The organism is Propionibacterium australiense (assembly GCF_003666605.1).
In the GTDB taxonomy this organism is placed as follows: domain Bacteria; phylum Actinomycetota; class Actinomycetes; order Propionibacteriales; family Propionibacteriaceae; genus Propionibacterium; species Propionibacterium australiense.
The window spans coordinates 1-57,671 of sequence record NZ_RCIV01000008.1 but is presented as its reverse complement, the minus strand read 5'-3'; the positions used below and the strand labels follow the sequence as shown (position 1 = coordinate 57,671).

The window sequence follows — 57,671 nt, the reverse complement described above, 5'->3', positions numbered from 1 at the left end:
ACGCCCCAGTACGCTGCTCACCCTGGCCCGCCGGCTGCCCGCCGTGGCCGCCCGCCTCAGGCCGGGTTCTGCGCGGGTCGCAGGGGCGGACGACGACACGCCCGGTTCCCTCACCAGGTCCGAGGTCAAGGGCTTCCTCGAAGGGCCGGTGCTCTACGCCCGGTCGGCCTGGTCGGCGAGGCAGACACGGTGAAGGCTCGGCGAGCACTCACGAATGGCCGCTGGGGCGGCCCATCCGCTCACGGGCGCTGGCAGCGGCCTGTGGCCCAGGGGTCATGGCGCCACCCAGCGGCCGACATGGCGTCCGGGGTGACGAGGCTCGAGGCACAGTCCCTGCCGGCCTGGCCTTTCGTCACCGCCTTCGGCAGCTACATCGTCTGCTGGTTCATCGGCGTCGGCGACATGGTCTGGCCGATCATGGCCACCGTCATGCTCGTCCTCATGGTACGGCGCAGAGGCCTTCAGCTGCCTCGTGGCTGGTCCATCTGGGGTTTCTTCCTGCTCTGGGCGACCATCTCGATCGTCCAGTGCGACACCACCGGGCGCGCCATCGGCGCTCTCTACCGGCTGGCGATGCTGCTCGCCGCGACGATCTTCGCCTTCTACGTCTACAACGCGCGAAACACCATCACCCTCCACACCGTCGGCGCGACGATGAGCCTGTTCCTGCTGTCGGCAGTGATCGGGGGATTCCTCGCGATGATCGCGCCCAAACTCGAGATCAACACGCCGCTGTCCTATGTCCTCCCAGGCGCGCTCAAATCGAACAGCTTCATCCACGAGCTCGTCTACCGCTCCACCACCCAGTGGAACGAGAACCCGTGGATACCGACGGATCCGCGCCCGAGCGCCCCGTTCGTCTACGCGAACACCTGGGGGAACGTCTTCTCCCTCATCTTCCCCATCGCCCTGCTCTACGCGGCCCAGCTGTGGCGTGAGTACTCGCCGTATCGCTGGCCGGTGGCGGCCCTGGTGGCGATCTCGGTCGTCCCGGCCGCTGCAACACAGAACCGCGGCATGCTCGTCGGTCTGGGGATCATCGCACTGTGGGTGGGTGTCCAGCAGGCCCGCGCCGGACACACCCGCCGGGTCCTCGCGGGCACTTTCGCCGTCCTCATCGGCGCACTGGCATGGGTCGTCTCGCCGATGGGCCAGTCGCTGTTCAACCGCGTCCAGGTCAGCTCCTCCACCGAGGACCGCCTCATCAACTATCTCGAGACGGTCACCACGCTCCGGGATTCGCCGCTGCTTGGTTTCGGTGCCCCGCGTCCGTCCGAACTGCCCTGGCTCCCCTCATTGGGTACCCAGGGGCAGTTCTGGACGGTCCTGTTTGCGCATGGCATCGTCGGCGCGATCCTGTTCATGGGAACCTTCGCCGCGGCTGCCGTCTATGCATGGCATTCCACCGATGTCTTCGGGGCGGTCCTCGGCGGAATCGCGATGGCGACGCTCGTGGAGTCGTTCTACTACGGGATGATCACGGGCATGATGGTCTCACTCGTCGCCGTCGCCCTTCTGGTGCGGCAGCGTGAGACGGGTGAGACCTTCGGCCCGCGGCGGGGGAAGATCAGCACGTCGGATCCTCGGGGAAGGTCTCGCTGGCGATCTTCCACGAGCCATCAGGATTCGTGAGCGTGAAGATGGTTCGTGAGCGCTTCGGCTCCGAGGCGCGCAGATCGGTGCCCTGGTCGTTGACCACCTGCACCGATGAGGAGTCGACGCAGGCCTCGACCTCCATGCTCGTTCCGTCGTCGGAGGTCCCGATGATCCGCGCGTTCTCGATCGTCGGAGCACCATTCTGGTGCACACCCGTCTTCATGAATTCCTCGGCCTGTGCCAGGTACGCATCGAGAGCGCTGTCGGTGAGTACATCGGACAGATCGGCGGGATTGCCCGGATCGGACAAGGCCGAGGCGGTGCGGGACAGCGCATCCAGCGTCGTGTCTGCGGCCTCATCCTCGCTGAGCGGGGTGACGGGAGCGGTGCGCTCTGGTGAGGGTGAGGGGCTCTCGTCGGCGCTGCCGGAGATCGTGGCAGAGGGATGGGGCGAATCGTCTGTGCTGTGAGCCGTCTCCTCTGACCTGGCCCCCAGAACACGAGTGGCCACGACGACGAGGATGAGCAGGAGCACCGCGGAGGCCGCTGCGATGAGCAGCCGTTTGCGGGGACGATCTGTGGAAGCAGACATGGGACACCAATCAGTTGGGCGGTAATGGAGTGGTAACAGGGCTCAGATGCTACCCCAGTGCGAGGATAGTTGAATGAGTGAACACAAAGAGGATCGTAGGGCGCTGGCGCGGGGCGGCCTCATCGGTTTCGCCGGGGCCGCCACGAGCGCCGTGCTCGGCTTCCTGCTCTCGGTCCTGCTGGCCCGCCTGCTCGGCTCGGCCGGCTCGGGCATCGTCACGCAGGCCATCGGCGTCTTCTCCCTCCTCATGGCCATGGCCAAGCTGGGTTTCGACTCGGCCGCGATCTACCTCATGCCACGCCTGCGCATCAGCGGCCCCGAGGAGATCCGCTCCTGCCTGACCTACATGGGCACCGTGACGCTCGGCATCTCGCTCGTCGTCGTCCTCGTACTCGAGATCGTCGCTCCTCGTATCTGGGGTGGCGACGATCCGTCGGTGCTCAACGCCATCCGAGCAGTCATGTGGTTCATTCCCGTCGGCTCCCTGACCGTCGTCGCAGCAGCGGCGCTGAGGGCCCTCGGCAATATGCGCGAGTACGTCCTGGTGCAGAACATCACCCTGCCGGTCCTGCGCCCTGTCCTCGTCGCCGTGGCCGTCGGGTTGGGCGGCTCGCTCACCATCGTGTCGGTCTCCTGGGCGCTGCCGTTCGTCATCGTCCTGCTGCTCAGCTGGTTCCTGCTGCTGCGCCATCTGCCCGCCGAGGCCGAAACCGGACCGCAGCCCCGCTGGCCCGCTGCCCGGCGGCGCCGCGCCATCATGGGTTTCGCCCTGCCACGCACCCTCTCCGCGGCCCTTGAGCAGGGGCTGACCTGGCTCGACGTCCTCATCGTCGGCGCTCTCGCCGGCAATGCGGCGGCCGGCATCTATGGCGGGGCGAGTCGCTACATCCAGGCCGGCCTCATCGTCGACACCGCTCTGCGCCTCGTCGTCTCGCCGCAGTTCAGCAGGCTCATGCACACGAACAGGATGGCCGAGCTGCGCGCCCTCTACTCGACAGCGACGATCTGGCTGGTGCTCTTCGCCACCATGATCCACCTGCTCATGGCGATCTTCGCGCCCTGCCTCATGCTCGTCCTCGGCCCGGAGTTCCTGTCCGGCTCGGGGGTGCTCGTCATTCTGTGCTGCGGCGCGATCGTCACCTTCTGCGCCGGCAACATCCACTCGCTGCTCATCATGAGCGGGAGGAGCGGCTGGGCGGCCTTCAACAAGACCGTCGTCCTGGCGGCGAACATCATCGGCAATCTCGTCCTCATCCCGATCATGGGCATCAACGGGGCCGCCCTCAGCTGGGCCGCGTGCATGGTCATCGACGCAGCACTGGCCACGGCTCAGGTCGTCCACTTCCTCGACGTGCGGCCGAGCCTCCTCGACGTGCTGCGTCCGCTTGCCGGTGTCGGGGTCAGCGTCGGCGTTCCTGCAACTCTTGTTGCCATCGCTCTCGGCAGAGATTCTCTGCTCGGCCTGGGGCTCGGGGTCGGCCTCTCGCTCATCTGCTTCGGCCTCATGTGCCGGCTCCTGAGGGAGCCATTGCACTTGTCAGGACTCGGTTCAATGCTAAAGTCCAAGACTGGGATGTGATCGGGGTAACCCCTAAGGGTTCATTCATAAGTAATCCTAAGGTTGATCCCACCGCCATGACAGGTTTTCATGAACCACTGAGGGTGGCATGATAGGCGCGTAACGCAGTCACAGGACTGCCCAACAGCACCCTCCTGAGGAAGAAATGCGCCTGAACCGTAAACCCTGGACGGCTCTTGCCGTCCCTCTCATGGTCGCCGCGTCGGTCATGACGAGCTTCACTCCCGCTGCTGCGGATCCAGACACGAATGCCGATGCCAATGCGCCTGTGACTGCGAGTGTCAAGGCTCTGGCCCATGACGGCAAGAGCGAGGCCACTGCGGCCGCGTCCTGCTGGGAGATCAAGAAGAACGATCCCAGCTCGAAGGACGGAACCTACTGGCTCCAGACTCCCGCCATGAACGAGCCGAAGCAGTTCTACTGCGACCAGACCACCGATGGTGGCGGTTGGGTCATGATCGGTCGCGGCCGCGATGGTTGGGAGACCCATACTCAGGGCTGGGGTGACCAGTCCCTGCTGCTCAACCGTGACCGCTCAGGGAAGAACCTGAACGTCGCCCAGTTGCCCGTCGACACCGTCAATGGCCTGCTGAACAACAAGCCGGTCTCGGAGACTGGCTATCGCGTCGTGCGCGCCGCGAACGCGCAGGGCACCAGCTGGCAGACCGTTGACATCAAGCCCAAGCAGACCAAGGGCTGGGTCTGGCCCTTCAAGACCTATACGCACTACAATGCGCGCTTCGACAACGGCAGCTGGGACGCCGAGAACACGATGAACCAGCTACTGCCAAGCTCCTGCAGGAATAACGGCAATTCGTGGTGGCGTGGATGGAATAGTTGTGACTACAACCACTCTCTCGCACTCGATGCCAACTCTCGCGTTGGCTACCGGGCCGGCTGGGGCTATGCGAACGAGACCAGGAAGAGCTCTGGCACCTTCATTACCCAGGTGAAGAGTGGTGGCAGCTACCAGCCCTTCGCCGAGGTCTATGTCCGTCCGGAGACCACCTCGAACGACAAGGGCTTTACCACCATTGCCGATACCGGTAGCCCGGCCAAGCCCTCGCGCACCGACAAGGCACCCTCCGAATACGCACAGAAGACGAGCTGGGGCGTGAGCGGCAATCTCACCGGCTCGGTCGCCGAGGGCAGCATCCAGGTGCAGTCCTTCGCCCAGATCGGCGACACCATGTTCGTCGGCGGCAACTTCAAGGGCGTAAAGAAGGGTGCCAATGGACAGGAGCAGGCCACCTCTGCGCTGGCCGCCTTCAATGCGACCACTGGTGAGTGGAAGAGCAATCTGACGTTCACCTTCGACAACCAGGTCCATGACCTGCTGGCCCTGCCCAATGGCAAGCTCCTTGCCGCAGGCGACTTCACGAAGGTCAATGGCGCCTCGCATGCGGGCACCGTTGTCATCGACCCCGCCACCGGTGCGGTGGACGAGTCCTGGGACCTGCAGATCGTCAACCGCATCTCGAACGGCGCGACGAGCGTGAAGACCCTCGCCACCGACGGCACCCACGTCTACCTGGGTGGTACGTTCACCCACCTGTCCGGGAAGGGAGTCCAGAACTCCTACGGCCGTTCCGCGGCGCGTGTGGACATGACGGGCAGGCCCGATCGCTCCTGGAACCCCGAGTTCAACGGCTCGGTCTGGGGCTCGGACGTCGACAAGACCACCGGCAAGTACTTCGCAGGCGGCTACTTCTCCAAGTCGAAGCAGACCAAGGTCGAGTGGGCCGCCTCGATCCTCACCACCTCCGATGCCCAGCTAGACAACTCCTTCAAGTTCGAGAGCTCGGTCACGACCGACTTCTACAAGCGTCAGTACCCGAAGAAGTCCTACCAGCAGGCGGTCAATGTCGCCGACGGCAGGGTCTACTTCGGTGGTTCGGAGCACAACCTCAACGGCTACGACACCGCCACGATGAAGCGCCAGTCCGGCTCCATCACGCTGACCAATGGCGGTGACATCCAGGCCATCGAGTCGCGCAATGGCGTCACCTACGCCTCCTGCCACTGCTCCGACTTCACCTACGAGAACGCCTACAGCTGGGACAATCTGCCCGGTGAGCCCTGGACCCAGGCCGACCCGATCCGCTGGTTCGGCGCCTGGGACAGCGCCACCGGCAAGCAGCTGAACTGGACCCCCTACAATCTGAGCTCCACCCGCTCCACCGGAGCCTGGGGCCTCAAGGTCTCCGACAGCGGCATCCTGTGGGCCGGTGGCGACTTCAACAGGTCGTACACCTCGCCCAAGAACACGCAGTGGAACGGCGGCTTCGTCCTCTACGGCCCGCGGGACAACGAACCCACGGAGGCTCCCGGCCAGCTACGCGTCACCAATTCCGCCACGGACAGCGTGACTCTTGCCTGGAACGGTGTCGCCGGCGCCACGAAGTACCAGGTGCTGCTCGATGACCGTACGATCGCCACGACGACGAGCACCACGGTCACCGTGCCGCGGGCCGGTAACCAGCGTTACTTCGTGCGCACCGTCGACGACAACGGCAATGTGAGCGCCTCCTCGCGTGTCGCTGTCGCTCCCGAGGCCGGCAAGATGGACGAGGCCAACCCAGTCCTGCTTGAGGACAACGCGACGTGGTCGTACCAGTCCAGCGACACCGTTCCCGCCGAGAACTGGAACGCCGCCGACTACGACGCCGCCTCGTGGTCCACGGGCGCCGCCCCCATCGGCTACGGCGATTCCGCACTGAACACGACGGTCACTCCGGCGCAGGCGGCCATGCAGCGGCCGATCACCACCTACTTCCGCAACAAGTTCACTGTCAGCAACCGTGAGTCCATGGGGGGCGTGTCCGTCTCCTACGTGGCCGACGACGGTGCTGTGGTCTACATCAATGGGAAGGAGGTCAGCCGCACCCGTATGAGTGAGGGTGCTGTCAAGGCCGACACCCGGGCCAACAAGGTCATCAAGACAACGGACGCCCGAGCCGACCGCACGGTTGTCACGGTCCCAGCCGATCAGCTCGTCGATGGGGAGAACACCATTGCCATCGAGACGCACCTGAACTACCGCTCCAGCGCCTCCATGACGATGCAGGCCATGGTGACCCGCGTCGACCAGGCCGACATGCCGGCCCAGGCCGTCTCGGAGCCGGTGGATGACGCCTTCGGCTCTGAGGACGACGGCGCCATCGAGGACGAGCCGTTCGAGGGCGAGACCGCCGAGGACGAGGGCACCGCGCCCGAGACCAACCCCGAGGGCGACATCGCCGATGAGGGTGCGGAGCGGCCTGAGACCACTGAGCCTCTTGCGCCGGTCGACGCCAAGGACGCCACCGGTGAGGTGATCGAGGCCGGTTCGCAGTGGTCCTATCGCTACGAGACCACCAAGGCCGAGGACGGCTGGAACGACGCCGCCGACCTCAGCGAGTGGAAGACCGGCGCCGGCCCGATCGGCTGGGACAACAGGAACAGCGAGATCAAGACCCCGCTCGAACGGGGCCTGGCCAGGACCGCCTACTTCAGCCGCGACATCGACCTGGGCGCCGTCACCGACAGCACCAAGCTGATCCTCAAGGTCAGGGCCGATGACGGCGTGGTGGTTCACGTCAATGGCGTCGAGGTCGGCCGGATGCGCATGAAGTCCGAGGACACAAATGGCGATGGCAAGCCCGACAATGTGATCGAGTTCACCGACAGTGCCACCCAGGCGGTTACCACCGTCGAGGCGAGCAAGGACGAGAACATGCTCACCATCGAGGTCGACTCCTCGGTGCTGCGTCAGGGCGTCAACCGCATCGGTGTCGAGACCCACACCAACTACATGCAGACCCCCTCGCTCACCTTCGACGCGACAGCCACCCTGGAGCGCTGACAGATGACGAACCGGCATGGAACTGGTCTGGACCGGGCCTTCCTCACGCGCTTCGCGCGTGAGGCGGCCCGGCCGGGGGCCGTCGTCACCTGGCTGAACCACTGGTCGCTCCTGCACGCCGATCTGCACGCCCTGAGTCGAATGGGACTCATCGGTTTCGACGGCTCACTTCTGCAGATGGTGCTGGGCCGTCACGGTCACAGCGTCGGGCGCAGCTCCGCCGATCTGGTGCTGCCGATCGTCCTGAAGGAGATGCTCGCCCCGGACGACCGGGTCGCCCTCATCGGCGCTGCCCCCGGCGTCGCGGCGAGTGCCGCGGCGCACCGCTTCGGTGATCGTCCCGTGATCGCCTTCGACGGCTACGACGAGCTCAAGGCCCTCAAGGACGATCCGTCGCGCCTCATCGACTTCGACCCCCGACTCGTCGTCGTCGGCCTCGGCGCCGGGCTGCAGGAGCGGGTCGCGCTACAGGTCCACGAGTGGCTGCCCAACGCCTCGGTCGCCACCGCCGGAGGCTGGATCGATCAGCTCAACCGGGCTGAGCAGTACTTCCCCGACTGGGTGCATCGCCTGCGCCTGGGCTGGGCATGGCGCATCGCCCACGAGCCCCGCCGCCTGCTCGGCCGCTACACCGTGGAGGCCGTCCAGTTCATGGCCGCCTCGGGAGTGCTCGTCAACCAGCTCGAGGGGATCGGATCCTTCACTGAACTGGGTGTCGAGCGCTCACGATCAGTGCACACTGCAGCGCCGCCCTTCGGCGATCTGGTTGCCGCGTAGAAGCTCCGGGCCTTTCCGGCGTGGGGAGGGGAAGCCATCGGCATAGGATGGGGCCGTGACTGACGCCCATTACGCAGATCTTGGTCTCCCTCTCATCCACGCCGGAAAGGTTCGTGAGCTCTACTCGCTGCCCGACCAGCCCGGGCGGATCCTCATGGTCGCCACCGACAACATCTCGGCATTCGACTACGTCCTCGATTCCACGATCCCCGACAAGGGCGTCATCCTCACCCAGCTCTCGCTGTGGTGGTTCAACCACCTGTCGGGCATCGTCGCGCATCACGTGACGAGCACCGACGTGCCCGAGGCCGTCAGGGGCCGTGCGGTCATCGTGCACGAGCTCGACATGATCCCCGTCGAGTGCGTCGCGCGCGGCTATCTCACCGGTTCCGGCTGGCAGGAGTACCAGGAAACCGGCACGGTCTGCGGGGTGCGCCTGCCCGAGGGGCTGCACGACGGCTCCCCCCTGCCCGAACCGATCTTCACGCCGGCCATGAAGGCCCCTGTCGGTGAGCACGACGAGAACGTCACCTTCGACGAGATGGTCGACCGCCTCGAGGTGCCCGCGGACGGTGAGCAGATCCGCAGTCTGACGCTGTCCCTCTACCGTGCCGCCGCACCGGTGGCCCGCAGGCAGGGCATCATCCTGGCCGACACCAAGTTCGAGTTCGGCAAGCTCTCGGACGGACGCATCGTGCTGGCCGATGAGGTGCTGACGCCCGACTCGTCCCGCTTCTGGGACGCCAGGGCCTACGACGAGGACGGCACGCTGGTCAGCTTCGACAAGCAGTACCTGCGGAACTGGCTGCTCAACGAGTCGGGCTGGGACCGTGCCTCCGGCGCCAGGCCCCCTGCGCTGCCCGACGAGATCGTCGAGGCGACCCGTGCACGGTACGTCGAGGCCTACGAGCGCCTGACCGGCGAGCACCTGGTCATCTGACGGCATTCCTCGCACGATAGGGTTCTTGACATGTCACGAGTTGTTGTCGACGTCATGCCCAAGCCGGAGATCCTGGATCCCCAGGGCAAGGCCATCACCGGGTCGCTCCAGCGTCTCGGCTTCGAGGGCCTGTCGGTCCGGCAGGGCAAACGTTTCGAGATCGAGGTCGCCGGCGACCTCACCGATGAGCGTCTGGACCAGATCCGTGACGCCGCCGAGAAACTGCTGGCCAACACGGTGATCGAGGCCTTCACCGTCCGTGTCGAGGAGGACTGACATGGTGCGGATCGGGGTCGTCACCTTCCCCGGCACCCTTGATGATCAGGACGCGTTGCGTGCGATCAGGATCTGCGGCGCCGAGCCGGTCGGCCTGTGGCACGCCTCCGACGATCTCCAGGGCGTCGACGCCGTCGTCCTGCCCGGCGGCTTCAGCTACGGCGACTACCTGCGGTGCGGTGCCATCGCCCGCTTCGCGCCGGTCATGGACCAGGTCATCGCCCAGGCCAGGCAGGGCATGCCCGTTCTCGGCATCTGCAACGGTTTCCAGGTGCTGTGCGAGTCGCACCTGCTCCCCGGGGCGATGATCCGCAACGAACACCGCAAGTTCATCTGCCGTGAGCAGCGTCTGCGCGTGGAGACCAATGACACCACGTGGACCTGCGCCTTCACCCCGGGTGAGGAGATCAGCATCGTGCTGAAGAGCGGCGAGGGCAACTACATGTGCGACGACGACACCCTCAAATCGCTCCAGGACAACAACCAGATCGTCTTCCGCTATCTCGGCAACCCGAACGGGTCCCGCGACGACATCGCCGGCGTGACGAACGAGAACGGCAACGTCGTGGGCCTCATGCCCCATCCCGAGCACAACGTCGACGAACTCGTCAGCACCTCACTCGACGGCCGCCGGTTCTTCGAGTCCGTCCTGCAGTTCCTCTCGGCGCGCGTCTGAGCCGGCAGGGGGCCGCGCCTGGGGCAGGTCGTGCCGTGGTGCCGGCCTGCCTGGGGACGCTGGGGACCGCCCCGGTGCTCAGCGGTTGACGATGGCCCGGGCCGTCGCGGCGTCCAGGACAACATCGGTCATGAGCCCGGCGTCCAGGACCGTGCTGATGGCCGGGGCCTTGGCCGGGTCGGCCGCGACGAGCAGGCGCTGCCTGATACGGCGCAGCTCGTCGAAGGGCAGCCCCGTCGAACGGTCGTTGACGCTGATCTGGTCGGTGCTGGCGTCGGTGCGGAAGAAGATGCCGCCCAGATTGCCCACGACGTGCTCGCGCTCCATCTGAGCCATGTCGGCGCTGGTCAGGTAGCCGGAGTCGTACAGGTGGCCGGGCAGGTCGCCGTCGGGCGTGCCGACGCTCGTCAGCAGCAGGTCGGCGCCGGCCCGCAGCGACAACACCTGCTGGATCGACTTCTCCTGCCACATCGCGGCCCGGGTGCTCGCCGAGTCGAAGAACGCCGGCACGGGGAAGTAGTGCACCCGGGCGTCGAAGGCGCTGCCGATGCGGTCGAGGATGAGGCTGGCGTAGTTCGTGCCGAGAGTGGCCACATTGCCCGAGCCGTGCAACTGGACGACCTGCATGCCGGGGACGGGGTGCGGACGCAGCTGCAATGAGATGTTCTCGACTGTGCTGCCCCAGGCGACGGCCAGGACCACCCCCGGCCGGACGAAGGCATCCAGCCACGCCGCCGCCTGGCCGGCGACGGCCAGCATGCGCGCCCCGGCCTTCTCCGGCTGGTCGACGGGGGCGACGGTGGCCCGCACCCCGTAGCGCTGCTCGACCTGGCGGCGCAGCTGGTCGGTGGGGTTCTCCTCCCGGTGCACGGTGAACTGGATGACACCCGTCTGGCGGGCCCTGGCCAGCATGCGCGAGACCGTGGAGCGTGAGACGCCGAGTTCGGCGGCGACGTCCTCGACCTTCTTGCCCTGCACCCAGTACAGCTCTGCCGCATCGGCCAGTCTGGCCCGCTCGACCGGGCGCATGGCCCTGAACGGCTTGTTCGGTTCTTCGCTTGTCATGGCGACGGCTTCCTGGGTTCGGAGGGCAACTGGTGCGAGGTCTCGTCCCGAGACAACCCAAGAGTAACGCCCCACTGTCAACAATGGTACATTTTCTCATGTCATCCCCGATATGGACCTGGTATGGCGTTAATAGTGGGAAATTGTGTAAGCTGCAGCTGCATTGAGGGTCCTCCCCGAACTGCTTCACACCGTTCGTCACTCACACAACGAGGTACGTGCATGTCATCGCCGACATCCATCGCGACCGGGCGTCCCACTCACTACCGCTGGGTCGTCCTTGCGGTCATCTTCATCACCTACGTGATCTGCATGGCGGACCGCTCCAACATCGGGGCCATCCTGCCGATGATCAAGGGCGAGTTCGAGATCTCCAACTTCGCCTCCGGTGCCATCTCGAGCTTCTTCTTCCTCGGCTACGCGATCTCGCAGATCCCGGCCGGCCTGCTCATGACGAAGAAGGGCACCCGGCACATCGTCTCGCTGGCCGTCCTGCTCTTCTCGATCATCACCTTCTGCATGGGCTTCGCGACCACCGCCGTGGCACTGCTCGTGCTGCGCCTGCTGCTCGGCCTCATGGAGGGCCCGACCCCCGTCGGCATGACCTCGACCGTGAACGCCTGGTTCCCGCCCAAGGAGAAGGGCACCGCCACCGGCGTCTACATCGCCTCGACCCAGTTCGCGCCGATCATCGTGCCGATCATCGCCGTCGCCCTCGCCAACGCCCACGGCTGGCGTTCGGTGTTCCACTGGTTCGCCGTCCCCGGCATCGTCATGGCCGTCGTCTTCTTCTTCGTCCAGCGCACCCGTCCGAGCGAGTCCAAGCACGTCAACGCCGCCGAGCTCGCCCACATCAACGACACCAGCGTCGCCGGGAGGAAGAAGACCGACTTCGGCGACATGGGCTGGATCGACCGTCTCATCCGGCTGCGCGACGTCAAGCCCCTCGACACCAACGGCAAGGTCCTGCGGTCGTGGAACATCTGGGGCAATACGATCGCCTACTTCTTCATGAACAACGTGCTCTACGGCATGCTCACCTGGATCCCCTCGTACCTGGTCGCAGCCCGCGGCTACAACTTCATCAAGATGGGTTTCGTCGCCTCCGCGCCGTCGATCGGCGGACTGGTCGGCGCCCTCATCGGCGGCATCGTCTCCGACCGGGTCTTCCGTGGCCGCCGCAAGCCCACCATGCTCATCACCGCCCTCATGACCGCCGTCATGATGGTCATCGTGCTCGTCGTCCCGCAGAACACCGTCCTCGTCGTCGGCTCGCTGGTCCTGACCGGTTTCTTCCTCAACATCGGCTGGCCCATGTTCACCGCCTATGCGATGAACCAGACGACCGACAAGACCTACCCCTTCGCCATCTCGGTCATCAACTCCGGTGGCAACCTGGGCGGTTTCTTCGCCCCGATCATCGTCGGTGCCCTGCTCGACGCCTTCTCCGGCAACTACACGGTGGCCTTCAGCTACTTCGTCGTGGTCCTGCTCATCGGCCTCGCGCTGATCCTGACCCTCACCGAGGCCCGCCCCCAGCCCAAGGCCGAGACCGCCGCTGCGGCGCGGGCCTGACCTCTGCAACGATGGACCCTGCACAAGGAGGTGCCGCGAGATGGCCAATGTTGGAATCGTCGCAGACGATCTGACCGGCGGGACGACGGTCGGCGCGCTCATCGCCCGCGAGGGCGTGCCCGCCACCGTGTTCTTCGACCCGTCGTACGTCGAGACGACGCCCCTGCCCGACAACGCCGCGGCGATCGTCAGCACCGATTCGCGCGCTGCGGCGGCCGAGGTGGCCTACGAGCGGGTGCGCGCGGCGACCCGGACCCTCAGGGGCAGGGGCGCCACGATGTTCGCCAAGCGCATCGACACCACGGTCCGCGGCGGCGTGGGCCCCGAGGTCGAGGGCATGCTCTCCGCGCTCGGACCCGACTACATGGCGGTCATCGTGCCGGCCATGCCCCAGTCGCGTCGCGTCGTGCTCGAGGGCTATTCGCTCATCGACTCGGTGCTCCTGACCCGCACAGGCGTCGCCCAGGACGTGCGCACGCCGGTGCTGGAGGCCCATCTGCCCACCCTCTTCCGGGGGCAGTTCAAGGCGAAACTCGGCCACGTGAACATCAAGCCGGTCATGGCCGGCAAGCAGGCCATCAAGCACGAGCTCGTCGAGCTGCGCCGCGAGGGCACCAGGATCTTCCTCATGGACGCGCTGAGCATCGACGACGTCGACCAGATCGCCCAGGCGGTCGTCGAGCTCGGCTGGAAGATCGTCTGCGTCGACCCGGGCCCGTTCACCGACCGCGTCGCGGTGCACTCGGGGGCCATCCAGCCCACCGAGGTGCCGCAGCGCGTCACCCGCGTCGACCCGGTGCCGGGCGAGAGCGGCACGGTGCTCGTCGTGGCCGGCAGCGCCACCAAGGTGACGCACGACCAGATCACCAGGCTCACCGAGGAGCCCGGGGTCGTCACGCTCTCGATCGACGTCCTGGCGATGCTCGACAAGGACACCGGCGTCTACGAGGCCGAGTGCCGCAAGGCCGAGGCCGAGGCCAGGCGGCTGCTCGACGAGTCCGCCACGGCGCCGCGCGTGATGGTCTGCGCGCTCGACAGCGTCTACGAGGGCACCACCACCCCGAAGGCCGTCATGGAGGAGCTGTCCGGCCTCACCGGCCCCGAACCCGCCAAGCAGCTCACCGTCCGCTTCGGCGGCCTGGCCCGGCGCGTCCTGGACGTGATCGGCAAGGAGGACTGCGCCGGCCTCTACCTCACCGGTGGCGACGTCATGGTCGCCGGCTGCGAGGCCTTCGAGGCCAAGGGCATCACCCTGGTCGACTACGTCATCCCGCAGATCGACCAGGGAATCATCACCGGCGGCCCCTACGAGGGGCTGCCCGTCGTCTGCAAGGGCGGTCTGACCGGCACCGAGGTCACCGCCATCCAATCCGTCAACCGAATCCTCGACGAAAGGATGCGCACTCATGGCGCACACGCGTAAACCCGTCATGGCGATCACCATGGGCGATCCCGCCGGCATCGGCCCGGAGATCACCCTCAAGACCGTCCAGGACAAGCGGATCTACGACATCTGCGATCCCCTCATCATCGGCAGCGCGGACTCCCTGCGGCAGGCCGCCGAGATCCAGGGGGTCCAGGACCTGAACCTCAACCTCATCACCGAGCCCGAGCAGGCCCGCAACGAGTACGGCACCATCGACCTGCTCGAGACCGGCGTCGAGCCGGACGCCCGGATCGAGTTCGGTCAGATCCAGGTCGCTGCCGCCAGGCGGGCCTACTCCTACATCGAGAAGTCCATCGAGCTCGGCATGGCCGGCCGGATCGACGGCGTCTCCACCGCCCCGATCAACAAGGCCGCGCTCAAGCAGGCCGAGGTGCCCTACATCGGCCACACCGAGATCTACCAGGCCCTCACGAACTCCCCGTACGCCCTGACGATGTTCAACGTGCACAAGCTGCGCGTCTTCTTCGTCAGCCGCCACGTCTCGCTGCGCGAAGCCTGTGACCTGGCCAACCACGACCGCATCCTCGAGTTCCTCAAGAACATCGACACCGAGCTGAAGAAGTTCGGTTTCGAGCACCCGTCGATCGGTGTCGCGGCCCTCAACCCGCACGTCGGCGAGGGCGGCCTGTTCGGCACCGAGGAGATCGAGCACATCGCCCCGGCCGTCAAGGACGCCCAGGCCCTCGGCATCAACGCCCACGGCCCGGACTCGGCCGACGCGATCTTCGCGTTCAACCTGGACGGCCACTACGACGCCATCTTGTCGATGTACCACGACCAGGGCCACATCGCCTGCAAGACGCTGGACTTCCAGAACGCCGTCACGCTGACCCTCGGCCTGCCGTTCATGCGCAGCTCGGTCGACCACGGCACCGCCTTCGACATCGCCGGCAAGGGCATCGCCCAGGGCGAGTCGATGATCGAGTCCACCCGCGTGGCCGCCGTCTACTCGCAGATGCAGATCGACGCGAAGGCCAGAGCGGAGCAGCCCTGAGGCGGGCCGGTCCGCCCCGCCCTGCTCGCTCATCGTCCTATAGGGTTGACGGCGAGACCGGCACGGAGGCCGGTGCCCACCGTCAACCGCGGGGCGGTCCCAGAGGCACTCAGTTCACCCGCGCATCGTCCGTGACGAGGAGAGGACACACCACATCATGAAGCTCATCTTCGGCTGCGATCCCAACGCCACCGAGTTCAAGAAGGATCTGATGGCCAAGGCCGTCGAACTCGGTCACGAAGTCGAGGACTACGGCTCCGACGACCCGATCTACGCCAATGTGGCGACCCAGGTCGCCGAGGACGTCGTGGCCGGCAAGGCCGACCGCGGTGTCGTCGTCTGCGGCACCGGCATCGGCGTCTCGATCGCCGCCAACAAGGTCAAGGGCGCCTACTGCGCCTGCGTCGCCGACGTCTACCAGGCCCAGCGGGCCACCCTGTCGAACAACGCCAATCTCATCGCCATGGGCTCGCAGGTGCTCGGCATCGAGACCGCCAAGGTCCTGCTGGAGAACTACCTGGCCAACGAGTTCGACCCCAACTCGCGCAGCGGCGTCAAGGTCGCCCGCATCTGCGAGTACGAGGACGAGCACTGAGCGGTGCCGGGAGCCGGGGGTCTGACATGAGTGAACCGATCGTCGCGGTGAGCCTCAAGATGTATTTCGAACGGGCCCGCACGCTCGACTACGCCCGTTCGCTCGTCGAACTGGTCGCCGCCGAACAGGGGCTGTCGGAGGACGTGCGGATGGCAGTCCTGCCCGACTTCCTCACCACCGCCGAGGCCGGGGCGATCCTGGCGGGCTCGGGCATCGTGCTCGGCGCCCAGGACCTCTGCCAGGACGACCGCGGGGCACGCACCGGGGAGGTCTCCGGCGCCGACCTGGCGGCCCTCGGCGTCCGGGTCGTCGAGGTGGGCCACGCCGAGCGCCGCACGATCTACCGCGAGGACGACGCCATGGTCGCCGCGAAGACGGCCGCGGCCGCCCGCAACGGCATCATCCCGCTGCTGTGCATTGGTGAGGCCGAGCGTTCCACCGAGGAACAGGCGGCGGCCGGGTGCATCGCCCAGGTGCGCTCGGCGCTGGCCGATGCGCAGCCGGCCGAGCTCTGGCTGGGCTACGAGCCGCACTGGGCGATCGGCGCCCCGGCGCCGGCCCCGTCCGAGTACGTCTCGGGTGTGTGCCGCCTGATCCGCGAGGGCCTCGGCGACGTGCCTGGCCTGAGCCTGCTGTACGGCGGCTCGGCCGGCCCCGGTCTGCTCGGCACCCTCGACCCGGCGATCGACGGCCTCTTCCTGGGCCGCTTCGCACACGACCCGGCCGCGTTCGTCTCGGTCGCCAGGGAGGCACGCGAACGCGCAGCGTCCTGAACCGACGGTCGTCTCATCGCACGAGGGGCATCGGCGGGAGTCACCGGCCCGAGGGCTGGCGGCTCCCGCCGATGACATCTCCTGCGGGCCCGAGCGGTCTCGTCGCATCGGGGCGGTGCCCCTGCGGGGTATCGTTGCCGGGTTCTCGCCAGGGCGTCACATCTGGGTGGTGAGGCGCCTCGTCGCGGTCCTCATGTGGGCGCGCATGGCCTGCTCGGCGGCCTCGGCGTCGTGCCTCTCGACTGCTCGCAGGATCTTCTCGTGCTCGCCCAGGGAGTCGACGGCGTCGTCCACGCTGCTCAGCGCCCGGTCCATCCAGATGCTCAGCAGCGTGCGGCAGGTGCGCAGCATGTCGGCCGCCAGGGTGTTGCGGCAGCTGTCGGCCAGGATGACGTGGAAGCGGTAGTCGAGGGGGATCGCCAGCTCCACGTCCGGCAGCGCCTCGCGCATCGACGCAATGTTGTCCTGCAGCTGGCCGATGGCCTGCTCGTCGGCCCGTTCGGCGGCCAGCCGCGCCGACTCGACCTCGAGTGCGGACCGCACCTCGAGCAGCTGCTGCGTGTCGTGCTCGCCGAGCAGCATGCCCCAGGTCAGTGTCTTGGGCAGCAGGTCCGAGGTCGTGCCACGCACATAGGTGCCGGCCCCGGGCCGGACCTCGACCAGGCCCAGCAGCTCGAGGGCGGCGAGCGCCTCGCGGACGGCGGAGCGGCCCACACCGAGTTTCTCGGCCAGTGCGCGCTCGGGCGGTACCCGGTCTCCGGTCGACAGCGGGCCGCTGCCGAAGTGCGCCAGCAGGTGCTGCGCGACCTCGGCGGCCGTGGTCCCGCGGGGGAGCGCGGACATCTCCTGGAGGAACTCGTCGGCCGGACCGGATGCGTAAGCGGGCATGCCGTCAATGTACTAGGAGTGACCCGGCGGCTCGCGACCCAGAAAAACCCACATGTTAACCGGTTGACAGGTTTGCCGGTGTTCTTCTAATCTCGTCTCACACCGGCGCCGCGCAGCGTTGCGCGAGCCGTCCGAACGATGACGAGGAGGTCACGTGTCGAGTGCAACAACAGTGAACCCGGTGGCTGAGAAGTCCGCGGTTCACAAGATCTCCGTGCGACTGGTGCCGTTCGTCGCACTGATGTTCTTCATCAACTTCCTTGACCGCACAGCGATCGGTTACGCGGGACCCAATGGGATGCAGCAGGACCTGGGCATGACGGCCGCCCAGTTCGGTCTGGCATCGGGGGTGTTCTTCATCGGCTACATCATCCTCGAGGTCCCCTCGAACCTGGCGCTGCACAGATTCGGCGCCAGGGTCTGGCTGTCGCGCATCATGGTGACGTGGGGGATCGTCGCGGTCCTGTTCACCTGGGTCCAGTCCAGCGGCCAGCTGTACGCCCTGCGCGTCCTGCTCGGCGTCGCCGAGGCCGGCTTCTTCCCCGGCGCCATCCTGTTCCTGAGCATGCTGGTGCCCTCGCAGCACCGCAGCCGCACCCTCATGCTCTTCTACCTCGCCCAGCCGCTCACCAGCGTGGTCGGGGCACCGCTCGCCAGCTGGCTCATCCAGCAGCACGGCGCCCTGGGGCTCGAGGGCTGGCGCTTCATGTACCTGTGCGTCGGCGCCCCGGCCGTCATCGTCGGCGTCATCGCCTTCTTCTACCTCAAGGACAAGCCCGAGGACTGCCCATGGCTCACCGCCGAGGAGGTCGCGAGCCTTCGCGTCCAGCTTGATGCCGAGGCCGCGGCCAACAGCGGCGAGAAGAGCGAGAGGAACGTCATGGCCGCGCTCACCAGCGGACGCGTGTGGGTGCTCTCGCTCATCTACTTCGGCTTCATCTACGGCCTGTACGCGCTGAGCTTCTTCCTGCCCACGATCATCAAGGGCTTCGGCGCGCAGTTCGGCATCGAGTTGTCGATCCTGCAGCAGGGCCTGGTCACCGCCGTTCCCTACGCCTTCGCCGCCATCGCCATGAACGTCTGGTCGAGGGACGTCACCCGGCGAGGCCTGCGCAGCTGGCACATCGGGGTGCCGGCCGCCATCGGCGGCGTCTCGATCCCGGTCGCCCTGTTCGTCGGCTCCCCGGTCATCGCCATCGGGGTCATCTCGATCACGGCCATGTCGATCTTCGCGGTGCTGCCGAACTTCTGGACGCTGCCCACGCAGTTCCTCACCGGAGCCCCCGCTGCCGCCGGAGTCGCCCTCATCAACACGATCGGCAACATCGCCGGCTTCTCGGCCGGGTACATCACCGGCGCGATCCACGACTGGACCGGCGGCTACGTCGTCCCGATGTTCGTCGTCGGCGGGTTCATGATCCTGTCGGCGGCGCTCATGGTCCTGCTCGCTCGCCGCGGTCAGGTGAGGGTCGCCGACGCGGCCTGATCGCCGGAGCCACCGGAAATGAGAGAGGAAGTGAGAACCATGGGCCTGGGAATCGGCACCTACGCCCTGTTCTGGGAGTGGTCGGAGGCGGTGGGGCGGCCCATCGACCTGGCGGGCATGCTCGACAGGGCCGCCGGGCTCGGCTGCGATGTCTTCCAGATCTGCGACTACCCGCTCATCGAGACGATGGACGCCGCCCAGCTGACCGACGTCGCGGCGCAGGCCTCGGAACTGGGGCTGGCGCTCGAACTGGGCACCCGCGGCACTCGTGGCGAGCAGCTCAACGCGTACCTCGACATCGCCGAGACGATGGGCGTGCGCATGCTGCGCTCCATGGTGCGCGTCGGTGCCGGCGAACCCACCCTCGACGAGTCCCTCGCCTCGGTCAGGGGGCTGCTGGGGCGGCTCCACGAGGACGGCGTCTCGATCGCCTTCGAGACCTACGAACAGCTGCCCAGCGCACGCCTGGTGCAGTTCGTCACCGACGTCGACGACCCGCACGTCGGCATCTGTCTGGACCCGGCGAACTGCGTGGCCGGGCTGGAGCTGCCCGGAGACGTGATCGACCGCTGCGCGCCGTACACCCTGAACCTGCACGTGAAGGACTTCGCCTTCACCCGCCAGGCGGGCTGGGTCGGGTTCATCTACGCTGGCGCGCCGATGGGGGAGGGGCTGCTCGACTTCGACGCCGAGATGAAGGCCGTTCGTCCCCTCGAGCGGGGCATCAACATGGTCGTCGAGCACTGGCTCACCTGGCAGGGCGACCCGCAGTCCACCGTCGCGCTGGAGCGGCAGTGGACCCGCCAGAGTCTCGACTACATCCGCACCTACATCGACAATCAAGGAGAACTGAACCATGAGTGAGAACCTGAAGATCGCAGTCGTCGGCGCCGGCGGCAAGATGGGCATGCGCGTGTCCAACAACCTGCAGCGCACCGACTGGACCGTGTTCTACTGCGAGAACGGCGAGGCCGGCAAACAGCGCGTGCAGGAGGCGGGTCGCGAGGTGGTGCCGACCGACGAGGTCATCGGGGACGTCGACGTCGCGATCCTGGCAGTGCCGGACGTGGCGCTGGGACCCGTCACCGCCGCCGTCGTCCCCAAGATGAAGTCCGGCGCCATGGTGCTGACCCTCGACCCGGCCGCCGCCTACGCAGGCCTGCTGACCATGCGCGATGACCTCGACTACGTCGTGGCCCACCCCACGCACCCGTCGGTCTTCCTCGAGCGTCACACGCCGGAGGAGTACGCCGACACCTTCGGCGGCGTCGCCGCCCCGCAGAACTCGGTCGCCGCGCTGCAGCAGGGCGACGAGTCGATCAAGCCGCTGGCCGAGAAGATCATCTCGACCATGTACGGCCCGGTCATCAAGGTCTACTGGGCCTCGGTGCACGACCTGGCCGTGCTCGAACCCACCCTCAACGAGACCATCGGCTGCATGATTGGCCAGTTCCTCAAGGACGCCATCGACGCCACGGTGCGTCACACGGACATGGACGAGGCGACCGTGACCGCCATGATCCACGGCCACATCTGGATCGCCCTGACCAATGCCCTGCGCGGGTCGAACCCGTTCTCGGATGCCTGCCTGCTGGCCATGGACTACGGCCGTGAGGCCATCATCAAGGACGACTGGGAGCGTATCTTCAACGATGACGACCTCGACATCGTCATCGCCAAGATGCTCAAGCTCGACAAGGTCACGCACTGACCGTCTGGCAGGCTGGACGAGGAAAGTGGGGTGGTGGGTCTCGCCAAGGAGCCCACTGTTCCTATATCCTGTAGGAACCAAGCTGATGGTTTCGGGTCGACGTGGCCCTCAACGATGAGCACAACCATGAGATGGGAGAGACAATGACGTACCTGGTTGGTGAGCCGCTGGACTTCGCGGCTGACAGTCTCGCGGGCTTCGTGGCCGCGCACTCGGATCTCGTCCAGGCGGTCCACGGTGGCGTGGTCCGCGCCGACGCCTCGCCGCAGGGTGAGGTCGCCGTCGTCGTCGGAGGGGGTTCGGGGCACTACCCGGCGTTCGCCGGCTGGGTCGGCCCGGGCATGGCCCACGCCGCGGTCTGCGGGAACATCTTCTCCTCGCCGTCGGACTCGCAGGTCGTGTCGGTTTCGAGGGCCGCCGACAACGGCGGGGGCGTGCTGCTGCTGTTCGGCAACTACGCGGGCGACTGCCTGCAGTTCGGCAAGGGGGCCGACGTGCTCAACGCCGATGGCATCGACACGCGTATCGAGACGATCACCGATGACGTGGCCTCGCGCCCGGTCGAGCAGTTGCAGGAGCGCCGCGGCATCGCCGGCGACTTCATCGTCGTGAAGGTCGCCGGAGCGGCTGCTGCTGCCGGCTACGATCTCGACGCCGTCGTCGAGGCGACCCGTCGTGCCAATGCGGCCACCAAGACCCTGGGGATCGCCTTCGACGCCCCGACCCTGCCCGGCGCGGATGCGCCTCTGTTCACGGTGCCCGAGGGGCACTACGAGCTGGGGCTGGGCGTCCACGGCGAGCCCGGCCTGTCGTCGCACCCGCTGAACGGGGTCGATGACATCGCCAAGACCCTCGTCGAAGGGGTGCTGGCCGAGAAGCCCGCCGATGCGCGGCGGGTCAGCGTCCTGGTCAACGGCCTGGGATGCACCAAGTACGAGGAGATGTTCGTCCTGTACGGGCGGGTGGCCCGGCTGCTCGAGGCCGCCGGCCTTGAGATCGTCGCGCCGATCGTCGACGAGCAGGTCACCAGCCTCGACATGGCCGGCGTCTCCCTGTCGGTCTGCTTCCTCGACGACGAACTCGAGAAGCTGCTGCTCGCCCCGGCGCTGACACCCGCCTTCACCCGTGGTGCCGTCGAGCACAGCGGCCCCCGGCGCGAGGTCGCCGCCCAGGCGGGCGCCGAGCTGACGTCCGGCTCGCCGGACTCTGCGGCACAGGGCGCCAGGCTCGCCGAGGTCATGGACCTCATCGCCAGGACTGCCGTGGCCGACGCGGACTTCCTCGGCAAACTCGACTCGATCGCCGGAGACGGCGACCACGGGCAGGGCATGGTGCTCGGCTCGCGTGCTGCCGCGAAGGCCGCTGCCGCCGCCGCGGAGGCCGGTGTCGGTGCCGCCACGGTCATGAGGCAGGCCGGGCTGGCCTGGGCCGAAGGGGCGGGCGGTACCTCGGGAGCGCTGTGGGGCCGTGCTCTCGAGGCCGTCGGTGCGGGCCTGTCCGATGAGGCGGCGGCCGATGCGGCCACGGTGCTCGCCGCTGTGAGGGCCGGCGCCGAATCAGTGGCCGCCAGCGGCGGTGCGGTCCCCGGCGACAAGACGATGGTCGACGCCACCACGCCGTTCGCTGTCGCGCTGAGCGAAGCCGGCGATGATCTGCCGGGCGCCTTCGCAGCCGCGGCCAAGGCGGCCACCGAGGGGGCAGAGGCGACCAAGGACCTCGTGGCCCGCAAGGGGCGCGCCACCACGCACGGCGACGCCTCGCTCGGTCACCCCGACCCCGGCGCGGTCTCCTTCGCCCGGCACATGACGAGGATCGCAGAGTACCTGGCTGAGCAGGGCTGACCCTACAGCCCGGTCGCACGAAAGCCTTCGCCGACGGCTCTTGGTAGCCGTCGGCGAAGGCTTTCTGCATGATGTGGGTCCGACACTGACCGAGCTCTGACATGGGCAAACACCATCGGGGTGTCTCATCGGGTCGGCTGGCTGAAAATGACACGGAGTGTTTAAGGGAACCCCTAGCGAAACGAGTCCTATATGATCTATGATGCAGACATATCTGATCGACAAGGACGTTCCGATCGGAGGATCGCATGCCTGCCATCGATGCACTGCCCATCGTGGACGCGACCTCGTCCAGGTTGCTCGGCAAAGGCTGCGCGTTCGCCGGCGAACCGGTGTTTGACGCGGTGCAGGTACGGCTGCCCAACGGCGCAACGGCCGGGCTCGGGTGGTGCTGCGACGTGCAGTTCGCCATCGGAAGAGCAGTACGGGGCGCGGCAGGAGCGTTCTTGTTCTCGTGACGGCAACCGTCGTCGGACGGGTTGGGTCATTCATTCAAGTTCAGCTGCGTGACAAGGAGGTTCATCGTGGCGGAGAAAACGACTTCTCGGGCGGTGCCGGACGAGGCGACCGTGAACAATGCGCTCGGCAAGGTGACAAGGCACCTCATGCCATTCCTGCTGCTCATGTACGTGATTGCGTTCATCGACCGGACAAATCTCGGCTGGGCACAGCAGGAGTGGGAGGCGAACTACGGTATCTCCACGGCTGCCTATACCTTCGGCGCCACATTGTTCTTCGTGGGCTACGCGGTCTTCGAGGTGCCATCGAATCTGATCATGCACAAGGTCGGTGCCCGCTGGTGGATGACAAGGATCATGATCACATGGGGCATAGTGGCGGCCAGCTTCATGTTCGTCCAGGGGCCCAAGACCTTCTATGCTCTTCGCTTCCTGCTGGGTGTCGCCGAGGCTGGTTTCTTCCCCGGCGTGATGCTGTACCTGACCTACTGGTACCCAGCCGCTCGCAGGGCGTGGGCGACTGGTCTGTTCTACATGGGCCTGCCCATCGCCAATATGTTCGGAAACCCCTTGTCCGGGAGCCTGCTGGAACTTCATGGTGTGCTCGGCATGGACGGCATCCACTGGATGTTCCTCGTCGAGGGCGGTCTGGCCGTGGTGGTCGGCCTCATCTGTCCGCTGGTCCTGGTCGACCGCCCCAGCAAGGCCTCATGGCTGACCGAGAAGGAGCAGCACGATCTGACCCTGCAGATCGAACTCGAAGAGGCGGCCAAGCAGAAGGCGAAGCCGATCAGCTGGGGAAGGGCCTTGGCCGATCCGCGCATCCTCTACTTCTGTCTCATCTATTTCTGCATCCAGGCCTCCGTCTACGGGCTCACTTTCTTCCTGCCGAAGCAGGTCACGTCGATGACTGGTACATCCGCAGGTTTCAAGGCCTCGCTCGTCACCGCAATTCCGTGGATCGTCGCTCTCATCGGAGTCCTCATCATCCCGAAGCTGGCAGACCGACGGCAGAATCATGGTCTGCTGTCCGGGCTCATGCTGGCCTTCTCCGGAATGGGGATCATGGGGTCGGCACTGTTCCTTCATCAGCCTGCTCCGGCCCTGGCCCTGCTGTCCATCGCCGCAGTCGGTTTCACCTGTGCGCAGCCCATCTTCTGGCAGCTTCCGACCAGGTACCTCAGTGGTGCGGCACTTGCCGGTGCCACCGGGCTGGTCAATGCCGTCGGAAATCTGGGTGGCTGGGCGGCTCCGCTGCTTCGCACGTGGGCGACTCAAAGTGCTTTCGGTACGGCTGACAACCCGAATGAGGCGGCAGGGCTCGTGGTGCTCGGCATGGCGGGAATCATCGGCGTCCTGCTGGTCGTGGGTCTCAACTTCTTCAAGAAATCAGCCGAAGAGCGTGCGGCTCTTTCGCTCCAGAGCGGCGAATCCTGAGAAAAGGCAACGGAAACATCTGGCAAGGAAAGGTTGCAGAGATGAAAGAATACGAGAAGGCAGTCTTCCCGGAGCGGCACACTGCCGTCGTGAGCGGCGCCGGTGCACCACGGGGGATCGCCCGAAAGGCTGCACACAGGCTTGCGGCAGAGGGTTGGGACGTCGTTGTCGTCGACCTGTCAGACAAGGTGCTGGAATTCGGAGAAGAACTCACGAGTGAATACCCGGAAAGAAAGTTCCTGGCGATTCAGCTCGACATCTCCGATGAGGAACAGGTGAAGGATGCCTTCACCAGGATCAAGGCCGAGATGCCGCCAGTCGTCGGCCTGGCCAATATTGCTGGGATCGCCTGCCCGGTGCCCTTGCTTGAATTGGATGCAGCGCTCTTCGACAAGGTCCTGGCGGTCAACTGTCGCGGCACCATGCTGATGATGAAGTACGCAGCTGAGCAGATGAAGGAACACGGCATCGGGCGCATTGTCAACTTTTCCTCCATCACTGCCCTGGATGGCGGAGGAACGTTCTCGAAGTTCGCGTATGCTGCCGCCAAGGCCGGTGTCCTCGGTATCACGAAGGGTGGCGCTCGTGAACTGGGCCCATATGGCATCACGACGAATGCCGTGCTGCCTGGTCCGATTGACACGGACATCATGGGTGGCAAGCTCACTGATGAGCGCAAGGAGCAGATGTCCTCCAACATCCCCGTGGGGCGGGTCGGGCAGCCCGAGGAGATCGCTGCCGTCGTTTCGTTCCTGCTCTCGGCCGATGCCTCGTTCGTCAATGGCGTTTCATTGAACGTCGACGGTGGTAAGCAGATGCACTGATCGGCGATGCGGGTGTGGCGTGCACTGTGGGCGGTACACGCCACACCCGGCCGAGCACAGGAAAGATTGTGAGGGGATCATGACACTTCCAACGATCACGGACATTCGCGCCTACTTCATGGGCGGCGCTAGTTCCTCGGCCAAGGGCCAAGGGGGCGGTGACTACCACGATCAGGGTTCAGGTCACTGGATCGATGATCATATCGCCACCCCGATGAGCAAGTATCCGAAGTACGAGCAGTCACGCCAGTCCTTCGGCATCAATGTGCTCGGCACGTTGGTGATCGAAATCGAGGCCAGTGACGGCACGACTGGGTTCGCCATTTCCACTGCGGGCCTGATCGGATGTTTCATTGCCGAGAAACATCTTTCCAGGTTCGTCATCGGTCGTCGCGTCGATGACATCAAATTGATTCATGACCAAATGATCAATGCCACTCATTTCTATTCCGGTGGTGGCGGAGTCGTCGTCAACACGATCTCATGTGTCGACTTGGCGCTATGGGATTTGTTCGGCAAGGTCCTGGGGCAGCCCGTGTACAGCATCCTGGGTGGTGCGGTGAGAGACGAGATACAGTTCTATGCCACGGGTGCGCGCCCCGATCTTGCGCAAAAAATGGGATTCATTGGCGGCAAGATCCCTACGCATCATGGTCCGCATGACGGAGATGCTGGAATTCGCGCCGAGGTGGAAAACGTTGAGAAGTTCCGGGATCTGGTGGGGCCAGATTTCTGGCTCATGTTCGACTGCTGGATGAGTCAAGACGTCAATTTTGCGGTCAAGCTCGCTCATGCGGTGGCTCCGTTTGGCGTGAAATGGTTGGAGGAATCCTTCCCGGCGGCGCAGTACGACAGCTACGCTGCTCTGAAGCAACAAATGCCACCGGGTATGATGGTCACCTCTGGTGAGCACCACGGGAATCTCGCTGCGTTCAGGAGTCTGAGCGAGACCGGTGTCGACATCCTCCAGCCGGATGTGGGATGGTGTGGTGGCATCACATCGCTCATGGAAATTGCGGCAATTGCCAAGTCCCGAGGGCAGCTGGTGGTCCCGCATGGCTCGTCCGTGTACTCACATCATGCGGTCATCACATTCGTGAACACACCCTTCAGTGAGTTCCTGATGACGAGCCCAGGTGCTGATGAGATACGACCACAGTTCGATCCGATCCTTGTTGGTGAGCCCGTTCCCGTGGCTGGGCGGATCAGCAAGGAAGTGCTCACAAAACCAGGTTTTGGTGTGGAACTCAACCGGGCGTGCCCCCTTGAAAGACCATTCACGCATTGACGATGGAGGTGCAAAAGCTCATGAGGATGACTGGAGTCCACCCGAATCGGCTGAAGAAGCAGCTGCTGGCGGGTCAGGAGCCTCAGTTGGGATTGTGGTTGAGCAGTGGCTCACCTGCCATGACGGAGATCGCTGCTGGCTCAGGCTTTGACTGGGGGCTTCTCGATGGCGAGCACGGGCCCAACGGAATTGAAAGTCTGCTGGCCCAGCTTCGTGTCATCGAGCAGTATGAGATGACGCCGGTCGTTCGCCCAGCTGAGACGAGCAGGGTGCTCATCAAACAGATTCTGGACATCGGAGCCCAGTGTTTGCTGCTGCCGATGATCGACACGCCAGAAGACGCTGCCATGGCCATCGCAAGTACCAGATATCCCCCTCGCGGGACAAGGGGAGTGGGGGCGTCGATTGCCAGGGCCGGCCAGTGGGGTAGGACCAAGGATTACATGGCGGAAGCCGAGGACCAGCTCTGCGTCATCCTCCAAGTGGAGACCCGCGAAGGGCTCATACATCTCGACGAGATACTGCAGGTCGAGAGCGTCGATGGCATCTTCATCGGGCCTGCTGATCTGGGCGCCTCACTGGGCGATCCACCCGGTGAGAAGCTGAAATCCATTGTGTGCGAATGCTTGCGGAAAATTCGCGGGGCCGGTCTCATCGCTGGTTCGATTGCTTTGGGCCAGGCTGCTGCCCGGGCGTATCTTGAGGCTGGCGCCAATTTCCTTGCAGTCGCTTCCGACACCGACTTGTTCGTGCGTTCCCTTGATGACTGTCTGGCTGGATTCGATGACGTCATCTCCCGTCGAGGTCAACCCCAGAACAACGAGAGCGGGTGGGAATAACGGTGAAAGGGATCTCAGAGGGGATTGGTGGTGTCCTGAGGTATCATGCGACGCGAGACCATCTTCAAGTGATGGGTCATGGCTTTTACGGCTGCCGCTCGGTTGCCGGATCGTACGGCGTCACATATCTTCCGGTGCTCACGGATTGCGGTGGGAGCGTCGATCCAGCCGGTTCCGCCCGTCTGCTTCATCAGGTGGACGCTGAATCCCAAGGAGTTCACTGCTCGGTTGATGTACCGGTTGCCGCAGTGGTTCAGGATCGTCTGGTGGAAGTCCCAGTCGTGACGATAGTAGTCGCGGATTGTCTCGCGGTCACCCATTGCTCCTTCCCCGTCGAGTCTCTTGGCGGCCTCGATGTTGTCGGCGAAAGCTGCTTCGAGATCTGAGATCAGCTGGGTGAGGTTCCTGCTCATGGCACGGTCGAGTGCGTTCGTCTCCATGATGAGCCTGGCCTCGATCAGCTCGGACATCTGAGCGGCAGACATCGGCGGAGCGACGCGGTAGCCGCGATTGGCCATACGCCGCACCAGCCCCGTGTCCTCCAGCCTGGCCAGGGCTTCTCGTACCGGTGTCTGTGACACTGCGAGACAGCGGGCGAGACCGTCGATCGTGAGCGGTGAATTCGGCTCGAAGGAACCCGATGTGAGCATGTCCAGCAATGCGTCGTGGACATCATCACGCAGGCCCCGTGGTCGGATCGGCCGCAACGTGAGCGTCTGAGGGTTGGCGCTGCTCATGGGCGGATCGTATCCGCGTGTCCCGGGCGAGGGCTGTCCGTACCCTTTGCCCAGACTGTCCCTGAGCCGACCGGCGCCGACCAGAGAACCGGCACGGGGGCATCGTGTCAGGCCGCCGTGGTGAGCTCCGGCCCGTCCGCGGTCATGCCACTGGACCGGTCCGCGCCCTGAAAAAGGGGGAGGACGACGCCGACGAAGGTCACGATGGTCGCGAACAGGACGATCACTGAAGAATCTCCTCTGGTGCATGGGGACGGGCACCAGACCACGCACCCGACGAAGTCACGGCGCACTCCGTCGTGTGGAACCAAGGATAGGCTCTCTGGCTGCCGATGAACCAACGTGGCTGGGTGTTGCCGCATCGGGAACGCGTGCATCCGCCGAGCGTCCCGGTATGGTTGACAGTGATCCCATCCGTGAGGAGGTGACATGGCGGGCACCCGTGAGGGGCACTCCTCCGGCCCCAGGGCCAGGCAGTACGCCATCGCTCGGGCTGTCATAGGCAAGGGCAAGGCGACCATCGAGGAACTCGCCGATCTGACCGGCGTCTCCGCCATGACGATCTATCGTGACATCGCGGTACTTGAGCAGAGCAACATCGTCCAGCTCCACAACGGTACCGTCGTCGCTGTCGCAAGCGGCCTGCACGAGGCCGATGCCGTTTTCCGGCTCGAACAGGCCTCCGAGGAGAAGCGTCTCGTCGCGGCCGAGGCGGCCACGCTCGTCGCCAACGGTTCCTCGGTCATGCTCGACGACTCGAGCTCATCGGTCTGGCTGCTCCGTGCCCTGTCGAGCCTGTCCTCGCTGACGATCGTCACCAACTCCCTGCTCGTGGCCGGTGAGGTCACCGAGAACCGGCTGGCCCAACTCATCATGACCGGTGGCGAGTACCGCGCCTGGGCCCATGCCCTCATGGGGCCGACCACCGTGCAGAACATCACGGCGATGCACGCCGACTACTGCTTCCTGTCCACCTCCGGCATCTCATCGATGGCCTGCTTCCACCCCTATCAGGAGGTGGCCGAGGTCAAGGCGGCCATGTTGCGCTCCAGCGAGGTGCGGGTGCTGCTCATCGACAACAGCAAGTTCAACCGTCGTGCGCTCTTCAAGTTCGCCGAGCTGAGCGACTTCGATCACGTCGTCGTCGACGACAAGGCTCCTGCGGGGGACCTCAGGCGCCTTGAGGACGCAGGCGTGGCCGTCACCGTCGCTTCGCAACGAGATCGGCGCGGCAGGAAGGCGGCCGTGGCAGCGAACCGCAGCTGATCCGCGCGGGTACCAAGAGGACCTCTTCAAGGCCCTCGCAGGCATCAAGCCGCCTCGATCCAGGCTGTCATGTTTCTGACAAGGTGTTTAACACGGTAATTGATACTCAACGCAGTCAAAAGGTGACATATCTCATCTCAGCTGTTACTGTTCCGGTATGGGACGGGTCAGAACGGACTGCTCCGACTGTGCGGGGTTCGGGCAGATGATGCCCGCCAGGCATGGCGAAGCCTTCCGAGCGACCCCGCCCGAGAATCTCTCCGGTTGTCGAGTGTTGCATCATAACACCTTGTCAAATAGGATTTTGAAGGCAATCGAAAGGCTCCGCCCGAGAGCCCCCCGCGTCGCTGCGGGCGCTCTTGGGTCGGCGCCTGGGTCGGGGTTGTTCGTGGGTGCACGAACAGCGGATCTTGTCACAGAGTTGATGATGATTGCATCATCAACCCTGTTGATCGGGTTGTCTCGTGGGCGAGGCGAGTGTGCATGCGTCGTCAATCCCTGTCCCCGGCCCAGCCCGGCGAGGCATCCTCGCCAGAATCCGGCCGGTCTGCCGTGTCACTGCGGTGAGCCCGCGCCGCGCCAGACATCGGGCGCATTCCCTGTCCATCACTGAACGAACAAAAGGAACAAGGATGTTCACAGCCTCCCTGGGGGTCTTCCTCTTCGGCCTGCTGGCCGCCATTGCCGGCGGAGCCGTCGGCGCTGCCATCGGTGGCAACTACGCATTCGTGCTCGTCGGTTTCTGCGTACTCGCCTCATGGGGCATGTTCGCCGCCACCGGCAGCACCTTCGGCTTCGACTACCTGGCCTTCGGCCCCTTCATGGGGCCGCACATCGCCTTCGCAGGGGGTGTCGCGGCGGCCATCTACGCCCGGTACAAGGGGAATCTCGACGACGGCAAGGACGTCAACTCCCCGCTGGCCGGCCTCGGCAAGCCCAGCATCCTGATCGTCGGCGCCTGCTTCGGCGTCTTCGGCTACCTCTTCCAGATCGGTGTCAGCCACGTCCCGTGGTTCGGTTCCCACACCGACTCGGTCGCCTTCACCGTCCTGTGCTCCGGCCTGCTCGCCCGCATCGCCTTCGGCGGCGTTCCCGGGAAAGGACTGTTCAAGGGGTCACTGCACAACCCCGAGGCCTTCCACGCCGACGCCACCAGCTTCCCGGCCAAGATCAAGCCCGGCCCCAACGGACGCTGGCTCGAGTGGCAGGAGAAGCCCTCACAGCTCATCACCATCGGTTCGCTGTTCGGCATCTTCGCAGGCGGCGCCGCGCTTTTCCTGGCCGCCAACGTCGGCGCCCATCTCACCGAGAAGGGTTTCGCCAACAATCTTGCGGCAGCGAACGCCAACAGCTTCGGTTTCGGCATCTCGGCCATCATCATCCTGTTCCTCATCACGAACCGGAACATGCCCGTCCAGCACCATGTGACGAACATCGCAGGCCTTGCCGCCGTCCAGTTCTTCCCCATCCTCATGGGAGAGAGCTTCGCCACCTTCACCTGGACCGCCACCTCGGCCTGGGACTCGCACGCCTGGCTGATGGCCTTCCTCGCGATCCTCATCGCCGGCCTCTTCGGCATCGTCGCGGCAGCCCTCGGCGAGTTCGCCGCCCGTCTCTGGTACAACCGCGGTACGAGCCACATCGATCCTCCCGCCGCCTGCATCTGGATCAGCAACACGCTCGTCGTCTCACTGGCGGCGCTGCTGTCCTGAGCGTCCGCGGTCCGATCGCCACGGAGAAGGGAACCACGCATGAGTCACGGTCTCGTGAGCAGCCCCACCGAGTTCGCCAGCGCCTACATCTTCGACCTCGACGGCACGATCTACCTCGGCAGCCAGCTCCTGCCCGGTGCCAAACGCATGATCGAGGAACTGCGCCGACGCCGGATCCCGGTCCGCTTCCTGTCGAACAATCCCACCAGGGATCCCGACATGTACGTGAAGAAGCTGACCGGTCTGGGGCTGCCCACGGGGCTCGACGACATCTGCAACACCGTTGTGACGGCTGTCCGCTGGCTCAGGCAGAACCATCCGGACGCCGTCCTGTTCCCGATCGCAGAAGAGCCCCTGTGCCGCGCCCTCACCGAGGCCGGCTTCGAGCTGAGCGATGACCCGTCGCGGATCGACATCGTCATAGCCTCCTATGACCGCAGGTTCGACTACCGCAAACTCCAGATCGCCTTCGACGCCATCTGGTTCCACAAACGGGCCATCCTGGTGCAGACCAACCCCGACCGTTTCTGTCCCTTCCCCGGCGGGCGCGGCGAGCCCGACTGCGCGGCAATCACCGCCGCCATCGAGGCCTGCACCGGCGCCACGTGCCAGGTGAACTTCGGCAAGCCCTCGCCCGTGATGCTCACCGAGGCGCTGTCCGGCCTCGACGTCGACGTGGCCGACTGCGTCATGGTCGGTGATCGCCTCCAGACCGACATCCAGATGGCGCTCGACGCCGGGATGAAGTCGGCGTGCGTGCTCACCGGCGAGGCATCGCCGGCGGACATCGCCGCCCTCGACGAGGCTCACAGACCCACCTACGTCCTCGACCGCGTCGACCGCCTCATCCCTGCCCGGTACTGGGGTGAACTCGGCTGGTCGGAGGACGACCGCTGAAAACCGCAGGCTCCCAACGGGGGAGCGCTGCAAGCCAACGCGCTCAAAGGAGAGTTCCCATGACCGACAACGGCCCTTACGTGCTGGGTATCGACTACGGCACCGAGTCCTGCCGCGTGGCCATCTGCGATCTGCAGGGCCGCCCGATCACCTTCGCCGCCACGCCCTACAAGACCACCCACCCGCACCCGGGCTGGGCGGAGCAGAACCCGGAGGACTGGTGGAAGGCATTGCAGGCCTCCACTCACAAGGCCCTCGACAGCTCGGGCATCCCGGCATCTGCCATCGCCGGCATCTCCTACGACGCCACGACCTTGACGATGGTTGCCCTGGACGCCAAGGGCGTGGAGCTCCGCCCTGCCATCATGTGGATGGACGTGCGCGCCACCGAGCAGGCCGAACGAGCAGGCCTGTCCGATTCGGTGGCCCGTCTCTACAACGGCGGTGGCCACTCCCCGGCGACGGCCGAGTGGTACCCCTTCAAGGCCGCCTGGCTGCGCGAGAACGAGCCCGAGACCTACGCCAAGGCCGCACACCTGGTCGACGCGCCCGACTGGGTGACCTACAAGCTGACCGGCGAGTGGACCACCAACATCAACTCGGCCGCCAACCGCATGTACCACAACCGCGACAGGGGCGGCTGGCCGAAGGACTTCTACGAGACCATAGGCTGCGGCGACGTCTTCGACAAGATCCCCGAACGCGTCCTCGACCTGGGCGCCCCGGTCGGTGAGCTCGGCACCATCGCCGCCCAGCTGCTCGGGCTGCGTCCCGGCATCCCGGTCGCCCAGGGCATGGCCGACGCGTGGGCTGGCCAGATCGGTCTGGGCGTCCTGCAGCCCGGGCAGATGGCTCTCATCACCGGCTCCTCCCACGTCCTCACGGGCCAGTCGGACAAGGAGATCCATGGCGAGGGCTTCTTCGGCGCCTACACCGACGGCGTCATGCCCGGCCAGTACACGGTCGAGGGCTCGCAGGTGTCCACCGGCTCGGTGCTCAAATGGTTCCGCGACAATTTCGCCCGTGACGTCATCCAGGCGGCCGAGCGCGTCGGCCTCAACGCCTACGACGTGCTCAACGAGCAGTCCAGGAGCATCCGGCCCGGTTCGGACGGGCTCATCATCAATGAGTACTTCCAGGGCAACCGCACGCCGTACACGGACTCGAAGGCCCGTGGCATCGTCTGGGGCCTGTCGCTGGCACACACCCCGGCTCACGTCTACCACGCCATCCAGGAGTCGGTCTGCTACGGGAATGCGCACAACCTGCGCGCCATGAAGGCCGCCGGTTTCGAGGTCAGCCGCATGGTGGCCTGCGGTGGCGCGACCAAGAGCCGTGACTGGATGCAGATGCACGCGGACGTCTCAGGCGTGCCGATCGCCCTGACCGAGGTCGGGGACGCGGTGGTGCTCGGAACCTGCATGCTCGCCGCGGTGGGTGCGGGGCTGTACAAGGATCTTCCCGAGGCGGCCGCCTCGATGGTGCACGAGATCGACGTCCTGGAGCCCGATCCCGAGCTGCACGAGGAATACACGTTCTACGTGGACGCCTACTGTGACACGTACCCCAAGCTGCGGTCGATGATCCATGACATGGTGGACCACGAGGCGCAGCAGTGACGAATCGGATGAAGGAGTAAAGGATCAGGATGTCAGATCTGATCGAACAGGCGCTCGCGAGTGCCGACGACACCGACCTGGTCGTCATGGGCGAGGGGGTGCTCGGCGAGACCGGCCGCATGTTCAGGGAACTCTTCGGCGAGGCCGCGGGCGTCGTCATCGCCGACGAGAACACCTGGGCGGTGGCCGGGGAGCAGGTGAGCGCATCGCTCAGGGACGCCGGCGTTGAGCTCGCCGAACCGTACGTCTTCCCGGGCAGCCCCAGCGTCTACGCCAAGTACGAGAACGTCGAACTGCTGCGCGAGTTCCTCGCCCCGCTCGGCGCGAACGCCGTCGTCGTCGGCTCGGGCACGCTCAACGACCTCGTGAAGAGGGCCAGCGACGAGCTGGAGCGGCGCTACCTCGTCGTGTGCACTGCGGCGTCGATGGACGGCTACGCGGCGTTCGGCGCCTCGCTCTCGGTCGACGGTTTCAAGACGACGCTGACCTGCCGTGCACCGCAGGGCCTCATCGTCGACCTGCCGACCCTGGCCGAGGCGCCCCAGCGCTGCACCGCCACCGGCGTCGGTGATCTCATCGAGAAGATCCCCGCCGGCGCCGACTGGATCCTGGCCGACGAACTGGGCATCGAACCCATCGACCAGGGCTCCTGGGACCTCGCCCAGGGCAGGCTCGCGGCCGCCATCAGCGAGCCCCAGGGCCTGGTCGACCGCGAACCTGGCGCCTTCGTCGCCCTCGCCGAGGGCCTGGTGCTCTCGGGGCTGTCGATGCAGCGGTACCGCATCAGCTCCCGCCCCGCCTCCGGCGCCGGCCACCTCTTCTCCCACGTCTGGGAGATGGAGCACCTGGGCATGGACCAGGAGCCGCCACTGACCCACGGTTTCAAGGTGGGGCTGGGGACGCTGGCCACCCTGGCGCTGTGGCAGAACGCCGTCGACCTCGACGTGGCCGCCATCGACACCGAGGCGGTCGTCGCCGGGTGGCGCAGCCGTGAGGACACCGAGGCCTACGTGCGGTCCTGGTTCACCGGAAACATGGTGGAGCCGGCCGTCAAGCAGACACTCGACAAGTACCTCACCGCGGACCAGCTGCGCGAGCGCATCGAACTGATCAAGGACAAGTGGCCCACGATCGCTGCGCGTGCCCGTGCCCAGATCATCCCGCCGGAACGGGCCGAGTCGATCCTCAAGCAGGTCGGCGCCTACTGGCACCCGCAGCAGATCGGTCTGAGCCGGCAGCGCTTCAAGGACACCTATCTGCGCTGCCGCATGATCCGCAGCCGCTACACCCTGCCCGACGCCCTGTTCGAGCTCGGCGTGCTCGACGAGCAGGTCGACAGGCTGTTCGCGCCCGATGGCTTCTGGGGCCAGCGGCCCTGGGCCGAATGACCGGCTGCCGGGTGTCCTGCCCGGCTTGACGCCAACGAGCCGGATGGCGGATCCGTCCGGTTCTGGACCACCCGGTGGCCGGGCCGCCCGGGGCTCTGCCAGTGCTGCTCGACGAGGAGAACACATGACTGAGAAATACGTAGTGGGATTGGATTTCGGTACGCTGTCCTGTCGCGCGGCAGTGGTCCGCGTCAGCGACGGCGAGATGGTCGGCACGGCGGTCTGCGAGTACCCGCACGCCGTGATGGACACGAGACTGACCGCGGCCGATGGGCAGGAGCTGCCCCCGGACTTCGCGCTGCAGGATCCAGGCGACTATCTCACCGCACTCTACGAGACGGTGCCCGCGGCAGTGGCCGCCTCGGGCGTCAAGGCGACCGACATCATCGGCGTGGGGCTGGACGTCACCTCGGCGACCGTCGTCGCGGCCACGGCGGACGGCACCCCGGTGTGTGAGCTGCCGCAGTTCGCCGACAACCCGCACGCCTGGGTGAAGCTGTGGAAGCACCACGGCGCCGTCGACCAGGCCAAGCGCATCGTCGATGTCGCCACCGAGCGAGGCGAGGAGTGGCTGAGCCGCTACGGCGGCGTGCTCAACTCCGAGATGCTGCTGCCCAAGGTCACCGAGACCCTGGAGTGCGCTCCCGAGGTCTATGCGGCCACCGACGTCTTCTGCGAGGCCATGGACTGGCTCACCTGGCACCTGACCGGTCGGCTGACCTTCGCCGCCGGTTCGTCCGGTTACAAGCGCATCCTCCAGGACGGCCGGTACCCGTCCAAGGACTTCCTGCGCCAGGTGAACCCGGGCCTGGAGAGCGTCTATGACGAGAAGATGAATGCCCCGGTCCTGCCCCTCGGGCACGACGTCGGCGGGCTGAGGCCCGAGGTGGCGGCCAGGCTCGGGCTGCCGGCCGGTATCGCGGTGGCCAGCGGGAACATCGACGCCCATGTCACCGGTCCCGCCGTGCAGGGTGTCGAGGACGGTGTCATGACGGCCATCATGGGGACGTCGGTCTGCTATCTGCTCTCGTGGCCGGCGCCGGTTCCGGTGCCCGGCATCTTCGGGATCGTCGACGGAGGGATCGTCGACGGCTCCTGGGGCTTCGAGGCGGGCCAGACCGCCGCAGGCGACATCTTCGCCTGGTTCGTCGACAGCTGCGTTCCCGCCCGGTACCAGGCCGAGGCCGACGAGCTGGGCATCCCGGTGCACGAGCTGCTCACCCGCAAGTGCGAGCATCAGCCGGTCGGTGCTCACGGCCTGGTGGCACTGGACTGGCACAACGGCAACCGATCGACCCTCATGGACGCACAGCTGTCCGGTCTCATGCTGGGCCTGAGCCTCACCACGACGCCCGAGGACCAGTACCGCGCACTGCTCGAGTCCTGCGCCTTCGGGGCCAGGACGATCGTTGACGCCTTCGTCTCGGCCGGGATCGGCATCAAGGAGCTCGTCGTGGCCGGTGGGCTGACCAGGAACCGTCTGTTCATGCAGATCCTCGCCGACGTCTGCCGCCGCCCCCTCTCGGTCGGTACTGCTGAGCAACCCGGCGCCCTCGGCTCGGCCATCTTCGCCGCAGTAGCCGCCGGCGAGTATCCCGACGTCAAGGCGGCCTCGGCTGCCATGGGGTCGAAGAGGGAGGGCGTCTACCTGCCCGACGAGACCCGCGCGGACCAGTACGACCTGCTCTACGCGGAGTACAGCAGGTTGTACGACTACTTCGGGCGGGGCGACAACGAGGTCATGCACCGGTTGAAGAGCATCCGTGCGCAGGCCCGAGCCGTGACTCCGCGGTGATCTGACCGCTGGCGCCGCAGAGACCAGCATCCCGAAGCCCTGGGTCCCCACCTTCATGAGGTGGGGACCCAGTCGCCTGTGAGGGGGCCGACAGCAGCCCCTGGCGTGGCATCAGCACGAGCCGTATCCACAGCTTCACGGCTTGTGGCGCGCTGAGTTGGCTGCGGTGCGCCCCCATCGCACCGAAGAAGCCGGAAGCTATAGACAAATAGAATATATGATCTATGATGGTTCCAAGACGTCCGATCAAGGGTGATCGGACGGGAGAGGACCAGATGTACACAGCTGATGCATGGCCCATTGCCTGCAAGATGAACTTCGGGCCAGTTGCCGAGGACGGCACCCCCATCGCCGAGGCTCCGCTCGAGATCTGGCGTGACCAGCTCCTCCAGGTTGCCGAGCTTGGCTTCAAACACTTCGACCCCATGGACGACTGGATTCCCCTCGCTGACATCAGTGAGGAGCGGTTCGCCCAGTTCCAGGTGCTGCTCGATGAGACTGGTCTGGCCTGCGCTGCCATGTCGATCGGGCGGAACAGCGTCATCGACGCGGACCGGGGCGACGAGAACCTCGCCCTTGTGCACCGCACCATCGACAGGGCTTCCGCGCTCGGCGCCACGATCGTCAACATCGGCTTCCAGCAGGACCTCACGGAGCCGCAGAAGAAGGCGTTGTGGTTCTGGCTGGCAGAAGGCCACCACGATGACCCCGCCCTGTACGACCTCGCTGTGGAAAGAGTCAGGGAACTCGCCGATCACGCTCAGCGGCTCGGGCTGGAGATCAGCTTGGAGATGTACGAGGACACCTTCGTTGGAACCGTCGAGGGGGCCCTCCAGTTCCACAAGGACGTGAACCACCCCGCAGTCGGCATCAATCCGGACCTGGGGAACCTCATCAGGCTGCACCGCCCCATGCCGAAGGGTGAGGAGATGTACGAGAAGCTGCTCCCGGTCTCGAACTACTGGCACATCAAGAGCTACATCCGCGACGAGGACGACGTGACGGGCGCCTACATGTCGGCGCCGGTGCCGCTCAAGTACGGTGTCGTGAACTATCGGGCAGTGATCAGGCGGGCGATCCAACTGGGTTACAGGGGGCCGTTCATGACCGAACACTACGGTTCGGACTGGCTCGGAGTCGGCGCAGAGAACGCGGAATACATCCGGCAGGTCCTGCGTGGCGCACTGCGCTCCTTCGGGTGACGCACGGCCTGTCGGGAGCTCTCATGTCGCAGCGTTCCATTTCAGCCGTCATGAACCCGTACTGCGGTGAAGGTGCTGGATGCTTGGGGTGTATGGCTGGTTGGGTAGGAATGCGATGACTCTTTCAGATACCTGTGCCTGCAGCAACTCGCCTTGCATATTGCCTGGCGGTAAGGCTGCGTTGTGACTGGAACTAGGGGAAATCAAGATGATCAAGGATGATGCACGACTAATACTGAGCGAAGCGCCTGAGGTGCTGGGTGATGGTACGGTGACTGCTGGATGGGCTGAAGGTCCCGCGTGGGTGCGGGAAGAAGGTATCCTGTTGTTCAGTGATATTCACGGGAACCGGATTCTGCAATGGAGTGAGGAAACCAACAAGATCACTGTTTGGCAGGAGAACTGTGAATATACGAATGGGCGAACCACCGGCCTGAACGGCGAGATAATCCAGTGCTCGCACGGGAGACGATCAGTTGAGATGGTGCATGATGGTGTCACCTCTGAGATCGTCGGTGAGTGGCAGGGGCGTCGATTCAACTCCCCTAATGACGTCGTCGTCAAGTCCGATGGAACCATCTGGTTCTCTGATCCATCGTACGGGATCCGTCGCCCTGGGGAGGGCTATGAAGGCGAGCTGGAGTACGGTGATCATTGGGTGTTTCGGTTTGATCCGGTCGCCCAGAAAATAGATCCAGTAATCCTCGATGTTGAGATGCCGAACGGACTGGCTTTTTCCCCCGATGAGTCACTGCTTTATTCCAGTGACAACTCAATCGATCTTCCCAACAATGATCCGAATCCGAACGGAACGCATTCCATCAGGGTATACAAAGTACTCGAAGGAAGACTTCTCAAGGGTGGTCGCGATTTCGTGCTGGTCAATTCAGGTATCGCCGATGGGATTCGGGTCGATGAGCTGGGCAATGTGTGGAGTTGTGAATTCGATGGGATTCACATCTACACCCCGGAGGCTCGACTGATCGGATTCGTCCCGACCCCGGAGGGGCACATCGGAAACATGTGTTTCGGGGGGGGGGGTGTGATGGTACGGATGTCTTCATGCTGGCCGGCCACCAGCCGTATCGCCTGCGGACCAGGGTAAGGGATGCATCGCATGTGCTGAGAGGCTGGTGGCGATGATTCCGATTGCTGTGGGTGTTGCCACTGAATCTGGGTGAGAGCATGTCGAGAGATATCAGTGTTGATGTCGTAAACCTGTCAACGGTTTTCGGCTACCTGGCAAGGGATGACAGGCCCGAGGCGGCTGCTGCGGCAGGTTTTGAGCAAGCAGAGTCATGAGGGTGCTTGGTGCAGCGACCGTCCCGGTTTCATCGGAGTGTGGACTCGGTTCCGAAGCTGGTGCTCTGAGCTGCCAGGTTTCCTGCACAGATCAGGTGTTCGGCGTCGGTGCCGCTGATCGGCTGGCAATGTTTCGTCGCACCGACGAGCTGACAGATTAATAATACAAGCGCTTTGCCGTCAAGGATGACGGGTGTGAGTGCTGCAAGCAATTGTTTCGATGCGTGCTGTGGGCGTCGCCCAAGCCCATCGTGGGTTGTCGACCGTGACTTGTCGCAAGGGCGGTGACGACCAATGGCCGAGTTGAGTACGTGACAACCAATTGACAAGGAGTTTTCATGCAAACAATCAACAGTGTGACCGTTGTCGGCGCCGGGTACATGGGCGGCGGCATCGCACAGAGCCTCGCTCTGGCCGGCATGAAGGTCACGGTCGTCGACAGTGATCCCGAACTGACGAAGAAGCAGTTCTCCCGGCTGCTCTCCGAGGCCCAGGACTTTGAGGACCAAGGACTTTACAAGCCGGGCAGCGTCGAGATCATCACGTCGAACCTCGTCTGCGGCACGACGATCGAGGAGGCGGTCAGGGACGCCGATTTCATCGAGGAGGCGGTCTTCGAGAGACCGGACGTCAAGATGCCCGTCCTTGAGCGCATCTCGAAGCATGCGCGTCCTGACGCCATCATCGGGACGAACACGTCGACCATCCCGGTGCACGTCCTGGTGCCGGCCGTTGAGCACCCGGAACGTTTCATGACGGTGCACTTCTCCAATCCTGCGCCGTTCATCCCCGGAGTGGAGCTCGTCGTGGGTGAGGCGACAACCCCTGAGACCATCGCCCTCGTCAAGGACGTGCTGAGCAGGTGCGGTCGGCAGGGGGCCCAGGTGGCTGACCGGCCCGGCATGGTGCTGAACCGTCTGCAGTACGCCCTGCTCAAGGAGGCGACTGCGTGTGTCGAGGAAGGCGTCGCAACGCCCGAGGACGTCGACATCATCGTGCGGACCACCTTCGGTTTCCGTCTGGGGTTCTTCGGGCCCTTCGCCATCGCGGATCAGGCAGGTCTGGATGTCTACGCCAACTGCTTCAAGACCTTCGAGGACGCCTACGGGCCGCGGCTCGCCACCCCGAAGATGCTCTCCGACGCGGTCGCAGCCGGCCGCCTGGGTGTCAAGAACGGCAAGGGGATCACCGGGGACTTCGACGACGAGACCAAGGCCGCTCTGATCGCCTACCGCAACAAGGCGTACGCACGCATGTCAGAGCTTCTTGCCGAACTCGGCCCCGCTCCCGAGGGGGCCACGGTCAAGGATTCTGATCAGTCCGAGGCGTTACATCGGCAGGAGTGATGATCGTGGACTTCGAGAAGGCACTGACGCGCAAGATCACCTTGCGCATCATCCCGTTCGTCATGGTCCTGTACACGGCCGCGTACGTGGACCGCTCGGCCGTCGGGTTCGCTCAGCTGCACATGCAGACCGACATCGGTATCGACGCGGCGGCCTATGGCTTCGGTGCCGGCCTGTTCTTCCTGGCCTACTTCCTGTTCGAGGTCCCCAGCAACTGGATCCTGCCCAGGGTCGGGCCCAGGCGCTGGTTCGCTCGTATTCTCGTGACATGGGGCCTGATCACAGCACTGATGGCTGCCGCGCAGGGACCCATTTCGTTCTACATCCTGCGGTTCCTGCTCGGTGCCGCCGAGGCCGGTTTCTACCCGGGCATCCTCTACTACCTCACCGAGTGGTATCCGCAACGCAACAGGACGAAGGCGACAGGGGCTTTCGTCATGGCGGCTCCGCTGGCGTTCCTCATCATGAGTCCGCTGGCCGGTTGGCTGCTCGGCGTGACCGGTCTCGGCATGGTCGGCTGGCAGTGGCTGTTCGTCGTCGTGGGCGGTGCGGCCGTGCTGCTCGCGATCCCGACGCTGCGTCTCCTGCACGACAGCCCGCACACCGCCCCGTGGATCACCGAGGAAGAAGCCGCCTGGATCGACGCCGAACTGGAGAAGGACCGGCAGGAACTCGGCCAGGCCGATCACAAGAACCCGTTCAAGGCCCTTCTGGACAAGAACGTGCTCCTGTTCGCCGTGCTGTTCTTCCCCTCCACCGTGGGCGTGTACGGACTGTCCTACTGGTTGCCGCAGGTGGTCAGCAAATTCGCGGGCAGCGACATGCAGACCGGCCTGCTCACAGCCGTGCCGTACATCTTCGCGCTCATCGGTATCTGGATCACCTCGCGGTGGGCGGCGCGTTTCCGTGAGAACTGGATCCCGCTGGCCGTCATCTTCGCCGGCGCCGCCGTGGGTATCGGTGCCTCGGCGCTGGTCAGCTCGCCGCTCGCCCAGCTGGCGTGCCTGTCACTCGCGGCCTTCTGCCTGTACTCGATCGCCGGAGTCTTCTGGGCGCTGCCCACCCTGTACGTGATCGGAGCCACTGCCGCGGTCGGCATCGCGGCCATCAACAGCTTCGGCAATCTGGGTGGTTTCGTCGGCCCATACGTCGTGGGGATCATCGCCCAGTCCACCGGTACGACGACGGCAGGCATGCTGTTCCTGTCCGGGGTCCTGTTCCTGGGGGCTGCCGGCACCATGGTCGCCAAGGCCGTCAAGGGCCGCTCTTCTGCGCAACGGGCGTTGAGCGACACGAGTACGTAGTGATCCTCGAAACCGAGGGTGAACAATGACGGGGCCAGGCTTTCCGAGCGTCGGCCTGGCCCCGTCATGGAAATGAAGCCCTTCGGGACTCAACTGGTTACGCAAGGGCGGGCCGGCGTGCGGGCTTCCGGTCAGGATTCGGCCGGAGCATCTGACATGCAGCGGTCGAGGACCTTGCGGAGGTGCTCGGTCATCGCGTCGGCCGCGGCATCCGGGTCACCGGTGGCAACGGCGTCGAGGATCGCGGAGTGCTCCTCGATCGCGAACGAGGCGTCACTGACCTGCGTCCCCAGGGTCTGGCGCATCCGGTGCACGCTGAACGACAACGAGTTCACCGCCCTGCTCAGGTAGCGGTTGCCGCAGTGATCGAGGATCGCCTGATGGAACATCCAGTCTGATTCGAAATAGCGCTTGACGAGAGCCGGATCCTCCAGGGCGTGCGGTTCGGCCATCCTGGCCGCCCACTGCTTGTGGGTGGCAAAAGCCGCATTGAGCGATTGGAGCAACGTTTCGGGATCGCGTTGCATGGCACGGTGCAGGGCGCTCGGCTCCAGGACGAGGCGGGCGTCGACGAGTTCGGCGATCTGCTCACGGGACATGGGCGGGGCGACCCGGTATCCACGGTGCGCCTCACGCGTGACCAGGCCGGTGTGCTCCAGGCGCGCCAATGCCTCCCGGACCGGGGTCTGTGACACCGACATCGACTTGGCGAGCCCATCGATCGACAGGGGAGAGGCCGGGGGAAGCTGCCCAGCGAGGAGCACTTCCAATATGGCGTCGTACACCTCGTCGCGCAATCCGTGAGCAGACAAGGGGTTGAAGCCGGAAAGGCCCTCAGCTGCTGATTTCATGGCCACAGGGTACAAGCCATGAGGCAGTTGCTGTGGTCAGCGCTCCGATGACGATCCATGGTTCAGCGCCTCATGCGAGGACCGCCGTGTGCCGGTGCCGCCGCTCGCCGGGTCACGCATACGCCTCGTGCACCCGCTGCCGCAGGGCCGAGTCGGGGGCCAGGTGTGACATCGTGAAGCAGCCTCCCAGGCCATTGCCGCAGGCGTCGATGATCCTCGCCTGGCTGAAACGCTCACCGATGAGCTGTTCGAAGCGCTCGCGCAGCACCGTGTTGCGGAAGACCTGACCGAGCATGCCCACCGCCGGGTCGGGACGCTCGTCCTGGCCTACGCGGTGCAGCCCGGCCAGTGCCGAGGCGGTCAGTTCGTCGGCGGCGGCCTCGCTGATCGACCTCGCGATCCGGTCGGTGCCGGCCAGCTCCGAGACCGTCTTGGCGTACGAGGCGATCCTCCTCACCTTGTGCTCGTCCGCCTGCAACTCCAGGTATGCCTTCTCCAGATCGGGGAAGTCCCGCTCGACACATTCGCTCAGCGCCGTGGCGGGCCCGCGTCCGTCGTGGGCGCGCATGACGGCGTCGAGCGCCGCCCGTCCGATCCAGTAGCCCGAGCCGGCGTCGCCCAGCAGATAGCCCCAGCCATCCACGCGGGCCACACTGGTCCGCCCCACGGCGAGCGTGACGACCCCGGTCCCGGCGGCCACGACGGCGCCCGGCTGGTCCCCGATCGCGCACAGATAACTCGTCGTCGAGTCATGGGCCAGGAGGACGTGGCTGACGCCGGCGTCCCGGACCAGCGAGAGCAGTTCGGTCGGGTCCGCGTCATCGGTCAGCCCCGAGGAACCCACCGAGACGGTGGGGCAGGGCTCATCGTAGGTGCGCAGCGCCTCGAGGATGTACCCGGCCAGCTGGGGGATCTGCGGTCGGTCGTTCACGACCCCGGGATGAGACGTTTCCGCGATGACCTCACCGTCTCGTCTCAGCTGGGTACGGGTGCCGGTCTGTCCGCCGTCCACGCACAGAACGGTTCCGTCTCGGGTGGGCTTCGCGTCCTTGCCGATCAGGGCGTCGTTGCTCATGCAGCGAGTCTAGTAAGGCGCCCCGGCCGCTCGAAGCGATGGGGTGGGGCGCGGGTTAGCTGCCGGTGCGACGGGTCATGAGAAGGTCATCGTGACCTCCCGTCGGCCGGGCGATCACCCTGGTCAGATGCGGCCGGCACGACGCAGCGCCGGGATGACGTGGTCGATGAGCAGCGGTGCCTGGCGAGGGTCGTCCGCGCAGTCGAGCAGGTCGGTCCACTCGTACGCGGCGATCTCGTGGTCGGTGCGAGCCTGGGCCCCGTCCGGCCAGTCCGCGACGTAGACGGTGCAGTGGATCTCGTCCGCGTCGTCGTTCGCAGGTGCCGAGCGGAAGTCGCCGAGCAGTTCGAGGGACGCCGGATCGAGGTCGAGGCCGAGCTCCTCGGCCGCCTCGCGCAGCGCCGTGTCGAGCGTGCTCTCACCGGGTTCGACCTTGCCACCCGGCAGGATGACGTGGCAGGTCCCGCGTTTGCGCACGTTGAGCACCTCGTGGTCGCGCAGCAGCGCCACCGCGGCCAGCTCGAAGACCTTCATGCCTGCTCCTCACACCGGGTCCGCTGCGAGGCTACCGGGAGACCGTATCCGGCGGCTCAGCCATGGGCGGTGGCAGGGCTGTCTCACTCGTAGCGAACAGTCAAGGGATGGCATCGGATGGCCAAGTGGACATGGCGAAGCCTAGCCTGAACGCAGTGCTGCAGGAAGTACCGGTAGGACCACCAAAAATGTCATACTGACTTGGTGCACCGCGGCACAGGTATGGCCGAGGGAAGATCCCCCAGGCGTACTGGACCAACAGAAAGGCAATCCGTGACCATCGCTGAAGCAGGCACAGTTCAGGCCGAGAATCCCTGGCGCGATTTCGTCACCGGCCCCTGGACTGAGGCCATCGACGTGCGCGACTTCATCCAGCGCAACTACACCCCCTATGAAGGAGACGCCTCCTTCCTCGAAGGCCCCACGGAGAAGACCCTCCGCGTGTGGGACCACCTTGAGAAGAACTACCTGAGCGAGGAGCGCAAGCGCCGCGTCTACGACGTCGACACCCACACCCCGAACGATGTGGACGCCTTCGGTCCCGGCTACATCAGCGAGGACGACGACGTGATCGTCGGCCTGCAGACCGACGTGCCCCTCAAGCGCGCCATGATGCCGAACGGCGGCTGGCGCATGGTCGAGACCGCCATCGGGGAGGCCGGCAAGGAGGTCGACCCCCGAATCAAGGAGATCTTCACCAAGTACCGCAAGACGCACAACGAGGCCGTCTTCGACATCTACACCCCGCGCATCCGCGCCGCCCGCAGCTCCCACATCATCACCGGCCTGCCCGACGCCTACGGCCGCGGCCGTATCATCGGCGACTACCGCCGCGTCGCCCTCTACGGCGTCGACAAGCTCATCGAGTGGAAGCAGGCCGACAAGGACAAGGTCGCCGACCAGCCCTTCAGCGAGCACTGGGCCCGCTACCGCGAGGAGCACGCCGAGCAGATCAAGGCCCTCAAGAAGCTCAAGAAGATGGCCGCCGGCTACGGCTTCGACATCTCCGGGCCCGCCAAGAACGCCAAGGAGGCCGTCCAGTGGACCTACTTCGGCTACCTGGCCTCGGTGAAGTCCCAGGACGGCGCCGCCATGTCGATCGGCCGGCTGTCCGCCTTCCTCGACTGCTACTTCGAGCGTGACCTCAAGGCCGGTCTCATCACCGAGTCCGAGGCCCAGGAGATGATCGACGCGATCGTCCTGAAACTGCGCATCGTGCGCTTCCTGCGCACCATCGACTACGACCAGATCTTCTCCGGCGACCCCTACTGGGCCACCTGGTCCGACGCCGGCTTCGGCGACGACGGGCGCGCCATGGTCACCAAGACCTCCTTCCGGCTGCTCCAGACGCTGCGCAACCTCGGCCCGGCCCCCGAGCCGAACATCACGATCTTCTGGGACAAGAGCCTCCCCAAGGGCTACAAGGACTTCTGCGCCGCCATCTCGATCGAGACCAGCGCCATCCAGTACGAGTCCGACAAGGACATCCGCGCCCACTGGGGCGACGACGCGGCCATCGCCTGCTGCGTGTCCCCGATGCGGGTCGGCAAGCAGATGCAGTTCTTCGGCGCCCGCGTGAACTCGGCCAAGGCCCTGCTCTACGCCATCAACGGCGGCCGCGACGAGATGAGCGGCAAGCTCATCGCCGACGGCTTCGAGCCCGTCTCCGGCGACGGCCCGCTCGACTTCGACGACGTCTGGGACCGCTACGAGAAGATGCTCGACTGGGTCGTCGGCACCTACGTCGAGGCCCTCAACATCATCCACTACTGCCACGACCGCTACGCCTACGAGTCCATCGAGATGGCCCTGCACGACTCCGACATCGTGCGCACCCTCGGCTGCGGCATCGCCGGCCTGTCGATCGTCGCCGACTCGCTGTCCGCCATCAAGTACGCCACGGTGACCCCCGTGCGCGACGAGACCGGCCTCGTGGTCGACTACATCACCGAGGGCGACTTCCCCAAGTACGGCAACGACGACGACCGCGCCGACGAGATCGCCTCGACCGTCGTCCACACGATCATGAGCAAGATCCGCGAGATCGAGCTCTACCGCGACGCCATCCCGACCCAGTCCGTGCTGACGATCACCTCGAACGTCGTCTACGGCAAGGCCACCGGCTCCTTCCCCTCCGGCCACCAGAAGGGCACGCCCTTCGCGCCCGGAGCGAACCCGGAGAACGGCATGGACACCCACGGCATGGTCGCCTCCATGCTGTCGGTGGGCAAGCTGGACTACAACGATGCGCTCGACGGCATCTCGCTGACGAACACCATCACCCCCACCGGGCTCGGCCGCGACAAGGAGGAGCAGGTCAGCAACCTGGTCGGCATCCTCGACGCCGGCTTCCTGCCCAACGACTGCAACGAGTACTGACGACCCCGATACCCGAGAACCAAGGAGACAACAACATGTCCGTCAAGACCTACGCCGAGCGCGTCGCCGACATGAAGGCCAACCGTGAGGAGTCCGGCGCGACCGATGGCCTCTACCACGCCAACATCAACGTGCTGAACCGCGAGACCCTCGAGGACGCCGTCGAGCACCCCGAGAAGTACCCGAACCTCACCGTTCGCGTCTCCGGCTACGCGGTGAACTTCGTCAAGCTCACCAAGGAGCAGCAGCTCGACGTGCTGAGCCGTACCTTCCACCAGTCGGCCTGACATCGCCACAGTCGATGACGGCTGACACGGTGGCGCCGGTCGGGGACAACTCCTTCAAGTCCCCGACCCGGCGTCTTCACGGGGCAGGCCTCGATGGGATCACCACCGAGGACCTGCCCCGCGGCGCTCGCCTGGAGGCGATGCACGAGGGCAGCGTCGGCTCGATCCACTCGTGGGAACTCGTCACGGCCGTCGACGGCCCCGGCACCCGCATGACGGTCTTCTTCGCCGGCTGCCCGCTGCGCTGCCAGTACTGCCACAACCCCGACACCTTCTTCATGGCCAAGGGCCAGCTGGTGAGCGTGGAGGACATGCTCAAACGGGTCGGCCGGTACCGGGGCGTCTTCAGCGCCACCGGCGGTGGCCTCACCCTGTCCGGCGGCGAGGTGCTCATGCAGGCCCCCTTCGCGGCGCGGCTGCTGCACGGCGCCAAGCAGATGGGCATCCACACCTGCATCGACACATCCGGTTTCCTCGGCGCCTCGTGCACCGACGAGATGCTCGAGGACATCGACCTGGTGCTGCTCGACGTGAAGGCCGGCGACCCCGGCCTCTACGAGGAGGTCACGGGCCGGGACCTGGCGCCCACCCTGGCCTTCGGGGACCGGCTGGCCGCCAGGGGAACCGAGGTGTGGGCCCGGTTCGTCGACGTCCCCGGCCTCACCCACGACCCCGCCAACGTGGCCAAGGTGGCCGACATCGTCGCGAGATGGCCGAACGTCACCCGGACCGAAGTGCTCGGCTTCCACCAGATGGGCCGCGACAAGTGGCGTGCCCTGGGCCTGGACTACAAGCTCGAGAACACCCCGGCCCCGACACGGGACCAGCTCGAGGCGACCCGCGACGTCTTCCGCGCCAAGGGCCTCAAGGTCTTCTGAACCTGCCGTGGAGCCTACGCACTGGTGGACCCCCGTGAGCAGACGGCGGGGGCCCCGCGCCTCCGGCGAGCTGCTCGGCCGTCTCGTCGGCGACCGGCTCGTCTCGGTCTCGTTCGTCCTCGATGACTACGTGCAGCTCCAGTTCGACGAGGCCACCATGAACATCGAGGTGTTCCCTCAGGTCTTCCACGCGGGGCGCCTCTGGCGCGACGAGGACCTCGGCTACGCCGACGCCTTCCGCAGGCTCGGGGGCCACGAGGTCATCGCCACGTCCGGGCGCAGCGGTGACGGCCTGCGCATCGGCTTGGACAACGGCGAGATCCACATCAACCCCGGCCGTGACGAGGCCGTCGTCGAGATCGCGAGCCTGCGGGTGGGGGACAGTCGGTGGGGCTCCTGGCGTCCCGGCGAAGGCCCCTTCGAGCACCTGGCCTGAACCGTTCGGCCCTTCCCGGGCGCATCGGTCCCGCCCCGGGCGGTCCCGGATACGGCAACAACCCGGCTCGGCGCCGATCCGTCCGGTAAAATGGCTCGGGCATCCAAGCAGTGTCACCATCTGATGCGCTGTGCGGCGCCCGTGAGGCAGCCGATCATTCCCGAAGAGATAGGCGCATCGAGTGGCTCACAGTTCCGTCGCCCTGCCCGCAGGCGCGCCTGCGCAGAACACCCCCGGCGGGTCTCGTCGTATGGATATTCAGGGGTTGCGTGCTGTCTGCATGATGCAGGTGTTGGTTTATCATGCGTGGTCGGTTGGTTCGCCGATTGGTGTGGATGCCTTCATCATGATCTCGGCGTATTTGATGACGAGTTCGTTCGTGCGGCGGACGGAGCGGGGTCGGATGCCGTTCTTTGTTGAGCGGTGGGTGAATACGTTCAAGCGTTTGTTGCCGCCGTTGGTGGCGACTGTTCTGGTGACCGTGGCGGTGTCGATGGTGGTGTTGCCGCGGACTCGGTGGGGTGAGTTGATCACTCAGGGTATTGCGTCTGTGACGTATTGGCAGAACTGGCGGTTGGCGGAGGTGAGTGCTGACTACTTCGCGGCGAATCGGGGTGTGGCGTCGCCGTTGCAGCACTTGTGGTCGATGTCGATGCAGGGGCAGGTGTTCTTGGCGTGGCCGTTGCTCATGGCTGGGTGTGTGGTGTTGGCCAGGGTGGTGGGTGTCAGGCCCCGCAAGGTCGTCCTCACCGCTTTCCTCCTGGCCGCCGCGGCGTCGCTGTACTGGCTGCTCGCCGTCGCGCCTCGCGGGCGTGCCGTCTACTTCGATACGCGGGCCAGGGTGTGGGAGTTCGCGTTGGGTTCGGCTGTTGCGGCTGCTGCGCCGTGGATCAGGCCGCGTGGTGTGGTGGCGCGGGTGTTGTCGTGGGCTGGGTTCGTGACGCTGGTTGTTTATTGTGTGGTGTCGATCGGGCGTTATCCGGGGCCGATGGCTGCGGTGCCGATGGTGTCGGTGAGTGTGATTCTGCTGGCTGATGCGGCTCCGGTGGCGGGTTCGGTTCAGCGGTTGTTGTCGTGGCGTCCGTTGGTGGCGTTGGGTGACATGTCGTACAGCGTCTATCTGATCCACTGGCCCGTCTTCGTGCTGACGATGGCGGCCCTCGGCCGCTCACAGCTCGGCGCCCCGGAGTCGCTGGGGGCGATCGCCCTGTCGCTCGGGCTCGCGTGGCTCATGCGGCGCTTCGTCGACGGCCCCGCCCAGGAGCATCCGCGCGGCGGCAGGATCGTCGCGAAGAAGACCCTCATCGTCGTGGCCAGCCTGGCCACCGGTCTCGGGCCGCTGTACGGCACCGAGGCAGTGCTCGACAGCCGCCGGGCCGAGGAGCGTGCCGTCGTCGCGGCGGCTCCCGGTGACCCCCGCTTCCCCGGACCGGTCGTCCTGGGCACGTCTGAACCGGTGGACTACACCGCCGAGCCGATCCCCGGCCCGCTAGCCGTCCACGAGAGCTGGGTGCCCGACCTGCCCGAGCCCTGCCCGCCCGAGCACGACGAGTTCCTCGCCGGGACCAAGACCAACTGCTCTGTGTTGTCCGGATCCTACGAGGAGGCGCCCAGGGTCGTCGTCGTCGGGGACTCCCACGCCCAGCAGACGATCATCCCGCTGGCGACCGAGCTCGCCGAGCGCCACGACTGGCAGGTCGCCGCCTATCTCACCGGGTCGTGCGCCTTCGGCATCTGGGACGCCTACCGCGACGACTGCGTGCGGCGCAACGAGGTCGTGCTCGACCTGCTCACCGAGGACCCGCCGGACATCGTCATGGTGCAGTCCACCCAGACGATGCAGGACTGGCCCGGCGAGATCCAGCGCCCCGGCGTGCAGGCCGCCATCGAGTACCTCACCGACCTCGGGATCATCGTCATCGGCGTGCGGGACAACCCGCGTTCGAGTAGCGACTTGTACGAGTGCTCCAGCGAGCGGCCGGCGGACTCGGTCGCCGGAGGCTGCGTCTTCGACCAGTACCAGTACCTGGCCGAGTCCGACCCGGCCGAGGAGTTCACCGCGATCCCCGGTTTCGTCGAGATCGACCCGACCGACCTGTACTGCATCGACGGCGAGTGCTACACGATCATCGGCAACGTCTACGTCTACATGGACAACAACCACATCAACGGCACCTACTCACGGGCCATGGCCCCTGAGCTGGCGGATCGCGTCGACGCGGCGCTCGACCTGTCCTGAACCGGTGCTGCATGCGGAGGGTCGCCGAAATGTGGGGCCTGCGAGGGAAATCCGCTAGATTTGCGTCTCAGCCGGGCATGTCCCAGACCCACCCCCCAGGTCCACGCTCCATCGGCTGCTCGGCGCGTCCTGGCCGATCGATCAGTGGAGTAGGTGCACCAGACGATGAGCTCTGACGCAGGGGTTGATACGACGACGCCCGCAGACACCGCGGGGGCGAGTGGCCGACCCCGTCGTATGGATATTCAGGGGTTGCGTGCTGTCTGCATGATGCAGGTGTTGGTTTATCATGCGTGGTCGGTTGGTTCGCCGATTGGTGTGGATGCCTTCATCATGATCTCGGCGTATTTGATGACGAGTTCGTTCGTGCGGCGGACGGAGCGGGGTCGGATGCCGTTCTTTGTTGAGCGGTGGGTGAATACGTTCAAGCGTTTGTTGCCGCCGTTGGTGGCGACTGTTCTGGTGACCGTGGCGGTGTCGATGGTGGTGTTGCCGCGGACTCGGTGGGGTGAGTTGATCACTCAGGGTATTGCGTCTGTGACGTATTGGCAGAACTGGCGGTTGGCGGAGGTGAGTGCTGACTACTTCGCGGCGAATCGGGGTGTGGCGTCGCCGTTGCAGCACTTGTGGTCGATGTCGATGCAGGGGCAGGTGTTCTTGGCGTGGCCGTTGCTCATGGCTGGGTGTGTGGTGTTGGCCAGGGTGGTGGGTGTCAGGCCCCGCAAGGTCGTCCTCGTGGCATTCGCCCTACTGGCCGTGCTGTCCCTCGGCTGGCTCCTGACAACCGATCCGGGCGAGCCGTCTACTTCGATACGCGGGCCAGGGTGTGGGAGTTCGCGTTGGGTTCGGCTGTTGCGGCTGCTGCGCCGTGGATCAGGCCGCGTGGTGTGGTGGCGCGGGTGTTGTCGTGGGCTGGGTTCGTGACGCTGGTTGTTTATTGTGTGGTGTCGATCGGGCGTTATCCGGGGCCGATGGCTGCGGTGCCGATGGTGTCGGTGAGTGTGATTCTGCTGGCTGATGCGGCTCCGGTGGCGGGTTCGGTTCAGCGGTTGTTGTCGTGGCGTCCGTTGGTGGCGTTGGGTGACATGTCGTACAGCGTCTATCTGATCCACTGGCCCGTCTTCGTGCTCTTCATGGCCCAGTTCGACCGCGCGAAGCTCGGTCTGCGCGGCGGCGTGATCCTGATCGCCGCCTCGCTGCTGTTCGCCTGGTTCATGACCAGGTTCGTCGACGGGCCGGCCCAGCGCTTTCCCCGTACCGGGCGCGTCGTGCTCAAGAAGACCATGGTCGTCCTCGTCTCGCTCGCGGTCGGCCTCGTCCCCCTCGTCAGCGTCGACGTGGTCCTCGATCGGAGCCGTGCGGCTCAGCTGTCGTCGGCCCTGGACGGCGCCGGCGACCCGGACCACACCGGGGCGGAGGCGACCCTCGAACAGGGCCCGGTGGACTACACCGCCGAGCCGATCCCGGGGCCGCTCGCCGTCGGCGAGAGCTGGATACCCGACCTTCCCGAGCCCTGCCCGCCGGGCCAGCAGGAGCTCTTCGGCGAGACGCAGACGCTGTGCAGCTCGATGCCGGCCAGCAACCAGGGCAGACCCAGGGTCGTCATCGTCGGGGACTCCCACATCGAGCAGATGATCACCCCGGTCGCCCTCACCCTGGCCAGCCGTCACGACTTCGAGCTGAGCCAGTACCTGATGGGCGGCTGCTCGTTCGGGCAGCCCGAGTACTACGAGGGCGACTGCCGGCTCCGGAACGAGGTCGTGCTGGACATGCTCACCGAGGACCCGCCCGATGTCGTCATGCTCAGCACGACGGCGGCCGTCCCCGATTCCCCGGACGAGACACTGCGACCGGGCGTGAAGGAAATGGTCGAGCAGCTCTCCTCGCTGGGTGTCGTCGTCATCGGCTTCCGCGACAACCCGCGCTCGAACCAGGACCTCTACGAGTGCTCGAGCGAGCGCCCGAGCGACACGCCGTTCGGCGGATGCTCCTTCCAGCAGAGCCACCACCTGGCGCAGGTCGACCCCGCTGTCGATCTGCTCATGATCCCGCAGTTCCACCAGGTCGACCCGACCGACCTGTACTGCATCGACGGCGAGTGCTACACGATCATCGGCAACGTCTACGTCTACCTCGACGACAACCACATCAGCGGCCCGTACGCCCTCACGATGGCCCCGATCCTGGCCGACCGGGTCGAGCCACTGCTCGGGCTGTAGGGTCGTCCTCGGTGAGGAGCCGGTCCGGCCGTGTCCGCTCACCGCGCAGCCGGGCCCCTGGTGCGGCGGACGAGAGTACATACCCTTGTCGTCATGACCGGACTCAGCGACACGACCCAGACCCTGGACACCGACCTGCTCGTCATCGGCTGGGGCAAGGCGGGCAAGACCCTGGCCAGGGACCTCGGCTCACGGGGCCGGCGGGTCGTCCTCGTCGAACGCGATGACGCCTTCATTGGCGGCTCCTGCATCAACGTGGCCTGCGTGCCCACCAAGGACCTCATCGACTCCGCCGAGCACCGCGCCGGCGCCGAACCGGCCGCCTACCTGCGCCAGGCCATCGCCTCGCGCGACTCCCTCGTCACCAGGCTCCGTGCCGCCAACCGCGCCATGCTCGAGACGGTCGAGGCCGTCACGCTCATCAGCGGCGAGGCCTGGTTCATCGGGCCGCGCCGGGTCCGGGTGCGTGGCGGTGACGAGACCCTCGAGATCACGGCCGACCAGATCGTCATCAACACCGGCAGCAGCCCACTGCTGCCCGATCTGCCGGGCATCGACGGGCCGACCGTGCACACCTCGCAGTCCATCCAGCACATCGCTGCTCTTCCGGAACGGTTCGCCATCATCGGCGGCGGCTTCATCGCCATGGAGTTCGCCTCAATGTTCGCCGCGTTCGGCTCACGGGTCACCGTCCTCGAGCGCTCGGCCCAGTTCGGCGCCGGCCTGGACGACGACGTGCGTGAGGCCGTCGTCGCCACCCTGACCGACCGTGGCGTGCGGATCCTCACCGGCGCGGCCGTCGAGTCCATCGACCCGACCGGCGTGGACACGGCGGTCGGCCGAGTCGACGCGGAGGCCGTCCTGGTCGCCACCGGACGCAAACCTGAGACCGCGGCCCTCAACCTGGGTGCCGCAGGAGTCGCCACCGACGAGCGCGGCTTCATCGTCGTCGACGAGCGCCTCGCCACGTCCGCGCCCGGCGTCTGGGCGGCAGGCGACGTCAACGGGGGACCGCAGTTCACCTACATCTCGCTGGACGACTACCGCATCCTCGCCAGCCAGCTCGCCGGCGACGGCTCCCGCACCACCGCTGACCGATCGGCCGTGCCGAACACCGTCTTCATCACCCCGCCCTTGGCCCAGGTCGGCCTGAGCGAGCGCGAGGCCCGCAGGCGGGGCATCGCTCACCTGGTGGCCTTCAAGAACGTCGCCGACATCGCCGCCATGCCCCGCCCGAAGATCCTCGGCGAGACCCACGGCCTCATCAAGGTGCTCGTCGACCCCGACACCGACCTGCTACTTGGCGCCACCATCTTCTGCACGGACGCCCAGGAGGTCATCAACCTCGTCGCCCTGGCCATGCGCGCCGGCGTCACGGCCACCCAACTGCGCGACGGCATCTGGACCCACCCATCCAGCACCGAGGCGCTCAACGAAGTGCTCGCCGTGCTCCGTCGGCGGTGACAGGCTGGTCCCATGACGAGAGGAGCCCAATTGTGGCACTGGTGATGGTGACAGGGGCGTCCTCGGGACTGGGACGGCTCATTGCGGAGTCCCTGGCTGACGCGGGGCACGACGTGGTGCTGCACCTGCGCAGCACCGACCGGCTCACCGACCGCGACCTGTTCGACCCAGGCCAGGTGAGGGCGGTCGCCGAACAGGCGGGCGCCCTCGGCCACCTCGACGCGGTCATCCACAACGCCGGTGTCATGAGCGGGCGGGACGTCATGGCCGTCAACGCGGTGGCCCCCTATCTGCTCACCGCGCACATGCCGCTGCCCGGACGCATCATCGTCACGTCCAGCTCGATGCACCGCGACGGTGATGTCGGGATCGACGCCGAGGACTTCGAGTTGAGCTCGTACAGCACGAGCAAGTTGTGCGTCACGGCGTTCGCCATGGCCCTCGCCGGCAGCCATGCCGGGACACTCGTCCACGCCGTCGATCCCGGCTGGGTGCCCACGAGGATGGGTGGTCCTGGCGCCCCCGACGACCTCACTGCCGGGCACCGCACTCAGGAATGGCTCGCCACCGCACCCGAGACCGACATCAGGCCGCGCACGGGCGGCTACTGGCGCCACCGCCGCGCCGGCGCGCCGCACCCGGCGGCCCTCGACCCCGGCTTCCAGGGCCGGCTCATCGGCATTCTCGAGCAGCGCACGGGCACGACCCTGTAATGCCCTGCCCGTAGTGAATCAGCCATCGTGCCAGCCGCTGATGCGGGCAGGGTTGCCTCCTCGTCTACTGTGTACGGGTCCCGACCACGCCGCCGCACCAGACGAAAGATCCTCGTGCCTGCCCAGACCAACTCCGCCGGTCACGTCACCACGACCGGGCTCATGCTCTTCGCCCTGTTCTTCGCCGCCGTGGTCGTCCTCGCCTGCCTCACCACCTCGACCGGCCTGCTCAGCGCATGGTCGAGCTATGCCTCGGCGCAGTGGCCGCGGGCGGGCTTCGGCACACAGCTCGTGGCGGGCACCCTGGTCGGGTTCTGCCTGGCGAACCTGGGGCTCGACCTGATCGTGACGATCGTCTCACCCGTCACCCTGCTGCTGTACCCGGTCGCCATCACGCTCGTGGCGGTCACCCTCGTCGACGCGCTGGCCCCCGGCCACCTGCGTGCCGCCTACCGGTGGGGCTCGGTCTGCGCCGGGCTGCTGGGCCTGGTCTCGGCGCTGAGCTCCCTCGGCGTCACCGCACCCAGCGCCCTGCTGGCCCGTACCGGGCTGTGGAACGACGAGACGGGCTGGATCGTCCCGACGCTGGCCTGCGTGGTGGCCGGTGTGGTCATCGACGTCGCGGGCGGGCGCTGGAGCACCCCGGCCCGGGACCGCGGCATGCCCGAACGGTTCCTCGACGAGGGTGGGGCGTCTGTGGTGACGATTCGCCGGGACGGACCTCGGCATGAGCGCTGAAGCCCCTTGAGCGGCCCGCCGGCCACCGGACCCGGTGCCGGGTGGCGCAGCCGGCGCATCAGGCGTCCGGTCTTGGAACGCGTCGCCAGTAAACCGCAGGCCGGGTGCGTCGCGGTGGCCATGGGTGAGCCGTTCGTCCCCGAGCAGGTCACCGGGTTCGACGGCGGCATCGCCGGCCTTCTCGCCGCCGTGCGGCCTGCTGCGGGCCCCCGGGGCCGCCGTCAACCCATCCGCCCCTGGCCCTGCCACGGAGGGTTCTGCCCCTGCCAGGGTGAACCCTGCCCCTGGTCGTATGGGTACGGTCCCTGCCATGGCGGCGTAGGGGCCGAGCCGGGGTACGACGTGGGCGGGTACTGCTGGACCGGTGGGGCGTAGGGGCCTGGCTGCGGCACTTGGTACAGGGACTGGCCGGCTGCGGGCACCGCGGGCGGGTGCGTCATCTGCCACCAGCCGACCCAGCCGATGACGATGATGATGGCGTCGGGCAGACCACCGGAATAGAGGCTGGGGAGCGCGTTCACCTGGTCGTTCGTGACGGCTACGACCATTCCTGCGAGCAGGAGAAGGACGAAGGGAGTGGAGTAGAGGATGAGTGCGGCGAGCACCTGCCCGGAACGGCCGCGATGCGCTGCGACGAGCATCCAGATCGCCAGCGCGACGGGCGCGGCGAGGACGATGAGGAAGAGGACGAGCATGACCGTGAGAGCAGCCGACACATCACTGGGAAGACCAGCCGAGGTGTAACCCTCGGGATAGGTGGGCAGGGATGCCACGGAGAGGAGAAGCGACGAGAGGGCGGACGCGAAGAGCGCGAACAGCGCGAGGCCGAGACCGTGACAGACCAGGGCTGCGATCGCGGCTCCCTTGGCCAGTGTGGCGTTTCCTGCCGGGGTGGGGTTGTTCCAGGTCATGGTGTCGAGACTACGGGTCGCAGACGCGCCCGGCCAAGACCGTGCTCCGGCCCGTCCAGGTGCTCGGCATGACGACTCAGCCCGCAGGCCGTCTCATCTCCTGCCGGGGCGGGCGCGGTCGAGGGCGTCCCGCGCTGATCGTGCTGCGGCGAGGATGCCTGGTGCCGTTCCTCTCGCCGAGCCTCAGCTCATCCGCCCCGGCCCCTGCCATGGTGACTCCTGCCCCTGCCACGGTGAGGTCGGTGGGAACGTCTGGGGCTGGTCGTGGTGGGGCACGGGCCCGTGGCTCTGGGCCGGGGGCGCGGTGGGGAACGGTTGCGACATCTGGTGGGGCGACCGGTCCGGGGCTGTTGCGGACGAGTGCCCCGTGCGCGTCCAGCCGATCCAGCCAAGAATGACGACGGCGCATTCGGGAGCCACCACGAGGAGGACGGCAGGTGAGGTGTTCGAACCGTCGGTGAGGAACCAGACCACCATGCCGACCAGGGTGAGCACGGTCACCAGGGTGAAGAGGACGAGTACCACCTTCACCTGACGTAGGTCGTTGCGGCGTGCGGCGATGAACATGCAGACTGCCAGGACGAAGGGTGAGGTAGCGGCGAGGAGGGCGGCGATGCACTCCAGGAGAAAGATATCCCGGCACTCCTCATGGCATGCCTGTCGTAGTCCTCCATGGCGAGCGCGGCGCCGCCGAAGATGAAGATGATCGGGCCGTAGGCCAAGGCGAAGACCATGACAACGAAGAAGATGGTGGGTTGACCCCAGTGATTAGGGCCAGGGGTTCTGGGAGTTGTCTTGTCGTTCGCGGTTGCGGGCAGGGAGACTGGGTAGATCATGACGAGCAAGAGGAAGCGGCATACGCCCGAGCAGGTTGTGCG

50 protein-coding genes and 1 pseudogene (1 of these 51 running past the window's edge) are annotated in these 57,671 nt (G+C 66.0%); 41 read left to right on the top strand and 10 right to left on the bottom strand.

Annotated features, from left to right (window positions below; genetic code table 11):
• Positions 1 to 193, top strand: partial view of a glycosyltransferase family 2 protein gene (locus D9T14_RS07670; protein ID WP_197720579.1) — the 3' portion only. Its footprint begins 1,046 nt before the window's first position; 193 of the gene's 1,239 nt are visible here — the last part of the coding sequence; the start codon falls outside the window, past its left edge; it ends in the stop codon at positions 191 to 193.
• A 116-nt stretch (positions 194 to 309) separates the two neighbouring features.
• Positions 310 to 1,632 (top strand): O-antigen ligase family protein, encoded by a 1,323-nt coding sequence (locus D9T14_RS07665; RefSeq protein ID WP_121592107.1) that lies wholly within the window; start codon positions 310 to 312, stop codon positions 1,630 to 1,632.
• Here the strand turns inward: D9T14_RS07665 and D9T14_RS07660 are convergent.
• Entirely contained in the window at positions 1,568 to 2,188 is a 621-nt protein-coding gene (locus D9T14_RS07660; RefSeq protein ID WP_119161801.1) for an IMS domain-containing protein, read from the bottom strand. The genes D9T14_RS07665 and D9T14_RS07660 overlap by 65 nt on opposite strands.
• A 73-nt stretch (positions 2,189 to 2,261) precedes the next feature.
• Here D9T14_RS07660 and D9T14_RS07655 point away from each other — a divergent pair, with 73 nt between their 5' ends.
• From D9T14_RS07655 to purQ, 5 genes and pseudogenes are all read left to right on the top strand, one after another.
• Entirely contained in the window at positions 2,262 to 3,767 is a 1,506-nt protein-coding gene (locus D9T14_RS07655; RefSeq protein WP_119161802.1) for an oligosaccharide flippase family protein, read from the top strand.
• A 268-nt stretch (positions 3,768 to 4,035) separates the two neighbouring features.
• Entirely contained in the window at positions 4,036 to 7,611 is a 3,576-nt protein-coding gene (locus D9T14_RS07650) for a fibrinogen-like YCDxxxxGGGW domain-containing protein (protein ID WP_197720578.1), read from the top strand.
• A gap of 3 nt (positions 7,612 to 7,614) precedes the next feature.
• Positions 7,615 to 8,388, top strand: a complete 774-nt coding sequence (locus D9T14_RS07645) for a WecB/TagA/CpsF family glycosyltransferase (RefSeq protein WP_119161804.1) — start codon at positions 7,615 to 7,617, stop codon at positions 8,386 to 8,388.
• Positions 8,389 to 8,443: 55 nt separating this feature from the next.
• Positions 8,444 to 9,604: pseudogene (locus D9T14_RS07640) on the top strand (phosphoribosylaminoimidazolesuccinocarboxamide synthase).
• Position 9,605: 1 nt separating this feature from the next.
• Positions 9,606 to 10,280: a phosphoribosylformylglycinamidine synthase subunit PurQ gene (gene purQ / locus D9T14_RS07635; protein WP_119161807.1), complete on the top strand. Its 675-nt coding sequence runs from the start codon at positions 9,606 to 9,608 to the stop codon at positions 10,278 to 10,280.
• Positions 10,281 to 10,358: 78 nt separating this feature from the next.
• Here the strand turns inward: purQ and D9T14_RS07630 are convergent, their stop codons facing one another.
• Entirely contained in the window at positions 10,359 to 11,345 is a 987-nt protein-coding gene (locus D9T14_RS07630; protein ID WP_119161808.1) for a sugar-binding transcriptional regulator, read from the bottom strand.
• Positions 11,346 to 11,567: 222 nt separating this feature from the next.
• Here D9T14_RS07630 and D9T14_RS07625 point away from each other — a divergent pair, with 222 nt between their 5' ends.
• From D9T14_RS07625 to D9T14_RS07605, 5 genes are all read left to right on the top strand, one after another.
• A complete protein-coding gene (locus D9T14_RS07625) occupies positions 11,568 to 12,920 on the top strand; it encodes an MFS transporter (protein ID WP_119161809.1) in 1,353 nt (450 codons plus the stop codon).
• 40 nt (positions 12,921 to 12,960) lie between these two features.
• Positions 12,961 to 14,343, top strand: coding sequence for a four-carbon acid sugar kinase family protein (locus tag D9T14_RS07620; protein WP_119161810.1), 1,383 nt, complete (start codon positions 12,961 to 12,963; stop codon positions 14,341 to 14,343).
• On the top strand, positions 14,327 to 15,361 hold the full coding sequence (pdxA, locus tag D9T14_RS07615; RefSeq protein WP_119161811.1) for a 4-hydroxythreonine-4-phosphate dehydrogenase PdxA: 1,035 nt from the start codon (positions 14,327 to 14,329) through the stop codon (positions 15,359 to 15,361). Before D9T14_RS07620 ends, pdxA begins: the two co-directional genes overlap by 17 nt.
• Before the next feature lie 157 nt (positions 15,362 to 15,518).
• Positions 15,519 to 15,956 carry an RpiB/LacA/LacB family sugar-phosphate isomerase gene (locus D9T14_RS07610; protein ID WP_119161812.1) on the top strand — a complete coding sequence of 146 codons (438 nt, stop codon included), beginning with the start codon at positions 15,519 to 15,521 and terminating at the stop codon, positions 15,954 to 15,956.
• A 26-nt stretch (positions 15,957 to 15,982) separates the two neighbouring features.
• Positions 15,983 to 16,729: a triose-phosphate isomerase family protein gene (locus D9T14_RS07605; RefSeq protein ID WP_119161813.1), complete on the top strand. Its 747-nt coding sequence runs from the start codon at positions 15,983 to 15,985 to the stop codon at positions 16,727 to 16,729.
• A 156-nt stretch (positions 16,730 to 16,885) separates the two neighbouring features.
• Here D9T14_RS07605 and D9T14_RS07600 read toward each other — a convergent pair whose 3' ends face one another.
• Positions 16,886 to 17,617: a FadR/GntR family transcriptional regulator gene (locus D9T14_RS07600; protein ID WP_119161814.1), complete on the bottom strand. Its 732-nt coding sequence runs from the start codon at positions 17,615 to 17,617 to the stop codon at positions 16,886 to 16,888.
• Positions 17,618 to 17,798: 181 nt separating this feature from the next.
• Here D9T14_RS07600 and D9T14_RS07595 point away from each other — a divergent pair, with 181 nt between their 5' ends.
• From D9T14_RS07595 to D9T14_RS07555, 9 genes are all read left to right on the top strand, one after another.
• Positions 17,799 to 19,103, top strand: a complete 1,305-nt coding sequence (locus tag D9T14_RS07595; protein ID WP_220451978.1) for an MFS transporter — start codon at positions 17,799 to 17,801, stop codon at positions 19,101 to 19,103.
• Between the two features lie 39 nt (positions 19,104 to 19,142).
• Positions 19,143 to 19,967 (top strand): sugar phosphate isomerase/epimerase family protein, encoded by an 825-nt coding sequence (locus D9T14_RS07590; RefSeq protein WP_119161815.1) that lies wholly within the window; start codon positions 19,143 to 19,145, stop codon positions 19,965 to 19,967.
• A complete protein-coding gene (locus D9T14_RS07585) occupies positions 19,960 to 20,814 on the top strand; it encodes a phosphogluconate dehydrogenase C-terminal domain-containing protein (protein WP_119161816.1) in 855 nt (284 codons plus the stop codon). The genes D9T14_RS07590 and D9T14_RS07585 overlap by 8 nt, the downstream gene beginning before the upstream one ends.
• Before the next feature lie 143 nt (positions 20,815 to 20,957).
• Positions 20,958 to 22,655: a dihydroxyacetone kinase family protein gene (locus tag D9T14_RS07580; RefSeq protein ID WP_119161817.1), complete on the top strand. Its 1,698-nt coding sequence runs from the start codon at positions 20,958 to 20,960 to the stop codon at positions 22,653 to 22,655.
• A 248-nt stretch (positions 22,656 to 22,903) separates the two neighbouring features.
• Positions 22,904 to 23,113: a hypothetical protein gene (locus tag D9T14_RS07575; protein WP_119161818.1), complete on the top strand. Its 210-nt coding sequence runs from the start codon at positions 22,904 to 22,906 to the stop codon at positions 23,111 to 23,113.
• Positions 23,114 to 23,179: 66 nt separating this feature from the next.
• On the top strand, positions 23,180 to 24,550 hold the full coding sequence (locus D9T14_RS07570; RefSeq protein ID WP_197720577.1) for an MFS transporter: 1,371 nt from the start codon (positions 23,180 to 23,182) through the stop codon (positions 24,548 to 24,550).
• A gap of 41 nt (positions 24,551 to 24,591) precedes the next feature.
• Positions 24,592 to 25,374 carry an SDR family NAD(P)-dependent oxidoreductase gene (locus D9T14_RS07565; protein ID WP_119161819.1) on the top strand — a complete coding sequence of 261 codons (783 nt, stop codon included), beginning with the start codon at positions 24,592 to 24,594 and terminating at the stop codon, positions 25,372 to 25,374.
• A 79-nt stretch (positions 25,375 to 25,453) separates the two neighbouring features.
• Positions 25,454 to 26,662 (top strand): L-rhamnonate dehydratase, encoded by a 1,209-nt coding sequence (rhmD, locus tag D9T14_RS07560; RefSeq protein WP_119161820.1) that lies wholly within the window; start codon positions 25,454 to 25,456, stop codon positions 26,660 to 26,662.
• A 2-nt stretch (positions 26,663 to 26,664) separates the two neighbouring features.
• On the top strand, positions 26,665 to 27,501 hold the full coding sequence (locus D9T14_RS07555) for an HpcH/HpaI aldolase family protein (protein ID WP_220668341.1): 837 nt from the start codon (positions 26,665 to 26,667) through the stop codon (positions 27,499 to 27,501).
• A 14-nt stretch (positions 27,502 to 27,515) separates the two neighbouring features.
• Here the strand turns inward: D9T14_RS07555 and D9T14_RS07550 are convergent, their stop codons facing one another.
• Complete coding sequence (locus D9T14_RS07550; RefSeq protein WP_119161821.1) at positions 27,516 to 28,238, bottom strand: GntR family transcriptional regulator; 723 nt, start codon at positions 28,236 to 28,238, stop codon at positions 27,516 to 27,518.
• A gap of 429 nt (positions 28,239 to 28,667) precedes the next feature.
• On the opposite strand from D9T14_RS07550, the gene D9T14_RS07545 reads away from it, so the two are divergent.
• The 10 genes from D9T14_RS07545 (at position 28,668) to D9T14_RS07500 (ending at position 42,069) form a co-directional block, all read left to right on the top strand.
• Positions 28,668 to 29,504: a DeoR/GlpR family DNA-binding transcription regulator gene (locus tag D9T14_RS07545; RefSeq protein ID WP_119161822.1), complete on the top strand. Its 837-nt coding sequence runs from the start codon at positions 28,668 to 28,670 to the stop codon at positions 29,502 to 29,504.
• Between the two features lie 632 nt (positions 29,505 to 30,136).
• Positions 30,137 to 31,216, top strand: coding sequence for a DUF7973 family transport facilitator (locus tag D9T14_RS07540; protein ID WP_119161823.1), 1,080 nt, complete (start codon positions 30,137 to 30,139; stop codon positions 31,214 to 31,216).
• Positions 31,217 to 31,255: 39 nt separating this feature from the next.
• Entirely contained in the window at positions 31,256 to 32,113 is an 858-nt protein-coding gene (locus D9T14_RS07535; RefSeq protein ID WP_119161824.1) for an HAD-IIA family hydrolase, read from the top strand.
• Positions 32,114 to 32,172: 59 nt separating this feature from the next.
• Complete coding sequence (locus D9T14_RS07530; RefSeq protein ID WP_119161825.1) at positions 32,173 to 33,732, top strand: FGGY-family carbohydrate kinase; 1,560 nt, start codon at positions 32,173 to 32,175, stop codon at positions 33,730 to 33,732.
• Between the two features lie 29 nt (positions 33,733 to 33,761).
• A complete protein-coding gene (locus tag D9T14_RS07525) occupies positions 33,762 to 35,120 on the top strand; it encodes a sn-glycerol-1-phosphate dehydrogenase (protein ID WP_119161826.1) in 1,359 nt (452 codons plus the stop codon).
• Between the two features lie 124 nt (positions 35,121 to 35,244).
• Positions 35,245 to 36,915, top strand: coding sequence for a ribulokinase (locus tag D9T14_RS07520; RefSeq protein ID WP_119161827.1), 1,671 nt, complete (start codon positions 35,245 to 35,247; stop codon positions 36,913 to 36,915).
• Between the two features lie 275 nt (positions 36,916 to 37,190).
• Positions 37,191 to 38,117 (top strand): sugar phosphate isomerase/epimerase family protein, encoded by a 927-nt coding sequence (locus D9T14_RS07515; protein WP_119161828.1) that lies wholly within the window; start codon positions 37,191 to 37,193, stop codon positions 38,115 to 38,117.
• 208 nt (positions 38,118 to 38,325) lie between these two features.
• Positions 38,326 to 39,222 carry an SMP-30/gluconolactonase/LRE family protein gene (locus tag D9T14_RS07510; protein WP_121592106.1) on the top strand — a complete coding sequence of 299 codons (897 nt, stop codon included), beginning with the start codon at positions 38,326 to 38,328 and terminating at the stop codon, positions 39,220 to 39,222.
• Between the two features lie 535 nt (positions 39,223 to 39,757).
• Positions 39,758 to 40,765 carry a 3-hydroxyacyl-CoA dehydrogenase family protein gene (locus tag D9T14_RS07505; protein ID WP_119161830.1) on the top strand — a complete coding sequence of 336 codons (1,008 nt, stop codon included), beginning with the start codon at positions 39,758 to 39,760 and terminating at the stop codon, positions 40,763 to 40,765.
• Positions 40,765 to 42,069, top strand: a complete 1,305-nt coding sequence (locus tag D9T14_RS07500) for an MFS transporter (RefSeq protein ID WP_220451979.1) — start codon at positions 40,765 to 40,767, stop codon at positions 42,067 to 42,069. Before D9T14_RS07505 ends, D9T14_RS07500 begins: the two co-directional genes overlap by 1 nt.
• Before the next feature lie 131 nt (positions 42,070 to 42,200).
• Here D9T14_RS07500 and D9T14_RS07495 read toward each other — a convergent pair whose 3' ends face one another.
• The 3 genes from D9T14_RS07495 to D9T14_RS07485 form a co-directional block, all read right to left on the bottom strand.
• Positions 42,201 to 42,920 carry a GntR family transcriptional regulator gene (locus D9T14_RS07495; RefSeq protein WP_119161847.1) on the bottom strand — a complete coding sequence of 240 codons (720 nt, stop codon included), beginning with the start codon at positions 42,918 to 42,920 and terminating at the stop codon, positions 42,201 to 42,203.
• 112 nt (positions 42,921 to 43,032) lie between these two features.
• The gene (locus D9T14_RS07490; RefSeq protein WP_121588180.1) at positions 43,033 to 43,995 is read right to left on the bottom strand and encodes an N-acetylglucosamine kinase; all 963 of its coding nucleotides are present in this window, start codon (positions 43,993 to 43,995) and stop codon (positions 43,033 to 43,035) included.
• Between the two features lie 123 nt (positions 43,996 to 44,118).
• Positions 44,119 to 44,529, bottom strand: coding sequence for an NUDIX hydrolase (locus D9T14_RS07485; RefSeq protein WP_119161832.1), 411 nt, complete (start codon positions 44,527 to 44,529; stop codon positions 44,119 to 44,121).
• A gap of 273 nt (positions 44,530 to 44,802) precedes the next feature.
• On the opposite strand from D9T14_RS07485, the gene D9T14_RS07480 reads away from it, so the two are divergent.
• The 10 genes from D9T14_RS07480 (at position 44,803) to D9T14_RS07435 (ending at position 55,882) form a co-directional block, all read left to right on the top strand.
• Complete coding sequence (locus tag D9T14_RS07480) at positions 44,803 to 46,908, top strand: pyruvate formate lyase family protein (RefSeq protein WP_232012330.1); 2,106 nt, start codon at positions 44,803 to 44,805, stop codon at positions 46,906 to 46,908.
• A 35-nt stretch (positions 46,909 to 46,943) separates the two neighbouring features.
• On the top strand, positions 46,944 to 47,195 hold the full coding sequence (grcA2, locus tag D9T14_RS07475) for an autonomous glycyl radical cofactor GrcA2 (protein WP_119161834.1): 252 nt from the start codon (positions 46,944 to 46,946) through the stop codon (positions 47,193 to 47,195).
• A gap of 14 nt (positions 47,196 to 47,209) precedes the next feature.
• The gene (gene pflA / locus D9T14_RS07470) at positions 47,210 to 48,073 is read left to right on the top strand and encodes a pyruvate formate-lyase-activating protein (RefSeq protein ID WP_119161835.1); all 864 of its coding nucleotides are present in this window, start codon (positions 47,210 to 47,212) and stop codon (positions 48,071 to 48,073) included.
• Positions 48,074 to 48,107: 34 nt separating this feature from the next.
• Positions 48,108 to 48,509, top strand: coding sequence for a hypothetical protein (locus D9T14_RS07465; RefSeq protein ID WP_119161836.1), 402 nt, complete (start codon positions 48,108 to 48,110; stop codon positions 48,507 to 48,509).
• A 250-nt stretch (positions 48,510 to 48,759) separates the two neighbouring features.
• Entirely contained in the window at positions 48,760 to 50,748 is a 1,989-nt protein-coding gene (locus D9T14_RS07460) for an acyltransferase family protein (protein ID WP_119162920.1), read from the top strand.
• Between the two features lie 165 nt (positions 50,749 to 50,913).
• Positions 50,914 to 51,672 (top strand): acyltransferase family protein, encoded by a 759-nt coding sequence (locus tag D9T14_RS07455; protein ID WP_147434117.1) that lies wholly within the window; start codon positions 50,914 to 50,916, stop codon positions 51,670 to 51,672.
• Positions 51,573 to 52,967, top strand: coding sequence for an acyltransferase family protein (locus D9T14_RS07450; RefSeq protein ID WP_259460215.1), 1,395 nt, complete (start codon positions 51,573 to 51,575; stop codon positions 52,965 to 52,967). The genes D9T14_RS07455 and D9T14_RS07450 overlap by 100 nt, the downstream gene beginning before the upstream one ends.
• Positions 52,968 to 53,060: 93 nt before the next feature.
• Positions 53,061 to 54,431, top strand: coding sequence for a dihydrolipoyl dehydrogenase family protein (locus tag D9T14_RS07445; RefSeq protein WP_182482086.1), 1,371 nt, complete (start codon positions 53,061 to 53,063; stop codon positions 54,429 to 54,431).
• Between the two features lie 32 nt (positions 54,432 to 54,463).
• On the top strand, positions 54,464 to 55,144 hold the full coding sequence (locus D9T14_RS07440) for an SDR family NAD(P)-dependent oxidoreductase (RefSeq protein ID WP_197720575.1): 681 nt from the start codon (positions 54,464 to 54,466) through the stop codon (positions 55,142 to 55,144).
• Positions 55,145 to 55,258: 114 nt separating this feature from the next.
• Entirely contained in the window at positions 55,259 to 55,882 is a 624-nt protein-coding gene (locus tag D9T14_RS07435; protein WP_197720574.1) for a branched-chain amino acid transport system II carrier protein, read from the top strand.
• 221 nt (positions 55,883 to 56,103) lie between these two features.
• On the opposite strand, the gene D9T14_RS07430 is transcribed toward D9T14_RS07435, so the two are convergent.
• The 3 genes from D9T14_RS07430 to D9T14_RS13920 all read right to left on the bottom strand — a co-directional run.
• Positions 56,104 to 56,793: a hypothetical protein gene (locus D9T14_RS07430; RefSeq protein ID WP_119162918.1), complete on the bottom strand. Its 690-nt coding sequence runs from the start codon at positions 56,791 to 56,793 to the stop codon at positions 56,104 to 56,106.
• Between the two features lie 183 nt (positions 56,794 to 56,976).
• Entirely contained in the window at positions 56,977 to 57,360 is a 384-nt protein-coding gene (locus tag D9T14_RS07425; protein ID WP_126464257.1) for a hypothetical protein, read from the bottom strand.
• A partial coding sequence (locus D9T14_RS13920) for a hypothetical protein (RefSeq protein ID WP_220668340.1) occupies positions 57,321 to 57,671 on the bottom strand: 351 nt, incomplete at its 5' end. The genes D9T14_RS13920 and D9T14_RS07425, both read right to left, overlap by 40 nt.

Excerpts from the sequence above, each read along its gene's own strand:
- D9T14_RS07660 (WP_119161801.1), bottom strand. The coding sequence starts at position 2,188 with ATGTCTGCTTCCACAGATCGTCCCCGCAAACGGCTGCTCATCGCAGCG.
- D9T14_RS07655 (WP_119161802.1), top strand. The coding sequence starts at position 2,262 with ATGAGTGAACACAAAGAGGATCGTAGGGCGCTGGCGCGGGGCGGCCTC.
- D9T14_RS07645 (WP_119161804.1), top strand. The coding sequence starts at position 7,615 with ATGACGAACCGGCATGGAACTGGTCTGGACCGGGCCTTCCTCACGCGC.
- purQ (WP_119161807.1), top strand. The coding sequence starts at position 9,606 with ATGGTGCGGATCGGGGTCGTCACCTTCCCCGGCACCCTTGATGATCAG.
- D9T14_RS07630 (WP_119161808.1), bottom strand. The coding sequence starts at position 11,345 with ATGACAAGCGAAGAACCGAACAAGCCGTTCAGGGCCATGCGCCCGGTC.
- D9T14_RS07625 (WP_119161809.1), top strand. The coding sequence starts at position 11,568 with ATGTCATCGCCGACATCCATCGCGACCGGGCGTCCCACTCACTACCGC.
- D9T14_RS07620 (WP_119161810.1), top strand. The coding sequence starts at position 12,961 with ATGGCCAATGTTGGAATCGTCGCAGACGATCTGACCGGCGGGACGACG.
- pdxA (WP_119161811.1), top strand. The coding sequence starts at position 14,327 with ATGGCGCACACGCGTAAACCCGTCATGGCGATCACCATGGGCGATCCC.
- D9T14_RS07610 (WP_119161812.1), top strand. The coding sequence starts at position 15,519 with ATGAAGCTCATCTTCGGCTGCGATCCCAACGCCACCGAGTTCAAGAAG.
- D9T14_RS07605 (WP_119161813.1), top strand. The coding sequence starts at position 15,983 with ATGAGTGAACCGATCGTCGCGGTGAGCCTCAAGATGTATTTCGAACGG.
- D9T14_RS07600 (WP_119161814.1), bottom strand. The coding sequence starts at position 17,617 with ATGCCCGCTTACGCATCCGGTCCGGCCGACGAGTTCCTCCAGGAGATG.
- D9T14_RS07590 (WP_119161815.1), top strand. The coding sequence starts at position 19,143 with ATGGGCCTGGGAATCGGCACCTACGCCCTGTTCTGGGAGTGGTCGGAG.
- D9T14_RS07585 (WP_119161816.1), top strand. The coding sequence starts at position 19,960 with ATGAGTGAGAACCTGAAGATCGCAGTCGTCGGCGCCGGCGGCAAGATG.
- D9T14_RS07580 (WP_119161817.1), top strand. The coding sequence starts at position 20,958 with ATGACGTACCTGGTTGGTGAGCCGCTGGACTTCGCGGCTGACAGTCTC.
- D9T14_RS07575 (WP_119161818.1), top strand. The coding sequence starts at position 22,904 with ATGCCTGCCATCGATGCACTGCCCATCGTGGACGCGACCTCGTCCAGG.
- D9T14_RS07565 (WP_119161819.1), top strand. The coding sequence starts at position 24,592 with ATGAAAGAATACGAGAAGGCAGTCTTCCCGGAGCGGCACACTGCCGTC.
- rhmD (WP_119161820.1), top strand. The coding sequence starts at position 25,454 with ATGACACTTCCAACGATCACGGACATTCGCGCCTACTTCATGGGCGGC.
- D9T14_RS07555 (WP_220668341.1), top strand. The coding sequence starts at position 26,665 with ATGGAGGTGCAAAAGCTCATGAGGATGACTGGAGTCCACCCGAATCGG.
- D9T14_RS07550 (WP_119161821.1), bottom strand. The coding sequence starts at position 28,238 with ATGAGCAGCGCCAACCCTCAGACGCTCACGTTGCGGCCGATCCGACCA.
- D9T14_RS07545 (WP_119161822.1), top strand. The coding sequence starts at position 28,668 with ATGGCGGGCACCCGTGAGGGGCACTCCTCCGGCCCCAGGGCCAGGCAG.
- D9T14_RS07540 (WP_119161823.1), top strand. The coding sequence starts at position 30,137 with ATGTTCACAGCCTCCCTGGGGGTCTTCCTCTTCGGCCTGCTGGCCGCC.
- D9T14_RS07535 (WP_119161824.1), top strand. The coding sequence starts at position 31,256 with ATGAGTCACGGTCTCGTGAGCAGCCCCACCGAGTTCGCCAGCGCCTAC.
- D9T14_RS07530 (WP_119161825.1), top strand. The coding sequence starts at position 32,173 with ATGACCGACAACGGCCCTTACGTGCTGGGTATCGACTACGGCACCGAG.
- D9T14_RS07525 (WP_119161826.1), top strand. The coding sequence starts at position 33,762 with ATGTCAGATCTGATCGAACAGGCGCTCGCGAGTGCCGACGACACCGAC.
- D9T14_RS07520 (WP_119161827.1), top strand. The coding sequence starts at position 35,245 with ATGACTGAGAAATACGTAGTGGGATTGGATTTCGGTACGCTGTCCTGT.
- D9T14_RS07515 (WP_119161828.1), top strand. The coding sequence starts at position 37,191 with ATGTACACAGCTGATGCATGGCCCATTGCCTGCAAGATGAACTTCGGG.
- D9T14_RS07510 (WP_121592106.1), top strand. The coding sequence starts at position 38,326 with ATGATCAAGGATGATGCACGACTAATACTGAGCGAAGCGCCTGAGGTG.
- D9T14_RS07505 (WP_119161830.1), top strand. The coding sequence starts at position 39,758 with ATGCAAACAATCAACAGTGTGACCGTTGTCGGCGCCGGGTACATGGGC.
- D9T14_RS07500 (WP_220451979.1), top strand. The coding sequence starts at position 40,765 with ATGATCGTGGACTTCGAGAAGGCACTGACGCGCAAGATCACCTTGCGC.
- D9T14_RS07495 (WP_119161847.1), bottom strand. The coding sequence starts at position 42,920 with ATGAAATCAGCAGCTGAGGGCCTTTCCGGCTTCAACCCCTTGTCTGCT.
- D9T14_RS07490 (WP_121588180.1), bottom strand. The coding sequence starts at position 43,995 with ATGAGCAACGACGCCCTGATCGGCAAGGACGCGAAGCCCACCCGAGAC.
- D9T14_RS07485 (WP_119161832.1), bottom strand. The coding sequence starts at position 44,529 with ATGAAGGTCTTCGAGCTGGCCGCGGTGGCGCTGCTGCGCGACCACGAG.
- grcA2 (WP_119161834.1), top strand. The coding sequence starts at position 46,944 with ATGTCCGTCAAGACCTACGCCGAGCGCGTCGCCGACATGAAGGCCAAC.
- pflA (WP_119161835.1), top strand. The coding sequence starts at position 47,210 with ATGACGGCTGACACGGTGGCGCCGGTCGGGGACAACTCCTTCAAGTCC.
- D9T14_RS07460 (WP_119162920.1), top strand. The coding sequence starts at position 48,760 with ATGGATATTCAGGGGTTGCGTGCTGTCTGCATGATGCAGGTGTTGGTT.
- D9T14_RS07455 (WP_147434117.1), top strand. The coding sequence starts at position 50,914 with ATGAGCTCTGACGCAGGGGTTGATACGACGACGCCCGCAGACACCGCG.
- D9T14_RS07445 (WP_182482086.1), top strand. The coding sequence starts at position 53,061 with ATGACCGGACTCAGCGACACGACCCAGACCCTGGACACCGACCTGCTC.
- D9T14_RS07430 (WP_119162918.1), bottom strand. The coding sequence starts at position 56,793 with ATGACCTGGAACAACCCCACCCCGGCAGGAAACGCCACACTGGCCAAG.
- D9T14_RS07425 (WP_126464257.1), bottom strand. The coding sequence starts at position 57,360 with ATGTTCATCGCCGCACGCCGCAACGACCTACGTCAGGTGAAGGTGGTA.